Source organism: Anaerocolumna sp. MB42-C2 (assembly GCF_030913705.1).
In the GTDB taxonomy this organism is placed as follows: domain Bacteria; phylum Bacillota; class Clostridia; order Lachnospirales; family Lachnospiraceae; genus Anaerocolumna.
Window position 1 is genome coordinate 3,018,871 of the sequence record NZ_CP133190.1, and the last position, 57,671, is coordinate 3,076,541.

Annotated in this window: 48 protein-coding genes, 1 pseudogene, 1 riboswitch and 1 other annotated feature (2 of these 51 only partly in view); of the genes and pseudogenes, 13 read left to right on the plus strand and 36 right to left on the minus strand. The window is 35.9% G+C overall.

The window, feature by feature from the left end; translation table 11 throughout:
• The 8 genes from RBU59_RS13320 to RBU59_RS13355 all read right to left on the minus strand — a co-directional run.
• Window positions 1-221, minus strand: partial view of an AraC family transcriptional regulator gene (locus RBU59_RS13320; RefSeq protein ID WP_308148348.1) — the 5' end (the start) only. 688 nt of this gene lie to the left of the window's left edge; the window shows 221 of its 909 coding nt (coding positions 1-221); its start codon is at window positions 219-221; its stop codon lies beyond the left edge, outside the window.
• Window positions 222-432: 211 nt separating this feature from the next.
• Entirely contained in the window at window positions 433-1,227 is a 795-nt protein-coding gene (locus RBU59_RS13325; protein WP_308148349.1) for a hypothetical protein, read from the minus strand.
• A gap of 106 nt (window positions 1,228-1,333) precedes the next feature.
• A complete protein-coding gene (locus RBU59_RS13330) occupies window positions 1,334-1,507 on the minus strand; it encodes a hypothetical protein (protein ID WP_308148350.1) in 174 nt (57 codons plus the stop codon).
• Between the two features lie 87 nt (window positions 1,508-1,594).
• Window positions 1,595-2,116, minus strand: coding sequence for a manganese catalase family protein (locus RBU59_RS13335; RefSeq protein WP_308148351.1), 522 nt, complete (start codon window positions 2,114-2,116; stop codon window positions 1,595-1,597).
• Window positions 2,091-3,671, minus strand: coding sequence for a recombinase family protein (locus RBU59_RS13340; protein ID WP_308148352.1), 1,581 nt, complete (start codon window positions 3,669-3,671; stop codon window positions 2,091-2,093). The genes RBU59_RS13335 and RBU59_RS13340 overlap by 26 nt, the downstream gene beginning before the upstream one ends.
• 7 nt (window positions 3,672-3,678) lie before the next feature.
• Window positions 3,679-3,858 (minus strand): hypothetical protein, encoded by a 180-nt coding sequence (locus tag RBU59_RS13345; protein WP_308148353.1) that lies wholly within the window; start codon window positions 3,856-3,858, stop codon window positions 3,679-3,681.
• Window positions 3,859-3,916: 58 nt separating this feature from the next.
• Window positions 3,917-4,831 (minus strand): tocopherol cyclase family protein, encoded by a 915-nt coding sequence (locus tag RBU59_RS13350; RefSeq protein ID WP_308148354.1) that lies wholly within the window; start codon window positions 4,829-4,831, stop codon window positions 3,917-3,919.
• The gene (locus RBU59_RS13355; protein ID WP_330698541.1) at window positions 4,815-6,299 is read right to left on the minus strand and encodes an FAD-dependent oxidoreductase; all 1,485 of its coding nucleotides are present in this window, start codon (window positions 6,297-6,299) and stop codon (window positions 4,815-4,817) included. Before RBU59_RS13355 ends, RBU59_RS13350 begins: the two co-directional genes overlap by 17 nt.
• Before the next feature lie 355 nt (window positions 6,300-6,654).
• Between RBU59_RS13355 and RBU59_RS13360 the strand changes: the two genes are divergently transcribed.
• A complete protein-coding gene (locus RBU59_RS13360) occupies window positions 6,655-7,413 on the plus strand; it encodes a sulfite exporter TauE/SafE family protein (protein WP_308148355.1) in 759 nt (252 codons plus the stop codon).
• A gap of 72 nt (window positions 7,414-7,485) precedes the next feature.
• Here the strand turns inward: RBU59_RS13360 and RBU59_RS13365 are convergent, their stop codons facing one another.
• The 5 genes and pseudogenes from RBU59_RS13365 to RBU59_RS13385 form a co-directional block, all read right to left on the minus strand.
• Entirely contained in the window at window positions 7,486-8,349 is an 864-nt protein-coding gene (locus tag RBU59_RS13365; RefSeq protein ID WP_308148356.1) for a YitT family protein, read from the minus strand.
• Window positions 8,350-8,452: 103 nt separating this feature from the next.
• A pseudogene (locus RBU59_RS13370) lies at window positions 8,453-8,638 on the minus strand (manganese catalase family protein); the annotation flags it as partial.
• A 3-nt stretch (window positions 8,639-8,641) separates the two neighbouring features.
• Entirely contained in the window at window positions 8,642-8,899 is a 258-nt protein-coding gene (locus RBU59_RS13375; RefSeq protein WP_308148357.1) for a spore coat protein CotJB, read from the minus strand.
• Window positions 8,896-9,195 carry a spore coat associated protein CotJA gene (locus RBU59_RS13380; protein ID WP_308148358.1) on the minus strand — a complete coding sequence of 100 codons (300 nt, stop codon included), beginning with the start codon at window positions 9,193-9,195 and terminating at the stop codon, window positions 8,896-8,898. Before RBU59_RS13380 ends, RBU59_RS13375 begins: the two co-directional genes overlap by 4 nt.
• 119 nt (window positions 9,196-9,314) lie before the next feature.
• The gene (locus RBU59_RS13385) at window positions 9,315-11,030 is read right to left on the minus strand and encodes a bifunctional diguanylate cyclase/phosphodiesterase (RefSeq protein WP_308148359.1); all 1,716 of its coding nucleotides are present in this window, start codon (window positions 11,028-11,030) and stop codon (window positions 9,315-9,317) included.
• A 78-nt stretch (window positions 11,031-11,108) separates the two neighbouring features.
• Window positions 11,109-11,191: riboswitch (cyclic di-GMP riboswitch) on the minus strand.
• Between the two features lie 549 nt (window positions 11,192-11,740).
• Here RBU59_RS13385 and RBU59_RS13390 point away from each other — a divergent pair.
• The 7 genes from RBU59_RS13390 (at window position 11,741) to RBU59_RS13420 (ending at window position 19,913) form a co-directional block, all read left to right on the plus strand.
• Complete coding sequence (locus RBU59_RS13390; RefSeq protein ID WP_308148360.1) at window positions 11,741-12,688, plus strand: helix-turn-helix transcriptional regulator; 948 nt, start codon at window positions 11,741-11,743, stop codon at window positions 12,686-12,688.
• Window positions 12,689-12,916: 228 nt separating this feature from the next.
• Entirely contained in the window at window positions 12,917-13,867 is a 951-nt protein-coding gene (locus tag RBU59_RS13395; protein WP_308148361.1) for a helix-turn-helix transcriptional regulator, read from the plus strand.
• A 185-nt stretch (window positions 13,868-14,052) separates the two neighbouring features.
• Entirely contained in the window at window positions 14,053-14,994 is a 942-nt protein-coding gene (locus RBU59_RS13400; protein WP_308148362.1) for a helix-turn-helix transcriptional regulator, read from the plus strand.
• Window positions 14,995-15,245: 251 nt separating this feature from the next.
• A complete protein-coding gene (locus tag RBU59_RS13405) occupies window positions 15,246-15,938 on the plus strand; it encodes an ATP-binding cassette domain-containing protein (protein ID WP_308148363.1) in 693 nt (230 codons plus the stop codon).
• Between the two features lie 4 nt (window positions 15,939-15,942).
• Window positions 15,943-16,704 (plus strand): ABC transporter permease, encoded by a 762-nt coding sequence (locus RBU59_RS13410; RefSeq protein ID WP_308148364.1) that lies wholly within the window; start codon window positions 15,943-15,945, stop codon window positions 16,702-16,704.
• A 746-nt stretch (window positions 16,705-17,450) separates the two neighbouring features.
• Window positions 17,451-19,397, plus strand: coding sequence for an endonuclease MutS2 (locus tag RBU59_RS13415; protein ID WP_308148365.1), 1,947 nt, complete (start codon window positions 17,451-17,453; stop codon window positions 19,395-19,397).
• A gap of 111 nt (window positions 19,398-19,508) precedes the next feature.
• The gene (locus tag RBU59_RS13420) at window positions 19,509-19,913 is read left to right on the plus strand and encodes a four-helix bundle copper-binding protein (protein WP_308148366.1); all 405 of its coding nucleotides are present in this window, start codon (window positions 19,509-19,511) and stop codon (window positions 19,911-19,913) included.
• 95 nt (window positions 19,914-20,008) lie between these two features.
• Here RBU59_RS13420 and RBU59_RS13425 read toward each other — a convergent pair whose 3' ends face one another.
• The 8 genes from RBU59_RS13425 to RBU59_RS13460 form a co-directional block, all read right to left on the minus strand.
• On the minus strand, window positions 20,009-21,424 hold the full coding sequence (locus RBU59_RS13425) for a sensor histidine kinase (RefSeq protein WP_308148367.1): 1,416 nt from the start codon (window positions 21,422-21,424) through the stop codon (window positions 20,009-20,011).
• Window positions 21,425-21,427: 3 nt separating this feature from the next.
• The gene (locus RBU59_RS13430; RefSeq protein WP_308148368.1) at window positions 21,428-22,126 is read right to left on the minus strand and encodes a response regulator transcription factor; all 699 of its coding nucleotides are present in this window, start codon (window positions 22,124-22,126) and stop codon (window positions 21,428-21,430) included.
• A 4-nt stretch (window positions 22,127-22,130) separates the two neighbouring features.
• A complete protein-coding gene (locus tag RBU59_RS13435; RefSeq protein WP_308148369.1) occupies window positions 22,131-22,253 on the minus strand; it encodes an LDCC motif putative metal-binding protein in 123 nt (40 codons plus the stop codon).
• Window positions 22,254-22,445: 192 nt separating this feature from the next.
• Window positions 22,446-23,129 (minus strand): hypothetical protein, encoded by a 684-nt coding sequence (locus RBU59_RS13440; RefSeq protein ID WP_308148370.1) that lies wholly within the window; start codon window positions 23,127-23,129, stop codon window positions 22,446-22,448.
• A gap of 96 nt (window positions 23,130-23,225) precedes the next feature.
• On the minus strand, window positions 23,226-25,691 hold the full coding sequence (locus RBU59_RS13445) for a heavy metal translocating P-type ATPase (protein ID WP_308148371.1): 2,466 nt from the start codon (window positions 25,689-25,691) through the stop codon (window positions 23,226-23,228).
• Window positions 25,692-26,069: 378 nt separating this feature from the next.
• Window positions 26,070-26,348, minus strand: a complete 279-nt coding sequence (locus RBU59_RS13450; RefSeq protein WP_308148372.1) for a hypothetical protein — start codon at window positions 26,346-26,348, stop codon at window positions 26,070-26,072.
• 554 nt (window positions 26,349-26,902) lie between these two features.
• Window positions 26,903-29,122, minus strand: a complete 2,220-nt coding sequence (locus tag RBU59_RS13455; protein ID WP_308148373.1) for a heavy metal translocating P-type ATPase — start codon at window positions 29,120-29,122, stop codon at window positions 26,903-26,905.
• A gap of 21 nt (window positions 29,123-29,143) precedes the next feature.
• Entirely contained in the window at window positions 29,144-29,509 is a 366-nt protein-coding gene (locus tag RBU59_RS13460; protein ID WP_308148374.1) for an ArsR/SmtB family transcription factor, read from the minus strand.
• Between the two features lie 407 nt (window positions 29,510-29,916).
• Between RBU59_RS13460 and RBU59_RS13465 the strand changes: the two genes are divergently transcribed.
• Entirely contained in the window at window positions 29,917-32,586 is a 2,670-nt protein-coding gene (locus tag RBU59_RS13465) for a cation-translocating P-type ATPase (RefSeq protein ID WP_308148375.1), read from the plus strand.
• A gap of 189 nt (window positions 32,587-32,775) precedes the next feature.
• Window positions 32,776-33,801 carry a DUF2804 domain-containing protein gene (locus tag RBU59_RS13470; protein ID WP_308148376.1) on the plus strand — a complete coding sequence of 342 codons (1,026 nt, stop codon included), beginning with the start codon at window positions 32,776-32,778 and terminating at the stop codon, window positions 33,799-33,801.
• Window positions 33,802-33,808: 7 nt separating this feature from the next.
• Here the strand turns inward: RBU59_RS13470 and RBU59_RS13475 are convergent, their stop codons facing one another.
• The 4 genes from RBU59_RS13475 to RBU59_RS13490 all read right to left on the minus strand — a co-directional run bounded on the left by RBU59_RS13475 (window position 33,809) and on the right by RBU59_RS13490 (window position 38,794).
• Window positions 33,809-34,906 (minus strand): ArsR/SmtB family transcription factor, encoded by a 1,098-nt coding sequence (locus RBU59_RS13475; protein WP_308148377.1) that lies wholly within the window; start codon window positions 34,904-34,906, stop codon window positions 33,809-33,811.
• Window positions 34,907-34,924: 18 nt separating this feature from the next.
• Window positions 34,925-36,190 (minus strand): MFS transporter, encoded by a 1,266-nt coding sequence (locus RBU59_RS13480; RefSeq protein WP_308148378.1) that lies wholly within the window; start codon window positions 36,188-36,190, stop codon window positions 34,925-34,927.
• 266 nt (window positions 36,191-36,456) lie between these two features.
• Window positions 36,457-36,657, minus strand: a complete 201-nt coding sequence (locus RBU59_RS13485; protein ID WP_308148379.1) for a hypothetical protein — start codon at window positions 36,655-36,657, stop codon at window positions 36,457-36,459.
• A 109-nt stretch (window positions 36,658-36,766) separates the two neighbouring features.
• Window positions 36,767-38,794, minus strand: coding sequence for an ABC transporter substrate-binding protein (locus RBU59_RS13490; protein ID WP_308148380.1), 2,028 nt, complete (start codon window positions 38,792-38,794; stop codon window positions 36,767-36,769).
• A 534-nt stretch (window positions 38,795-39,328) separates the two neighbouring features.
• Window positions 39,329-39,382: a sequence feature (sodium ion sensor (DUF1646 type); this cis-regulatory element may regulate processes involved in with the transportation of sodium ions), on the plus strand.
• 132 nt (window positions 39,383-39,514) lie between these two features.
• On the opposite strand from RBU59_RS13490, the gene RBU59_RS28795 reads away from it, so the two are divergent.
• Together RBU59_RS28795 and RBU59_RS13495 are read left to right on the plus strand one after the other, a co-directional pair.
• Window positions 39,515-39,667, plus strand: a complete 153-nt coding sequence (locus RBU59_RS28795; protein WP_442871705.1) for an OadG family protein — start codon at window positions 39,515-39,517, stop codon at window positions 39,665-39,667.
• A 45-nt stretch (window positions 39,668-39,712) separates the two neighbouring features.
• On the plus strand, window positions 39,713-40,852 hold the full coding sequence (locus tag RBU59_RS13495; protein WP_334307758.1) for a sodium ion-translocating decarboxylase subunit beta: 1,140 nt from the start codon (window positions 39,713-39,715) through the stop codon (window positions 40,850-40,852).
• Between the two features lie 245 nt (window positions 40,853-41,097).
• Here the strand turns inward: RBU59_RS13495 and pdaA are convergent, their stop codons facing one another.
• Complete coding sequence (pdaA, locus tag RBU59_RS13500) at window positions 41,098-41,916, minus strand: delta-lactam-biosynthetic de-N-acetylase (protein WP_308148382.1); 819 nt, start codon at window positions 41,914-41,916, stop codon at window positions 41,098-41,100.
• 287 nt (window positions 41,917-42,203) lie between these two features.
• Between pdaA and RBU59_RS13505 the strand changes: the two genes are divergently transcribed.
• Window positions 42,204-42,449, plus strand: coding sequence for a DUF3243 domain-containing protein (locus tag RBU59_RS13505; protein ID WP_308148383.1), 246 nt, complete (start codon window positions 42,204-42,206; stop codon window positions 42,447-42,449).
• 477 nt (window positions 42,450-42,926) lie between these two features.
• On the opposite strand, the gene RBU59_RS13510 is transcribed toward RBU59_RS13505, so the two are convergent.
• From RBU59_RS13510 to RBU59_RS13555, 10 genes are all read right to left on the minus strand, one after another.
• Window positions 42,927-44,927: a beta-galactosidase gene (locus tag RBU59_RS13510; RefSeq protein WP_308148384.1), complete on the minus strand. Its 2,001-nt coding sequence runs from the start codon at window positions 44,925-44,927 to the stop codon at window positions 42,927-42,929.
• A 20-nt stretch (window positions 44,928-44,947) separates the two neighbouring features.
• Window positions 44,948-47,020, minus strand: a complete 2,073-nt coding sequence (locus tag RBU59_RS13515) for a beta-glucosidase family protein (protein ID WP_308148385.1) — start codon at window positions 47,018-47,020, stop codon at window positions 44,948-44,950.
• A gap of 22 nt (window positions 47,021-47,042) precedes the next feature.
• Window positions 47,043-48,077 (minus strand): galactose/methyl galactoside ABC transporter permease MglC, encoded by a 1,035-nt coding sequence (gene mglC, locus RBU59_RS13520; RefSeq protein ID WP_308148386.1) that lies wholly within the window; start codon window positions 48,075-48,077, stop codon window positions 47,043-47,045.
• Window positions 48,078-48,094: 17 nt separating this feature from the next.
• Window positions 48,095-49,639: a sugar ABC transporter ATP-binding protein gene (locus RBU59_RS13525; protein ID WP_330698543.1), complete on the minus strand. Its 1,545-nt coding sequence runs from the start codon at window positions 49,637-49,639 to the stop codon at window positions 48,095-48,097.
• Between the two features lie 71 nt (window positions 49,640-49,710).
• Window positions 49,711-50,832, minus strand: a complete 1,122-nt coding sequence (locus tag RBU59_RS13530; protein WP_308148387.1) for a galactose ABC transporter substrate-binding protein — start codon at window positions 50,830-50,832, stop codon at window positions 49,711-49,713.
• Window positions 50,833-51,000: 168 nt separating this feature from the next.
• A complete protein-coding gene (locus RBU59_RS13535) occupies window positions 51,001-52,467 on the minus strand; it encodes an ATP-binding cassette domain-containing protein (protein WP_308148388.1) in 1,467 nt (488 codons plus the stop codon).
• Window positions 52,464-53,501, minus strand: coding sequence for a sensor histidine kinase (locus RBU59_RS13540; RefSeq protein WP_308148389.1), 1,038 nt, complete (start codon window positions 53,499-53,501; stop codon window positions 52,464-52,466). The genes RBU59_RS13535 and RBU59_RS13540 overlap by 4 nt, the downstream gene beginning before the upstream one ends.
• Window positions 53,502-53,512: 11 nt before the next feature.
• On the minus strand, window positions 53,513-55,120 hold the full coding sequence (locus tag RBU59_RS13545) for a response regulator (RefSeq protein WP_308148390.1): 1,608 nt from the start codon (window positions 55,118-55,120) through the stop codon (window positions 53,513-53,515).
• Between the two features lie 221 nt (window positions 55,121-55,341).
• Entirely contained in the window at window positions 55,342-57,192 is a 1,851-nt protein-coding gene (locus RBU59_RS13550; protein WP_308148391.1) for an ABC transporter ATP-binding protein, read from the minus strand.
• Window positions 57,189-57,671 carry the 3' end of an ABC transporter ATP-binding protein gene (locus RBU59_RS13555; protein WP_308148392.1) on the minus strand. The gene runs 1,359 nt beyond the window's last position, so the window shows 483 of its 1,842 coding nt (coding positions 1,360-1,842); its start codon lies off the right edge, out of view; its stop codon occupies window positions 57,189-57,191. The genes RBU59_RS13550 and RBU59_RS13555 overlap by 4 nt, the downstream gene beginning before the upstream one ends.

A 57,671-nucleotide genomic window follows, 5' to 3' on the forward strand; every position in this document is an offset into this window, starting at 1 on the left:
AGAATGCGGTTGTTTTTGTTTTCCAGTACTTCCAAGACTCTAGCCAAACGACGCAGTTTAATATATTCCCGAACCGGCCTTTTAACCAAACGGCTGAACAACCGCTGATAATAGAATAGTGACAGAGAAGCGGTATCTGCCAATACCTCAATTTTTATATTCTCTCCTATATTCTCCTCAATATAATCCAGAGTTTTCTGGATTGCTTCCCATGCATGCATAGTATGCACCTCCTTTATTGACAGGATAATATAAATTATTAAATTCCGCTTGACCATATCTGCTCTTTTAATTGATTTTTAGATGATGTACCTTATCCGTGCTTTTTATCTCCCCTTTTAAAATAGTAAAGAATTCGTCTTTAGCATAGTATTCTTTCCAAGGGTCATGTCCACAAATCGTTATATAATTAATACTTTACCTGACAAACAATCATTGTTTGCACTTCAATTCGAGTTTTTGTATGTCACCATCAATATTAATACTCACATTTATTACATCCTCTTTTTTATCAATCCGGTAGCTATCTGTACTATCACCGCAATTTATTACAAATATATTGCTTTTTATAGGGTCATCTTTATCCGTACGTGATTCAGACCTGGTCACTCCCCCTCCTATATATTTGCAAGATATTTCCCATTTCTTCACTTCTGATAAATCAGCCAACTCATTTTTATATATTACTATTAATGATTTATCAGCAGCATATAAATTAAGACCATTTTTATCAATGGCTGTTACTTTAGCATCCACTTTATATTCGGCAATCCAGTCTTTACTTTCTCCTTTAAATGTTATTGAATAAGCATCATTAACAGAAAGTGATTCAAACCAGTTTGTGAGTAAATCAAGAGCTATAGGTATGCCAACATCATAATGAATATTATTTATTTCTACCCTGCTACCATCCCCGGCTATCCTTATAATCCGGTTATCCTCTGTATGTAAATCATAATAATAATGATATTTCGTTTTATCATCTTGATTATGTGATTTCTTATAATATCTGGCATTCCACAAATTAATGAATTGTTTTATTCTTTCTTTATCCGCTGTTTCAACAGAAGTTCCATTACTTCCATCTTTCATATAAATCTCTGTTACATTTGCTTCTTTTGTACCTAATAAATCATCAAACTCCTTTTCTTGATTTAGATAAAATAAAATTGCAAATATAAATAACATCATAAAAATCGAAAGTACTATAACAGGTTTCTTATTCATAAGACATCTCCCCCAATTGCCATTACCATCAAAATAACAATGGTATATTGCTATCATCATTATCATCATAACCTAATTCTTCCAGTTTCGTCAATATACGGATGAATCATTTCGAAAAAACCCTTTTACCATAAAATAATTTAAAGGAATGCTTTCCTAAAGGAACCAGAAGTTCTATTTTAATCTGTCTCTTCTCGGTATCGCTGTATTCTCCAGTTTCTTTATTACCACCGAATAATTCATTCAGGGATTGCAGTTTTTTATTAATTGTCTGTGTCACATTCTAACACCTCCTGGGCGTCAGGCCGATAGGTCAGCAATAAAAAAAGATATGGAAAAGAAAACTTTCTTTTTCATACCTTTAATACTATCTGAGATTCTTCCCTAAACCAAAAGAGGTCAACTTTAAGCCCAGTGGCGGCTCTTTTTTTTCATTCAATTCTAAGCCCTTATAACTATAGGCTTTCAGCTTGCTTAATATCGCCCGATTCGTTTCACCAAATCTCTGAAAGTGAACGATTTCTCTTTCTCTTAAGAAACGAATCGGATCGATAATATCGGGATCTTTTATCATACGGAGAATGTTATCATAGGTTGTTCTGGCTTTTTGTTCTGCTGCCATATCTTCAACTAAATCCGTAATCGCATCACCTTTTGATTGGAAGAAAGTTGAACTAAACGGCATACCGCTTGCTGCCTGGGGCCATAAACCTACGGTATGATCAACAAAATAAGCTTCAAAACCGGCTGCTTTAATTTCATCAATTGTTAAATTTCTTGTCAATTGATGAACAATGGTACTAACGATTTCCATATGTGCCAGTTCTTCTGTACCTGTATTGGCTATGAAATGACGAATTACCTTAATATATTTGATAGGTAAAACCATTCTTTATTCCTTTTAAATATACTTCTACATAAGTAACATCAGAATTATCGATATCCTCTTTGCGGTAAATGTTAATTTTGTCCAGAATATTATGATAAAAGATATCATTCCATTCCAGACCGTTTATAAGTGGGCTCAGAATTTGCCTGATCTCATCATAAATCTTCTCTTTTATATCCTCCGATGTATTCTGATTCGTAACCTTTTCTTTCTGCATATGCTCCTCTAACTCCCTGCTTAATTGATTAATGGTTGTATCATACTTTTGTTTCAGTACGTTATAATCCGTATCAGTTATTTCATTTGAAAGAAACATATCTATTAAATGCTGCTTTTTTAATATATTTTTCTGAAGCTTTTTCCGTTTCGATTCCGAACTCTCATAATCCTCGTAAATAGTATTTTTAATTGACTTATATACACCATTAATCAGCTCTTCCTTATCAAGTTTAAGTTTTTGTATAATATCTTTCAGAATATACTTTAAGTCTTCCTCTGTTACGGTGTTGTTATCACATCCTCTGGTATTTCCTTTCGAATCGGTATGTTGCTTCCCTTGCTGTACGGCTTTATAACACCTCCAATACCGATATATCCCCTGACTTTTAAGTTTTTTTGAACGGGATACATAAGAATGCCCACAGCTTTTGCAATGAATCAGACCTGAAAAACAATACCTGTTGGTATATTTCTTTTTCTCTTCCGGCAGAAGAATTCTTTGTTTTAATTCAGATTGTGCTTCCTTAAACAGTTCTCTTTCAATGATAGGTTCATGATGATTATAAAGTGTAATAAATTCCTCTTCTCCGTGATTGTATTTTTTTTCATGCTTTAAGTAATCAGGCGTATATGTTTTCTTTTGAATTAAATCTCCGCAGTATTTTTCATTTTTTAATATTTTTAAAATACCAGCCCCATACCATTTATTTTTGCCGCCAGCTGTCGGTATGCCTGCCTCAGAGAGTTCTCTGGCTATTACATGGGTACCTTTTCTCTCTCTTACAAATTTATGAAAAATCAATCGTACCGTTTCGGCTTCTCTTTCATTAATAAATAACTTACCGTTCCTCAAATCATATCCAAGCAAATCAGTCCCAAATACCACTCCCCGTTCCATGCTACGCTTTTGTCCCCATTTTACACGCTCCGAAGTCTTACGGCTTTCCTCCTGTGCAATCGATGCTAAAATAGTAAGTCGCAGCTCTGCATCCGGGTCCAGGGTATTAATATTATCGTTTAAGAAAATAATACCGATTCCTAGATCCTTTAATCTGCGGGTATAATAGATACTGTCTAAGGTGTTCCGGGCAAAACGGCTGATTTCTTTTGTTAGAATCAGATCAAAGACGTGATTTTGTGCATCTTTTAACATATGTAAAAAAGCATATCTTTTCTTAATACTGGTCCCTGTAATTCCTTCATCCACATAGATTTCAGTAAACTCCCAATTGGTATTCCGGTTAATATAGTCATTAAAATATTTCTTTTGATTATCAAGGGAATTTAATTGATCTTCACTCTCCGTGGAAACCCTGCAATAAGCAGCAACTTTCATCAATAAATCACCGCTTTTCCTGATTTTTTTCTAAAATGTATTCATCTAATTGATACCTGTCAATTATTTTTTCATCCGTTAATACCAGGAGCAAAGCTTCTTGTAAATACATTAAGAATTCATCTTTTTTAAGGTCGTTTCTATCCATATTATCCTGTTGCAGTATTACTTTTTTAGTACCACTCAATACAAAACCTCCAACTAATAAATTAAGATATTAATATCTATTAGTCGGAGATTGTACATTATTCGACGAATTCGAAACTTACATGCCTGCTGGTAAGATGTAATATCAGGTTGCTTTTTTCATAAAGCAGAAATTCCCCTGCAATTAAATGCTGTTCTTTAATTGTTTTTGACATATCTCCAAGCACCGGCGCTGCTAGTTTATGGGAAAACTCAGGATTATACTTCGTATTTTTTCTTTTATTGTTATAGAGTTTTACTTTAAATAAATATTTGCCCTGCTTTAAACATATTTCATTACAGGTACTTTTCAACACTTTTACCCCCAGGTAGGTAGCAAATCGGTATTCCTTACCTTTATAATGTATGGCACAGATACAACCTTTAAAATGAATTCCATGGTAGGGAATTTCCGCTATGGAGATAAAAACCGAACACTTTTCTGCGGGAAAATGATTACACTGTATCCACGTATAGGACTTTGGGAATGAATGACCCATATCTTTTTCCAAATAACCGGAACCGGAATTAAAGTTATATTCTCTTTTGTTGTATTTTAAACTTCCCTTTATTTTATGGTACATGCTGATAATTTCATGTTTACATTCCATTCCGGGAAAATAATGAAAATATCCCATAATAGTATAGGGGAGAGGTTCCATTTTACCGAAATACAGGATACCGTTTATTGTAATTTTCTCTGTATGAATATCTATTTTAATACCTTTTCTGCTGAAACTATTATTCCCTATCCTGATAAACAAATACTTACGGTTAAGATAGAAATCTTCCGGTTTATAAGGAATTATATAAGAATTGTCATTCATAATAATTTGCAGGAACACCCTGGATATTCCATTCTTATCCGTACTGTAACTTGGGATAAAGGATATGATTTGATCTCCTTTTTGGCATTTAAAATACCAGCCCTCAAAAAAGGATTTTTTGTAAACATAATTAATTAAATGTTTCATGCTCTAGACTCTCCAAGGCCGGATTGTTAATTAAGACACCGGTAAAATCAAATCGGGAACCATGGCAGGGGCATTCCCAGCATAATTCATCCGGATTCCATTCCAGCTGGCAGCCTAAATGGGTGCATTTAGCCAATACCATAAATACTTTGCCGTCCTCATCTTTATAGACCCCTACTTTATGCCCATCTTCTTCTATCAATGCCCCGTGGCCGTTTCTAACTTCATCTAGTTTTGTTTCCGGAATTTTTAATTTCTTTACAATTAAATTATTTACCGTATGTTTTGTTTCATCCAAAAGTCCTGACATGGAAGCATTGACTTGGAATCTTTGAGGATCAAAAACCTCTTCATAGGAATTCTTATTTCCACTTATTTTATCACTTAAAATCATGGCAGACACCATGGAATTGGTCATACCCCACTTATTAAACCCGGTTGCCACATAGAGATTCGGTGTTGACGCTGAGTAGTTTCCGATATAAGGTATCTTGTCTACCGAATGGCAATCCTGCGCCGACCAATGACAGACTTCCTTACTTTCGGGATAATATTCTCTTGCCGTTTTCCTTAAGTTTTCATATTTTCTTCCGGAAGAATTTTCTCCGGTTCGATGGCTTCCTCCTCCTAATATAATCATATCCTTATAATTTCTGAAAGAATAACCGGATTGGCTCTCATCTTTATACATACCATCAAGTTTGGGAGCATTACTGATTGCAATTGCATAGGATCTTTCCTGGTGCATTCTTATAAAATAATATCCGGGACTGTTAATAAACGGATAATGAGTCGCAACAACAATTTCCTTTGCTTTTACTTTACCTCCCTCTGTTAAAACCACCATATCTTCAATTCCTTTTACCATGGTATGTTCATATATTTTCAGAGGTTTGACCACTTCTTTCAGAAATTCCAAAGGGTTAAACATAGCCTGATTATTAAATCTGACTGCTCCCTTTATAGTAAAAGAGAGGGTTGTATTCGTGGTAAATTCTGCTTTAATGCCGCACTGCTCTGCTGCTCTCACTTCTTTTTCGATTTTTGAAACATCCTCTTTGGTATAGACATAAGATGGAAGCCTTTCAAAATGACAGGAAATATTATACTCCTTTATCAAATCAGCATACATCTGTATTGCCGCTTCGTTAGCCCTTCCGTATTGTTGTGCCTTTTCCCTGCCAAATTTCTGAAGTAAGTAATCATAAATTAAAGCATGCTGTGAAGTGATCTTTGCAGTGGTATTTTGTGTCTGTCCACTTGCAATTTCGTTTGCTTCCAGTACCACTGCTTCAATTCCTTTCTCTTTTAGTAATACAGCAGTTAATAATCCTGCCATACCGGCTCCAATTATAACAACATCAGCATTGATATCCTTTTTTAATTGTTCTCTCTTTTCAAATCGGCATTCTTTTTGCCAAATGGATTCCATATTGTGATTCTCTATCCTGGAATTATCTGAATTCATAAATAGTTTCCTTTCTATCTGGTTCTTAATGATAGAATTACCAAAAACAGATAGAATACTCAAATATCTATCATAAAAACAAAATGATAATATTATTGACTTAATGAACCGGAGTAGATATACTGATTCAAGATTCTTCTATGATTTTATTAATTCAGAATAAATTTGATTCTTCAAGGACTTATCATGTATGGATTAAGAATGTCATGAGAATTCTGAATCCTTTACTTAATAACGTAGGATGGATACTAGAATTAGGGATTTATTACCCAATGAATGAAAATCTTAGATTTTAATATTAGGTTAATAAAAAACCTGAATCTGCACATAAGAGATATATGGAATGGAGATTATTATGGATATTACAATACATACCTTTTTGATTGTCTGCCCTTTGGTATTTCTAGCAGGACTAATAGATTCCATAGCCGGCGGCGGTGGATTAATTTCTCTCCCGGCTTATTTTATTGCCGGTCTTCCCCCTCACTATGCAATAGCCACCAATAAAATGTCTTCCAGTGTAGGCACTGCAATCGCTACTTTTCGCTACTGTAAAAATAAATTGGTCGACTGGGGTATCGGAATACCCTCTGTCATACTGGCTTTGATGGGTTCCACCCTTGGCGCTAACCTGGCACTTTTGGTTAATGAAAAATACTTAAAATATATTCTTTTAATTATTTTACCCGTTGTGGGATTTCATGTTCTTAAAAACAATTCCTTTGCAGATAAAGTGAAAGAGAAACCTCTCCCAAGAAAAAAGGTATGCACCATTGCTTTTATTGCTGCTTTTGTGATAGGTGCATACGATGGATTTTATGGTCCCGGTACCGGAACTTTCCTGATTCTCATCTATACCGGACTGGCTAGGATGGATATAAGAATCGCGTCCGGTAACACGAAACTGGTTAATTTAGCATCTAATATAGCCGCTTTAATCACCTTTATCCTTAACGGAAAAATAATCTTCTTATTAGGTTTAACTGCCGCTCTTTTTAGTATTGCGGGCAATTATATCGGCTCCGGACTTGTCCTAAAAAATGGTTATAAAATTGTAAAGCCGATTATTTTAGTTGTTATTAGTCTTTTATTTATAAAGATCATTTCCGGATGAAAACGGGAATTTATCGCAGAATTACATAAGTATTAATAAGGAAAACCATAAAAATAGTCATAACATTTGACTTTAAGCTCGGAAACCTCGCCCGATAATTTCGCTTGTATTGGTTATTAGTATAAATGCATCCGGTTCAGCCTGTTTAATAAATCTTCTTAATTGAACTGCCTGACTGCGGTTCATTACCGTTAAGATAAGTTTTCTTGTCTTTTCTGTGAAAGCACCCTCCGCATCACAAATCGTAGCACTGCGATGCAGGTGATTTAAAATATAGTCACAAATGGGTTTCGGATCTTCGCAAATAATTGTGAAATACTTATTTAAATTCAGATTTTCAATTACAGTATCCACCAAGGTTGATTTTAGAAATAATCCTAATAAGGATAACAACCCTGTTTTAACATCAAATACAGCAAACGCAAAAAGTGTTAAGACAAAATCGGAATATAATAATGATTTTCCTATATCAGCATTGGTATATTTTTTTAATAGCATCGCTGTTACATCGGTTCCTCCGGTTGATGCTCCTATATTAAATAACATCGCTGCTCCTACAGCAGGCAGGATAACAGCAAATGCAAGTTCCAGCATAGGTTCGTTGGTTATCGGACCATTCATGGGTACCAGTATTTCTAATAGTTTTAAGGATAAGGACATTAATATACTGCCATAAGCAGTACGGTTGCCAAAACTTTTGCCTAATACAGCATACCCCACAATTAATAATATAAAATTAATAATTAAAACAAGGGTACCCGAGCTGATCGCAGGCCCTAATATATTACTTAACAGGATGGCTAACCCGGTAACACCGCCAATAGAAAAATGGTTTGGGAACTTAAAAAAATAGACCCCGATAACTACTAATTCTACCCCAAGGGTTATATAAATATATTCTTTTAATTTTGTCCATAATTTATTTGGTTTATCCACTTAAGTCCTCCTTAGTTCTTCGGCAGGTATTATTTACTATTCCATAGTATGATAGCAAGACATAAAAAAGTCAAGCATATTTGTGTCATTTTGAACCCGATATCCCTATATCGGTTAATACACCACAAACTTCTTTGTAAGGCATGGAATATCTTTGAGACAAATAACGCATGGAAGCTGCCAATTCACCGTCAGGACCGCCAAACTGTGTAATTATAAATTTAGCTGCTTTTGCATTAGAGTTTTTGATGTTTACAGGATATTGCAATCTTTTTTCATAATTCCACATAAATTAGCACGCTCCTTCCCATGGCCATGGATCGTCTATCCAAGTCCAATAATTAGCATCTGCTACGTCATAAGCCGAAATAGGCCCATAGCAGTCTCTATATTCTTTCATAGCTTCCTTGCGAATCTGTCTGTAATTCTGATAATAGTCCAAAGCTTCCCTGTCATAAGGATGAGTGTCCAAAAATAATTTGCAGTCGTCTAGCGCAAAACTTGATTCTGTGATAATGCACATTAACTGTTCACGACTTTTATTTGTCATGGCCTATCACCTCTCATTCCACACATATTTCTGTCTCCATAAAAATGCAAGTCTAATTCCTGGAAAATTGTTCCGGTAGCTAAACCTGCTGATGCATCAAGTACTTTTCTCCATTTCTGGAAAGGTACATATGCCATGGCCAGTGGTAATTTATCAAGACATTTATCAAAATCATCTTTGTCACATTTAGCTCCGGCTTCCATTACCGGAGTTACACCGCAGCCACATTGAGGATTTTGATAGGAACCCATATTTTTGTTATAACGGGTATACATAGGACGTCTGTAGTTATCCATTTAATAAATCTCCTTTATTGATTATACAATATTTTATGAATCATTTTATATAAGGTTACAACAAACAAAAAAAAGACACATAATCCTGCTACTTAATGCATAGAATATGTGTCTGATAATTAATTATCAATATATCCAAATGTATACTGTTCAAACTTAGGAACAGGTATCGGCTTTGAGTAAAAATACCCTTGTGCCGTTTCACAACCGGCTTCATAAAGAAATTTCGCCTGAACAAAATTCTCAACTCCCTCAGCAATCACTTCAATATTTAACTTTTTCGCCATTGCAATGGTATATTGAATAACCGTTTTACCTCTTTCTGTAGTAACTATCTCATTTAAAAAACCCCGGTCAATCTTAATTACATCTACTGGTACGTCTTTCAGCATATTAAGCGACGAATAACCTGTCCCAAAATCATCCATGGAAAGAATAAAACCTTCTTTTTTTAAGTTATGGGCTAAATAGGATAACTCATCCAGATTATTTAAAAAAGCGGTTTCAGTCAATTCCAATTCAATAAGATTTCTGGGAACCTTATATTTTTCGGCTAACATGATGAATTTCTGAACAATATCTGCATTATGGATGTGAAGACGGGAAACATTCACTGAAATCGGAATAGGTTCGAACCCTTCATCCAACCACTTTCTTAATGTTACAAACGCCATCTCCCAAACCAGATAATCCAGCTTGATAATAAATCCGTTCTTTTCGAATAATGGAATGAACCGCTCCGGAGAAATAATCCCTTTTGACGGGTGAACCCATCTGACTAAAGCCTCAGCGCCTATAACTTCCGTTGTCGCAATCAATACTTTAGGCTGGAGGTATATCTCAAACTCCCCATTCTCCAGTGCCAGGTTCATTTCATTTTCTATGTCTTTATCTTCAATTCCCCGCTGCCGTAATGTTTCATCATAATAAGCTACTAACTCTAATACATTTCCTTTTATCGTCTTTTTTGCAAGACTGGCACGATCACATAAAGTAATGATATCTGTATCATCTTCTGCCTTACATACACCAAAAGAAAGCATTACTCCTAATTTCAAAGGGTACTGTTTCACCTCTTCTCCCAATAAATCTGCAATATAACCAAAATCGGAATCTTTATTATATTGCATTAAAATGGCGAAATTATCAGCGTACATACGACAGTATAAAAAATTCTGGCTGATTTTGTTTTTTAAAATGTAACCAATATATTTTAATACTCCGTCCCCTTCTTTTGATCCATATAAATCATTAATGATACGAAATTTATCAATATCGAAAACTACTACTGCATATGACTTATCCCTGTTGGTTCGAATTAGTTCTTCCGCATCGGCAGTAAACTTTAGTAAATTAGGAATATCGGTCAGTGCATCTTTCTCCGCGCGGTTTTTTATTTTCTCAAACGCTTCCATCTCTGCACTCACATCCTGAGCCGTCCCTAAAACCCGAATGATTTTACCGTATTCATTAAAAATACTTTTTTTACTGCTTCTGATCCAGGCATATCTTCCATCCGGATTTCTTCGGCGATAGGTAATGGAATGGGAATTACTTCCATCCTTACCATATTTCAAAAAACTCTTGAAACTATCCAAATCATCCGGATGTATATTTTTATAACATATCATCTGTTTTAGGATAGCCTGCTTTTTGAATGGAACTCCTGTCATTTTTATAAAGTTATCCGATACATAAATTTCATTATTGATAAGATTTAAATCATAAATGAATAAGTTAGTCTGCTCGATTATTATGCTATAGCGGTCTTGTATTTTATTAAAAGTCTCATTATCACTCACTTTCAATTCTGAACTGCTTCTTCTTTCGTCCATAAAATACCTCACTTCGCATAAACCAAAGCAGAAAAAACTTAAGCTTAAGTTATAATTTCTATCAACATACATTGACCATATTGCAACTGGCTGCCATACCTGTTCGTTTAGGCCCTTTAGTTTTGCGCCGCTGCCTTTAGGCAGGTTTGCTAGCATTTTTCTAAATACTTATGGTAAAAATTTTATATGAACTCCCCTCAAAGTCTTAATAAAATTTTTCTTTAAATTTACCTTAAATAAAAAGCTTAAGAGCGTTTTTTAAATATGTACTTGTCCTTAGTTGTAATTTACTAAGTGAGTAATAATTGATACGTTTTAATATGTAGTTTCTTCTTTTTAATCTCCTTTCGTATGGATTTTTTGTGCTAAATGTAAATCTAGAAGAAATTTAGCAGATTCTGTCAAGTTTATTACAACATATTTGAAATAATTTTCCTAATATGTTATAATTTGTTATTGAGTTTCACAGCCCCACTTGACACCACCCGCACCAAAAGTGTGTATAGCCCCTGATGTGTTGTGTTGGTTAGTTAATAAGGATACATTTGAAATTGTCAAGACAATTACAAGCAAAGCCAAATAATAACGTAATTTAGAAGTAAATTTCCTCACTATTCATCCTCTTCTTTCAAATTTATGACTAAATTATAACATTAATTTAAAAATGAATAAATGGACGCTTGCGTCCATTAAAAGTCAGGTGATTACCGATGAACTATGAACATTTTGGTGAATTTCTAAGAGAATTAAGACTGTCACGAAACATGACCAGAGAACAGTTGGCTCAGGACATCTGTACTCCTAAGCAGATCTACCGGATTGAAAAGGGGGTCTATGAGCCTTCTTTATATCTGATAAATCAATTATCCATAAAATTTAATATGGATCTGAATGAATATTTCAAAATGTACTTTACAAATATTACCATTTTAGGTTTAGAGGGTATTAAATCCATTAATGCTGCAATAGAAAAAGGAAACATGCAATTATTAAGAACTATAATTGATAAATACGAAAAGTTCGAGGACTTTAAAAAAGGAGAAAATCTTCAGCATATCTACTATGGTAAAGCACTTTGTTCTGCCTTATTGGATAGTGATTACAAATCTTCCTTAGATTATTGTTATAAAGGTATATGGATAGAATATTCTGAATTTAACATTGATAACATATCCAAGAATATGTATTCTAATGTAGGCATTTCACTTCTACATTGTATGGCACAAAATTATCTTGCGATGAATCAAAATATAAAAGGTATGATAGTCCTAACTGAACTTATCGGAACATTGGAAACTTATGTAATAAACTCTCCTTATACTCTGTTCCAAGCCTCACAATTTTCTCAGAAAGTATATCAGTTACTATTATATAATACTGGCGTTCACTTATTTAATCATGGTGAAATAGAAGAAGCTTTAAATTATGTGGAAAAAGGCATCGCATTCTCCTTAAAGGTATATAATTTACGGCATCTTCCTGACCTGATTTTTATGAAATTTAAAATCCTTTACTGCGTACATAAATATGAAGAAGCCAAGGAATATTATAACCGTGCTTTTTATCTTTATAAAATAGCCAACGAGGAATCTATTCTAGCCGAATTGGAAGCCACAGCAAAAACAGATTATCCCGAAATATTTAAGGAAAAGTATTAATTATCCTTTTATCGAATCTAATCTCTAATTTAGATCATTATACCTAATCAATATATGACTAAAAGCTAGAGTTATTAAAGTATTTATTTATACAGTTAATTACATTTAACATTTTCTGATTTAAAATCAATAGACACTTATGTCTATATGAAAACCAGCAAAAAATGGTTATTATAGTAATAAATAGTTAAACTTCTTAAGAATAAGATTTTCAAGAGGTACCATAATATGAACTATGAACATTTTGGTGAATTACTTCAGGAATTGAGAATGAAATATCATATGTCCAGAGAAAAGCTGGCTCAGAATATTTGTACTCCAAAACAGATATACAGGATTGAAAAGGGAGATTCCGAGCCTTCCATCTACCTTTTGCATCAGTTATCTATTAAATTTAATTTGGATTTAAATGAATATTATAAGATGCATTTTACCAACAACACCTTAGTAGGATTAGAGGGCATTAAATCCATAAATGCAGCTTTAGATAGCGGAGATATGACATTACTAAAATCTTTAGTTAATAAATATGAAAAACTGGAAGAATTTAAAAAGGGTGAAAATCTTCAACATATATACTATGGTAAAGCACTTTGTTCAGCCTTATTAGATAATGATTACAAGTCTTCCTTAGATTACTGTTTCGATGGCATGCAAATTGAATATCCTGGATTCAATTTAAATAAAATGCATAGAAATACCTATTCTAATGTTGGAATTGCACTCTTAAATTGTATAAGCCAGAATTATTTCGCAATGAATCAGTACAGCAATGGAATGAAAGTTCTTTTTGAAATACTTAATATATTAGAAAACTATGTTCTAACACCCCCATATCCCATGTTCCAGGCCTCTCAATTTTCTAAGAAAGTATATCAGGCAGTCTTATGTAATATCAGCGCTTCTTTATTAGACAATGGTGAAATTGAAAATGCGTTATCTTATGTAGAAAAAGGTATCCAATTTTCGATAAAAGAGAATAACTTGCGATTTCTTCCTGACTTATTGCTAATGAAGTTTAAAATCCTCTATCATAAGAAAAATTATAAGGAAGCCAGGGAATATTATAACCGTACTATTTATCTTTATAAAATAACGAATAAGGAATCTGTTTTAGCCAAATTGGAAGCCACAGCAAAAACAGATTATCCCGAGCTATTTAAGGAAAAGTATACATAAACCGTAATATATTGAAACTAAGCGGTACTATCTAAGTAAAGCATTACATCCTTTATTATATTAGCATCCTAATCTAAAATAAATAGACCTTTACGACTAATTAAAATTACATAATACTGTTATTAATAATCAGATGGTTAAAATTTCGTAAGAAAAGCTTCCAAAGAGATAAAGGCGGATTTAAAATGAGTTACGAACATTTTGGTAATTTACTTCAGGAATTAAGAATAAAATATCATATGTCCAGGGAAAAGCTGGCTCAGAATATTTGTACTCCAAAGCAGATATACAGGATTGAGAAAGGAGATTCTGAGCCCTCCATCTATCTTTTGCACCAGTTATCCATTAAGTTTAATCTGGATTTAAATGAGTATTACAAGATGCATTTTACCTGTAATACTATAATAGGCTTGGAAGGGATTAAATCAATTAATTCTGCCCTCGAGCATAATGATATACCGTTATTAAATTCATTAATTGAAAAATATGAAAAACTTAAAGATTTTAAAAAAGGTGAAAATCTTCAGCATATCTATTATGGGAAAGCACTTTGCTCCGCCTTATTGGATGATGATTACAAAACTTCCTTGGAATATTGCTACAAAGGTATTCAAATAGAATGCCCGGAATTTAATATTAATAAAGTTACTATAAATATGTATTCAAATGTTGGTTTTTCAATCCTCAATTGTGCTAGTCAAAATCTATTTGCAATGAATCAGTATAATAACGGAATGAAAGTACTTACCGAACTACTTACGGTATTAGAGAATTTTGTTATAGATTCGCCCTATCCATTCTTTCATTCCTCCCAGTTTTCAAAGAAGATATATCAGGTAATATTATATAATACAGGGGTCCATTTATTCGAACATGGTGAAATAAAAAAAGCATTAAATTATATAGAGAAAGGCATCGAATATTCTTTAAAGGAATATAACATAAGGCATCTTCCTGCCTTACTTTTTATGAAATTTAAAATTCTTTACGCTGAGCAAAAATATGAAGAAGCCAAGGAATACTATAATCAATCTTTTTGTCTATATAAAATAACAAATAATAAAACTGTATTAGCTGAACTAGAAACCTTGTCCAAATTAGATTATCCCGAAATATTTAAGGAATGAAATTTTAATTCTTAATTGAACTACCGCTTAGATTAATACTTTATAACCTAAGCGGGTTTTACTAGATAGGGGGGGCCAATCCAGTAAATTATTTACATCTTTAATTTATCAATAATACTTACGAAAGTAAATAGACACTTATGTCTATATAAAAATAATTAATGGAATTAAAAGTAATAGACGTATATGTCTATTTACTTTTAATTCCATTAATTGTATATTGTAGTAAATCAAATAAATGGGAGAATATAATGATAAAATTAGATAAAGTAACAAAAGGTTTTGGTGATAAAGTTGTTATTAATAATTTAAGCATAGAATTTTATCCCAATAAAGTATCTGCTATAATTGCACCAAATGGATCAGGAAAGACTACACTTATAAGTATTTTAAGTGGATTAATGCTTGCAGATAAAGGTAACATTAATTTTATTAATCCCTATTATCAGGATGAGGTTGTTATTATTTTAGCTGGAGAAAAAAACCTATACATGAAAAATACTGTAAAAGAAAATTTAATCTATTTTGGTACGATCAGAGGATTAAAAATAGGTAACATTCAAAAGTTAATAGATTACTATAAAGAGTTTTTTCCACTTTATAATGATATAGAGAACCAATTAGTTGAAAAGCTTTCTTACGGACAAAAAAGATTAGTTTCTATAATGACAGCTGTTGTATCAAATGCTAAATGCATTATTATTGATGAAGCTTCTGAAGGACTTGATATGTATTATGTAAGTATTTTAAAAAAACTACTTATTGAGTTAAAAAAAGAGCGTATTGTTATAATAACAGCTCATGATTATGGATTTGTTTCCGATGTTTCGGATACAGTTATGATTCTTAAAGATGGAAAAATAATTAATAATTGTAATAACATTTCAAAAGAAGCTTTGATAGAAATTTATACTGAAAATTTTGGTTTAGAAATCGAGAGGTAGATTGGTGGGAGCAGTTAGAGCATTTTATTGGGAAATTAAACTTGAATTAGTAAGTGCATTTAGATATAGGTTCGGAGTATTAACCGATATAGTTGTTTTTACAATATTACTTTCCTTTTTTCTAATGTCAGACACTGGCTCATCCTATGTTAAAACATATCAGTATGATAATTATAAAGAAATAATTTTATTTGGATATATTGCATGGATATATTCAATTTCAGCAATCTCTACAATTAGCCAGGTGATTTCAAATGAGTTACGACATGGAACATTTTATAAAAAAATGCATTCAAAATACCCACTTCAATTCTTACTATTTGGCAGATTGATAGCTTCTTTGGTATTAGAAACGGCCGTAATATTTGTACTTGTGATTTTATCAAGGTTTGTATGGAATGTACATATTTCATTAGATATATTAATAATATTAGCAGTTACAATAAATACGCTTGGTATGTACGGAATAGGTTTGTTTGTAGCAGGCTTGTCTGTATTTTTTAAAAGAACTGGTTCTATATTATTTTTAATACAACTTGGTTTATTATTTGTTACAGATACAATACCTACTAAGGTATCAATATCTAGTATAATACCACTTACAACATGTAACATAATTATAAAAAAACGCTTAGCAGGTCAAAATTTAGGACTAGATTTTTTAATTTTATGCATTACAACAATTATCCTTTTAATCTTAGGTGTTTTGATTTTTTCTATCTTTTTAAAGTTAGCTAAAAAGAAAGGAAATTTATTATTTTATTAAATGATTAATAAAAACAAATTAAAAAAAGGTAGTCGATACGCTTCGCAATGCACACAAAACGAGGAGAAAGCGTTTTGGCGCTGCAATTTTCTCCGATTTTCTGTGACAATACACTCACAAAAAACGCGTCGCATTTATAGCCTGTGAACAGTATCACTAAAGGTTCAAATCTTTAAAATTTTTTTTTACATATCTCTTTGACATTCAAACCCAGGTATGATACAATTCATATGCTAAATAAAATTTGTAATTAATTCACATGTTTGAAAGGATGGTTTTGATGTCGGTATTATCTGTAAAAGAGGTTTGTGCTAACTAGCACTTAACTGAATGAATAAGTAAAGGATATGGCAGTACCAGATGCCTTATTTTGTTATGCCTTTACTTAAACAGCCTTTACAGAGATACTCATATGCAGACGTCCTAACGATAGATTCGGCATAATAGGTATATCCTGTTATGTCTTTTTTCGTATATGACTAGTTCCGATATCAGATTATTGAACTATTGCAGATTCTTAATGCTCAATCTTTGTTTGATTTATTATTATATAATCAGATAACATAATTGATTTTAAGATTTTACTGTAATACCAACTATTCTGATTCTAACCCCACAGGGAAACTCTGCTTTTGTAAAGGCAGGATTTTTCTGTGGGGTTTTTCATTCCGCGATAGTCAAGCGTGATAGCCAGCGTATCTGCGGTGTAATATTAAAATTTATAATTTATAAGGAGTCGACGAAAAATGCTAGATAAAACAATAAGCGTATTAGAATTTGATAAAATTATTAATAAGATATGTGATATAGCAATATCCGATAAAACGAAACAAAAACTGTTAACCCTGCGCCCTTTCCTATCCTTAAGTGAGGTTAATCTAAGGATTAAGGAAACAACGGAAGCAAGGAAAATACTGGAGAGTATGGGAACACCACCGTTACCTGCCATGAAAGATATGGAGAAAATTCTTTCTATGACTGAAAAGGGTTCCATGCTTCTTCCGGAACAGCTAAACCTTGTAGGCCAGTTTATTGCAGCTAATACCCGGATGAAAAACTATCTAAAAAAAGCGGAATCTCTGGGTGTTGACATGGCATATTACGGTAATTCCCTGGAGGATTTAAGCGGACTTCTAAATGAAATCAATCTATGCATCAGAGGCAGCCGGGTCGATGATGCCGCCTCTAAAGAATTAAAGGACGTAAGACGAAAGATTGAAAATGTAAATTCCCAAATTCGTTCAAAACTCGAGAGTTTATTACGCAGTAAAAAAGACTGGTTTACGGAGAGTTTTATTTCTAACAGGAACGGACATTTTGTTCTTCCGGTAAAAAAAGAATGCAAAAATCAGGTTAACGGATCTACCCTTGATATCTCTTCAACCGGTGCTACCTATTTTATCGTGCCGAATGCGGTTTTAAAGTTAGAAGATGAACTATCCCTGCTGCATATCAGAGAAGAAAATGAAGAACGTAAGATCCTGTATACCCTCACGAATCTGGTGCAGGATAATTCACCCTCTATTCATTTGAATATGGAAGCACTGGAAACCTTGGATTTTATATTTGCCAAAGGAAAATTAAGTATGGATATGAACGGAATACCTGCTGTTATGAACAATAACCGGTATATTAATATTACCGGCGGAAGGCATCCTTTTATAAAACCCACTGATTGTGTTCCCTTGAATTTCACCATAGGGAATGAAATCAGAGGTGTCGTTATCACCGGTCCCAATACCGGCGGTAAAACCGTTGCCCTAAAGACCGTAGGTCTGTTACAGCTTATGGCACAATCCGGTCTGCACATTCCCTGTGAAGCAGCGGAACTATGTATGAATAATATAATATTATGTGATATCGGGGACGGTCAGAGTATCACCGAGAATCTTTCTACTTTTTCCGCCCACATAACTAATATTATTGAAATACTAAGTCAAACCGATAAAGAAAGCCTTGTATTACTGGATGAATTAGGGTCGGGTACAGATCCTGCGGAGGGAATGGGAATCGCAATCTCCATCCTGGAAGAATTGAAGGAAAAAGGCTGCCTCTTTATCGCAACCACTCATTACCCTGAAGTTAAGGATTATGCTGATAGTACCCCTGGACTAATCAATGCGAAAATGGCATTTGACCGGGACAGCCTGAAACCCCTTTATCGCTTGGAAATCGGTATGGCAGGGGAAAGCTGCGCTTTATATATTGCAAAACGCTTAGGTCTTCCAAAGAGAATGCTTACAAGAGCTTATGAAGAAGCCTATGGCAGAAGCAATATGGTAAAAACCGGAACTATCCCTGACTTCTCTTTCATAATGGAGGCCTCAGAGGATACCAGTAAATTCATACAAAATCATATTCATATCCAAAAAGATAAAGCAGAAAAGCCTGTCAATACAAGGAGCTTACGCTTTCATATCGGAGACAGTGTTATGGTATATCCTCAGAAAAAAATAGGAATTGTATATAAAACCGCCAATGAAAAAGGAGAAATAGGTGTACAGATACAGAAGACAAAAATGCTGGTGAATCACAAAAGACTTCAGCTAAAAGCTCCGGCCAGTGAGCTATATCCGGAAGATTATGATTTCTCCATTATATTTGATACGGTGGAAAATCGAAAAGCCAGACACAAGATGGATAAGGGATACCAGCCTGACCTAAAGATATCCTATGAAAAAGAAGATATGTAGTTACTGTTTAACCTGGTACCGCTTGTCTCTTGGTTAATATACCTGCAATAGGTACATTTTCTTATAGAATGAATATAATAAATCTGTAATCACTTATGTAAGGAGTACCAGGTGGATAATAATAATATGAACCATGAAATGGATAATGCTCATTTTATGAATGAGGATTTTGTTCTGACTGTTCAGGATTGTGAAGCAGTCTGTGAACATATGACCCATCATTTGATGAGAATGCAGATGGGAGACCGAGTAGCACAAGCCATGTTACTTCGTGAATGCGCAGATATCTGCGGGTTAACCGCTAAATTTGCAGCTCGTGATGCCATATATGCCAGAAATACAGCCGCTTTATGTGCAGATATATGTCAGGCATGCGGAACGGAATGCTTAAGTTATCCTGATGAAATGTCCCAGCATTGTGCTATGGTATGTTTGAATTGTGCCAGACATTGCAGGGCGTTTGCTGCTATGGGTATGCCCAGGAGAAGAAGACAAAGAGAAATGGAACATGAATAAAAGATATAAATGAAATGGAACCTTTGGGAGGGATGTTAAATCCGTCTTAAAGGTTCCATTTTTGAATAACCAAATAAATTATGATATAAACAAACTTATAATTTATTAATCCTCTCCGATTGAGGTAACTTTATAATAAACTCGGTTTCTTCCCCATATTTACTATTAACAGTAATTTCCCCTTCATGGGCTTCTATAATCGCTTTACTTATAGTAAGTCCCACACCGACGCCGCCTGTCTTTCGGTTACGGGATTTATCTGCCCGGTAAAACCGTTCAAATATATGAGGGAGGTCGGCTTCCGGTATTCCGATCCCGGTATCTTTTATGCTTACTATAATGGTATCTTCCTCTAAACTAGTCTGAATGGTAATTTCGCCCTCCTCATCCGAGTATTTCAGGGCATTGGATAAGATATTATTAAATACCTGGCTCATTTTATCCTCATCTGCATAGATTATAATCGATTCAGGGCGGTAATTTATTTGTATATTTTTTAGTTGAAAGTCGTTTTCATAATTATTAAGAAGCCGTATTAATAATTTAGCTAAATCAAAATCCTGTTTGTAAAGCAGCACATTTTCATTCTCAACCCCGGATAAATCTTCGATACTTCCGATTAATTTCTTAATTCTTATGATTTCCTCATAACAGCTGTTAAGTCTTTCTTTATCCATGGCCCAGATACCATCTAACATAGCTTCCATATGGCCCTGAACGGAGGTAAGGGGAGTTCTCAGCTCATGAGCTACATCCTGCGTTAGCTGTTTTTGTAGTTTATCCTTATGTTCCAGTGCATCAGAAAGTTTATTGATGGTTTCTATTAATATTTCAATTTCTTTCGTATGGGATCCATCCATTAATCTCTCTTTATATTTACCCTCTGAAAGGGATAACGCTTTCTTGGCAACTTTATTTAATGGGTTGCTTAATCTCATAGACATAAATATCCCTAAAATAAAAGCTATCACCAGGGAACAGATTCCGGTAATTAAAAACAAAGAATTAAGTGCCTTAATAAAGATTAATTCCTCATCATTAAAATAATAGGGACCAACATAACCGGTAGTTACTGTTCCCACCTGTACGTCATCAATGGTTATGGGATAGGTTTTTTCCTGATACTCCCCATTCCACTTATTCGAATAACTATACATGTTCGCTCTCATATCCATAATCATTGTCTGGCATAATCCATTATTATGCTTGTAAGCAGACCACACCGACTGCTTCTTATTGTTCTCTATTTCAAGGATCATACCGTTTTGTAAGGCATTCATTCCGATGATTTCTAAATAACCGGTACGAAAGGCTTTTTCCTCTTCATATTTCATCTTAATCAGGTCGATTATTTCCCTGGTCTGTTTTTCCTGCCTTTGAATTACATACTTTTCAAATTGTGCCTTTAATCCCATATTCGTCACCAGACTCGTAAGGCCTACAACAATAACAACAATAAAGATATAGGAAAGGGTCAATCTGCTTCTTAAGGAATATTTCAGCTTTCTCACAGCTTACTCACCTCCAAAACGGTAACCAATGCCCCGTATTGTCAGAACATAAGTGCATTCTTTGGGATTATCTTCAATTTTGGCACGGAGATTTTTAATATGGGAATCGATCGTTCTGTCATAACCGAAATAATCACCGTCAAAAGCCACATTAATGAGCTCTTCTCTTGTAAATACCTTATTGGGACGTTTTGCAAGTGTGATTAATATTTTATATTCACTTGGGGTAAGATAAGTCACTTTTCCTGCTTTTTTGACTGTATAATCCGTTGTATTAATAACCAGATCACCTTGATGAAAAGATAATATTTCTGTATTTGCCTCCTCTGTGATACTCCTGCGAAACAGCGCATTAATCCTGGCAATCATCTGCCTTGGACTGAAAGGCTTCGGCATATAATCGTCTGCACCAATATCCAGCCCGTTAATAATTGATTCGTCACTGCTTTTGGCAGTGAGCATGATAATCGGTACCTTGGAAGTTTTTCTGATTTCCTTACAGACTTCTTCTCCGGAGATGTCCGGTAACATTAAATCCAATAAAATCAGGTCAATTTTCTTCTGACCAAATAGTCGCAAAGCTTCCCGTCCGCCGGATGCTTTATACACTTCATAACCACTGTTTAGAAGATAGGATTCTATAAACTCAACAATTTTTGTTTCATCTTCCACCACAAGAATTCTTTTTGATTCGTTCCCCACAAAATCACCTCTTTTTCGGACTATTCAGCTTACAGCAGTCCATTCTCTCTTTACCGTACAATTCATCATTTTCTTTTGCCAATTGAAGCAGGAACTTATGAATCGCTTTTTTTAACATCTTAAACATCGGATTCCTCCTTAATTTTTCTGTATAAAATTTGAAACCTGCATATTGTTTTTAAGCGCTCGTATTACTTCGAAACAATAAAATGACCTTTTGACACTTAACTCCTAATAAAAATGGGTGGCAATAGTACAAAAACACCCTGAGAAGAATGGCATTTAAGAAAAACCATTCTTCTCAACGGGTGTTTTTATGTTAATTTAAGTCAAAAGGTTTTAAAAGTTTATCAACTTCTACCATTTTGCCCTCATCATTGTCAACTTTTACTTTACCGAATACCCATCCCTCAACTTTGGCCGGATCTACACCTGCATCGATAAAAGGCTGAGGATTTAAAACAAATACCATATCCTTGTCATTTTTAACCATGTCTTTCGCCCATTCAAACATATTACCGTTACCAAGAGCTATGCCATAGTGGTCAAGCTGTGCATGGTAACCTATGATTTTCCGGTTTTTATCAACAATATTCTGAAAGGTATCTTTCGCTGTAACCTCACCGGAATAGGCAAATGCATCCTGACCTAATTCATAAGGCATACGGATTCTGCCGGAAGTTTCATCATAAACATATTGATCTGACGGAAGTTTATCTGCATTCAGTCCTGCATTCAGGAAAGGGGCTGCATCAAATTCTACTGTTGCATCAGGAACATCACTGCTAAAATCCTTGCTCCACTCAAAATATTCTCCGGTTGGGGATACTAAAACCCAGGAATTTTTACTGTCATCAAAAGTGACCTGGTCTCCTAACTTATCCACCAATTTATCAAACGAAGTTACTGCCGTTCTACCGATGACATCCGCCTGGTTACACGCTGTTAAAACTGCTGCCAGGGTTAAAATCGCTGTAAGTTTTGCTATCTTTTTTCTTAACACAATATTTCCTCCAGTTATATGATTTTCAGGTATTTGAGAAATAATACAGAATCTGTACTTATACAACTAATAGTATCCCAATTACGTATAATAAATTTATTTGTAAGGTTTGAATCTCTTTAATCTTAATGCATTTGATAACACGGATACCGAACTTAAGGACATAGCCGCCGCTGCTAATATAGGGTTTAACTTCGGCCCGCCGAATGCATATAGGATGCCGGCTGCAACCGGAATACCTGCAATATTGTAAGCAAATGCCCAGAACAGATTCTGTTTAATATTACGTATGGTGCTCTTGCTTAACTGGATTGCTGTCGGTACATCCATTAAGTCACTGCGCATTAATACGATATCAGCGGATTCCATCGCTACATCTGTACCGGAACCGATAGCGATACCGATATCTGCCTGTGCCAGAGCCGGTGCATCATTAATACCGTCTCCAACCATGGCTACTTTTTTACCCTCTGCCTGAAGTTTTTTTACCTCACTTGCTTTATCCTCCGGTAATACTTCTGCCAGAACCCTGTCAATTCCGACCTGTTTTGCTATGGCTTCTGCAGTTCTTCTATTGTCACCGGTAATCATAGCAACTTCAATTCCCATTTCATGTAATTTCTTAATCGCAGTGGCGCTGCTTTCCTTTACAACATCTGCTACGGCAATAATTCCTGCCAGCTGGCTGCCAAAGGAAATATACATGGGTGTTTTTCCTTCCGAGGCAAGGCGGTCTGATTGTTCCTCCAGTTTCCTAAGGTCTACCTCCTTACTTAACATTAGCTTCCGGTTGCCCAGATATACCAGCTTACCGTCCAGTTCTACTTCAATACCATGTCCCGGTATATTGGTAAATTGATCAATCTTAATTGTCTTAAGTTTTTCTTTTTCAGCACCTCTTACAATTGCTTCTCCCAAAGGATGTTCGGAACCCTTTTCAGCCGATGCGGCTATTTGCAGGAGCTTTTCTTTCTCAATAATATCGGTTGTTATTATATCCGTAACTTCCGGTCTTCCCTCGGTTATAGTTCCTGTTTTATCAAATACAATCGTTTTAATTTTGTGGGTACTTTCCAGAGCTTCCCCGCCTTTAATGAGTACACCGTATTCTGCACCTTTACCGGTTCCTACCATAATCGCTGTCGGTGTCGCAAGTCCAAGGGCGCAAGGGCAGGCTATAACAAGAACAGAGATAAATATTGTAAGTGCAAATACTTCACCCTGACCGCTTATATACCAGGCAAGAGATGCGATAATCGCTATGGCAAATACAATCGGAACAAAATAGCCGGAAACAATATCCGCCATTTGTGCGATCGGTGCTTTAGAACCCTGTGCATCTTCAACCAACTTAACGATCTGTGCCAGAGCCGTATCACTTCCGACTTTCGTTGCCTTAAACTTAATCAGGCCGTTTTTATTAATACTTGCACCGATTACTTTATCTCCGGCCTTCTTTTCTACAGGAATGCTTTCACCGGTTAACATGGACTCATCCACAGAGGAATTGCCCTCTAAGACTTCCCCATCCACCGGTATTTTTTCTCCGGGTTTTACTAATATAATATCTCCGGCTTCAACTTCTTCGATGGGCATTTCGATTTCCTTGCCATCCTGAACCACAATTGCTGTTTTCGGAGCCAGACCCATGAGTTTTTTAATCGCTTCCGAGGTTTTTCCTTTGGAGACAGCCTCTAGAGACTTTCCTAACAGGATCAGTGTTATTATGACACCGGCGGTCTCAAAATATAAATCTTCTACATGACCAAAGTCACCTGCATAGATACGATAAGTGGAGTAGATACTGTACAAAACTGCTGCTGAAGTTCCCATGGCTATCAGGGAATCCATATTGGGGCTTCTTCTGATGATTGCTCGAAAACCTGTGGTATAAAACTTGTTTCCTGCAATCAGTACGGGAATAACCAGGATTAATTCTACTAATGCGTAAATTAAAGGATATTGCATCGGATTTAATCCCCCGGGGAACGGAAGCCTGAACCAGGTAATCATAGGAACCATGGCTATATACAGCAAAGGGATGGAAAATACAGCTGATACAATAAATTTTGTCCATAACGTTTTAATTTCCTTTTGTTTTCTGATTCTATCCTCATCGGTTTTATTGCCGACCTGAGCCTCCAATGGCTTATATCCTGCTTTTGTAATAGCATCCTTAATCTCAGATAACCTTATCTTCTGTGGATCGTATTGAACCGTAGCTTTCTCAGTTGCAAAATTGACAGCGGTTTTCTTAACACCATCTAATTTTCCCACTGCTTTTTCTATGGTTCTGGCACAGGCTGCACAGGTCATTCCTGCAATCGCTATTGTAATTTCCTTAGCATCTGTTTCTTCCATTACATGATAACCGGCCTTATCTACCGCGGTTTTAATCATATCGGCAGAAACTAAAGACTCCTCATATTCCAGATGCAGTTTTTCCGTAGCGAAATTCACACTGGCCTTTGAGATTCCATCTAATTTACTTACCGCTTTTTCAACGGCTTTGGCACAGGCTGCACAAGTCATACCTGTTATTTTGAGTTGTTCTGTTTTCATCTTATCACCCACCTTGTGGTGCAACTACAAGAGTTTTGTAATAGCACCACAGCCACAAATAATATTGTGAAACCTGAGTTTCACACGTTAATAGCAACAATAAGTGGCATCCTTTCTATTTAAATTTTCATTACTTGTCTTGATTTTCCAGCTGCTTTCTTTATTCCTGTTTATTCCTTGTTCCTTTGCACTCCATATTTTACTTATAATCCGTATATCACCAATATTTTGTATCTCACTTATATTCAGTATACCACTTATATTTTGTATTTTTGTAATAAATTATAGATTTATTACTGGTATAACTTCCGAAACCTTGTTACATATATTTAAAACGAAATAACAACGATTTATCTCATGTTGTGAATTACAAACATATTAGCTTATCTCTTCTTTATTCTCTTCTTTGCAGCATCCCTTATGCTTCCCTCCACGCAGCAAACCTATCATCATAAGTCCCATCATAATCGGGCAAATGAAAGAAGATAAACCGGATAAAACTACGCTTGTGCCGGGGTTAATATTAAAAAAAGGGATGATTGCTATGATTAATATGGGAAGTAAACAGCACATCCCCATCATACCTATGTGCTTTATTGGATTATGACTTTTTATATTACTATCTGCAGTGTCCTTAGATTTTTTCTGAAATAACATCTAATTTCCTCCTATCCTATTGGATTACTAGTTTGTAAATTAATCATATCAAAGGATTATGGATTTTTTATGGATAAGTATTTTTATATAAAATTTATTTTTGAGATACTTATTTCTTAGGATATTAATTATATCAGACATTTATTGTACCACATATAATTTTCACGGTTATCACTTTTTATTGATAATTTTTACCAATTTGTATCAATACTGTTACTGTTCACTCCCCTGCAAAAAGCAGCAGTTCTGCGAACAATAACACGCTTCGCGATGCACACAAAACGCGAAGACAGTGTTTTGGCGCTGCAATTCTCCGGTTTTCTGTGACAATACATTCACAAAAAACGCATCGCGTTTATTGTCTGTGAACAGTAACTCAATACCCTCAATTTTTGAAAAGGGCCTGGCTTAATAATACCCTTAGCAGTATTAGTTTCAGCCAGACCCTGAATGTAATGTCCTTTCATTTATATTAGAATATCATATTCCTTATTATAGATATCCTTTATTTTATTATGTCCCTTATTTAGCATATTTGATCCGGATCGGCCTACTCATTCAACTTTCATAGCACGCATAGCATTTAATACGGCAATGAGTGCTACACCTACATCGGCAAACACTGCTTCCCACATGGTTGCCAGTCCGCCGGCTCCTAACATTAAAACAACTATTTTTATTCCTAATGCAAATATTATATTCTGCCATACAATAGTATGGGTTTTCTTTGCTATTTTTATTGCTGTGACTAATTTAGCCGGTTCGTCTGTCATTAATACCACATCAGCGGCTTCAATCGCAGCGTCGGAACCCAGACCTCCCATAGCCACACCAATATCCGCACGGGCAAGTACCGGTGCATCATTAATACCGTCGCCTACAAAGACAAGTTTACCCTTTGTTCCTTTTTGTTTATCTAGCAACTCCAGATTATGAACTTTTTCATGGGGTAACAGCTCCGTTTGTATTTCATCCATACCCAGCTTTTCTCCGATTTTTTGACCGACGGCTTTACTGTCACCGGTTAACATAACAAGTTTCTTAATCCCCATACTTTTTAAGGTCTTAAGTGCCTTTTCCGAATCCTCTTTTAATTCATCCGATATGATTATATTACCCAGGTATTTATTGCCTGCCGCAACATATACCGCTGACCCTATGGAATCCGCCTGTTCATATGGAATACCATACTGATTCATCAGCTTATCATTACCAGCCAGAACTGTATCTCCTTTTAACGTAATTCGAATTCCCAAACCTGGTAGTTCTTCAAAATTTTCAATTATACTTTTATCCATCGTATTGTTATAAGCTTTTAATATGGATATTGCTATTGGATGATTGGAAAAGCTTTCAGCATATGCCGCATAACTCAGCAATTCTTCTTCGGTAGTTTTTCCGGCAGGGTTAATCTTAGTAACTTTAAACACACCTTTTGTTAAAGTACCTGTCTTATCAAAAACAATTGTGTCAACATAATTCAAAGCTTCCAGGTAATTGCTGCCTTTCACTAACACACCTTGTTTTGATGCTCCTCCGATTCCCCCAAAGAAACCTAACGGTATGGATACCACCAATGCGCAGGGGCAGGAAATAACAAGAAATATTAATGCGCGGTACAACCAGTCTGAGAAAACGGCACCCGGTATAACAATCGGAGGGACCACTGCAAGCAAAAAAGCAGCTATGGTAACGGCAGGGGTGTATTTTCTTGCAAACTTAGTAATGAAATTCTCTGTCGGAGCCTTTCTGCTGCTTGCATTCTGGACCATATCCAATATCTTAGCCACAGTGGATTCTTCAAATTCCCGAATTACTTCTATTGTCAAAAGTCCGTTTTTATTAATAAATCCGCCTAAAACACTGTCATCAACAGTAATCTCTCTGGGAACCGATTCACCGGTTAACGCGGAAGTATCAACCATCGAGGAACCCTCCACTACTTTACCGTCCAAAGGTACTTTTTCCCCCGGTTTCACTATAATTAATTCACCGATTCTTACCTCTTCCGGTGTTACGGTTTTCATGTCGCTTCCGACTTTTAAATTAGCATAATCCGGTCTGATATCCATTAAATCCGCAATGGATTTTCTGGAGCGGTTAACTGCGATCCCCTGAAACATTTCCCCAATCTGGTAAAATAACATAACGGCAACACCCTCAGGGAATTCCCCAATTGCAAATGCACCTATGGTTGCAATACACATAAGGAAGTTTTCATCAAAAATATCACCTTTTTGTATGTTTCTGATAGCTAAGAGAAGCACTTCACCGCCTGCTATAAGGTAACTTGCGAAGAACAGGGTAACTTTCAGCCAATTGGGAAAATCTATTATTAATGCGGCTGCAAATAATACTGCGGCAATTCCGAATTGAATCAATTTGTTTTTAATAAAAGAATCATCTTCTGTATGAGAATTTTCACTGCAGCAATCGCATCCATCCACACATTCTTCCCTGGTGGGATCGTGCTTTTCCCCGTGTCTATGTTCCTTATTATACCCGTTAATACCGGTATGCATTGTATTACGTTTTGTTTTCTTTTCTCTTACTGTTACATCCGGTTCAACTGCTTTTACAATCCTCTTGATATCTTCCAGAATAACATCTCTGGTATCTTCTTTTTCCGCTTCCACTATCATTAACTTAGTGGCAAAGTTCAGACTTGCATTTTTAACGGTTTTAAGTTCACTTACCCTTTTTTCAATTTTCATTGCGCAATTGCTGCAGCATAAACCGTCAAGCACAAGTTTCAGATTATTATTTTCATTCATTTAAAAGTCCCGCCTTCTGTCTTATTTCTCATTCACATGTACTAATCCAAGACTGAAAATACCTTGAATATGATTATCATCAAGAGAGTAAAAAACTACCTTTCCATCTTTTCTGAATTTAACAAGCCTGGCCTGTTTTAATGCCCGCAGCTGATGAGAGATGGCCGACTGCGTCATATTTAGTAATACTGCTATATCACAAACACACATCTCCGATTCAAATAAGGCACATAGAATCTTAATTCTTGTCGTATCGCCAAACACTTTAAACAGTTCTGCCAAATCATATAAGTTCTCTTCCGGAGGCATCTGCTCTTTTACTTTATTTACAATATCTTCGTGTATCACGTTACAATTACATCGTTCAAAATCTGTATTGATATCCATTTTTACACCCATTGCATAACACATCTGTTCACAGATGTGTTACTGCCACAAATAAAAAGTGTGAAAAAATCTTATTGTGGCATTCCTTTCAGTTATTCTATTTTGACACTGCATCTCTTACTTCTTACATTACTACGTTATTTCCAGTGAACATATGAGCATATATTCATGTGTTATGGCATAATTTTATTCCCATCTCCTTCCTTTGTCAAATGGTATTTAATAAATGATAAATATAATCAATAAGATTCAAAAAAATTATCCGTTCTGTTTTCCAGATTTAATCAAATTTTAATTTACTCAGATAAGATTATATAGTACAATATAATCCCAAAGTATAAAATTGTAAAATTTAGAAAAAATAGTGAAAGATAGTCCATATCAACATAATGAAAGAGGTGTATTAAATGTGGTTTTCAAAATCCACGGATGAAATTTGTAACGAGCTAAATGTTAACCCATCGACCGGTCTTACCAGCCTTGAAGCCGGAGCACGGCTTAAGAAGTACGGTATGAATAAGCTGAAGGGCAAACCTAAGAAGAGCCTGATTTCCTTATTTCTGGCACAGCTAAAAGATATGCTGATCTATGTACTTTTGGGAGCCGCTGTCATTACTCTGTTTATAGGTGAATACGTTGATGCCGTAATTATAATCTTAGTTGTTATTTTAAACGCGGTAATCGGTGTAGTTCAGGAAGCGAAAGCAGAAAAAGCCGTGGAGGCTCTGCAACAGATGACTACTCCAAGATCTTTAGTACGACGTGATGGTGAAGTAAAAGAAATCAATTCCGAAGAAGTAGTTCCCGGGGATGTTATCATATTGGATGCGGGTCGTTTCGTTCCCGCTGATTTACGTCTGACGGAAAGTGCCAATCTTCAAATTGAAGAGTCTGCACTGACGGGTGAATCCGTGCCGTCTGCCAAAGATGCCGCAAAAATCCTGGAAGATCCTAAAACCCCTATCGGTGATAAGGTAAATATGGCATTCGCTTCCACTCTGGTGACCTACGGCAGAGGTGAGGGCATTGTGGTTGCCACCGCGATGGATACGGAAATCGGTAAAATCGCTAAAATTCTGGATGAAGATAATAACGAAATGACACCTCTTCAGAAAAGACTGGATGAACTGGGCAGAATTTTAGGATTTATTGCGATCGGCATTTGTGCAGTTATTTTTATCATCGCTATGATTCAAAAAAGAGATCTATTTGAAATGTTTTTAACTGCCATTAGTTTAGCTGTTGCCGCCATTCCAGAGGGTCTGGCTGCTATCGTTGCAATTGTCCTGGCTCTGGGCGTAACCAGAATGTCTAAAATCAATGCAATTGTTAAGAAATTACCGGCAGTCGAGACTCTCGGCTCTGTAAATATCATCTGCTCAGATAAAACGGGAACTCTTACCCAAAATAAAATGACTGTGGTAAAACAATACACCCTTCATGATTTAAAAGATATTCCCATCGATAATATCAGTACCATACAACCCTCCGGAGATGAGGCTGAATTAGTGAAATCCCTTGTTTTATGCTCCGATGCCACTTACGAAAATGGTCAGGGAACGGGGGACCCTACGGAAGTTGCCCTTATTATTTTAGGTGACCGTTTTGGTCTTTCAAAAACCAGCTTAAATGCAAAACATAAAAGAATATCAGAAAAACCTTTTGATTCCGATCGAAAATTAATGTCAACTCTAAACATGGAGGGAAACGGATATCGAATTCATACTAAAGGTGCTATTGATAATTTATTAAGTATATCTACTTCTGCTTTAGCAGACGGTAAGGTAATTCCTCTGACAGAAGAATTAAAAGCGGACTATTTAAAAATAACGGAAGAAATGTCTGATTCGGCTCTGCGGGTACTTGGAGTAGCCTTTAAGGATACTAAACGGGTCATTGACCCAGAGGATATGGAAAAAGACTTAACCATCATCGGTTTAGTCGGTATGATTGATCCCCCGCGCCTTGAAGTAAAGGATTCTATTATAGAAGCAAAATCTGCCGGTATTACACCGATTATGATTACCGGTGACCATAAGAATACTGCATTTGCCATTGCAAAAGAACTTGGAATAGCAGAGGCTATCCGTCAAAGCATTACAGGTGCTGAAATTGATGGTTTTTCAGACGAAGAATTTTCCGGTAAAATTAATGATTACCGGGTATTTGCCAGAGTTTCTCCCGAACATAAAGTGAAAATAGTCAGGGCTTTTAAAGCTCACGGAAATATTGTTTCCATGACCGGTGACGGAGTAAATGATGCCCCCTCCCTTAAATATGCCGATATTGGCGTTGCTATGGGCATTACCGGTACGGATGTCGCCAAAGGTGCGAGTGATATGATATTAACTGATGATAACTTTTCAACTATTGTTAATGCCATTGAAGAAGGAAGAAATATTTATAATAATATTAAGAAAGCTGTTATTTTCCTGTTATCCTGTAATTTGGGAGAAGTGGTTACCATATTAGCTTCCATCTTATTCTTCTGGCCGGTTCCATTGATGCCGACCCAGATTCTCTGGATCAACCTGATTACCGACTCCTTACCGGCAATTGCACTTGGTATTGATCCGGGCGATAAAGATGTAATGAAGAAAAAACCAAGAGATCCAAAAGAAAGCTTTTTTGCAGGGGGAGCCGGATTTCGTGCTGTTATAGGCGGCTTCTTAATTGGTATCTTAACTTTAGCAGCCTTTTATTTCGGCCTCGCAGAACATGGATACAGCCTGGGAGCAGAAAATATTCCGGAGGAAGTATTAATTTATGCCAGAACCATGGCTTTTGTTGTCCTGGCAGCGTCGCAATTATTTTACTCTTTAACGATTCGGAATGCTGCAAAATCCATATTCCAGGTAGGTCTGTTTACTAACCGGTATCTGATCGTCTCCATAATTGTTGGTTTTATTCTTCAATTAGGAGTAATCTCCATACCTTTCCTGGCATCGGCGTTTAAAGTACACAATTTAAGCTTAAGAGATTGGGGAATTGTTATCTTATTTGCATTAGTCCCTCTTGCTGTTAATGAAATTATTAAATTAGTTGCAAGAATCGCTGAAAGAAACGAAAAAAACTGAAACTCTAAGTAAACAAATCTATGTATTTACAATAATTCTAACCGATTCTAATAAGCGGGTTTAATATTTCAGTTAATAAAACGAAATATAGACCCGCTTTTTATTATCACCCAAATGCCAATATTAAGTTCTGTAATTTTTTCTAACTTAATAACATATAGTATAGAATTTAGGATTCGGGGTTTTAGAATGCAGAAAAAGATTACTGAACCGACAGATTTGTTAAATAAGCACGGAGAATTAATCCAGACCGGATATGCTACAACACCACTTCTAAAGTATAACAGAAAAGATGTGACACGAAAGGGGCGTCTGAAAGAATGGGATTATTATATGATAAATAACGAATCCTACGCTTTTGCATTGACAGTGGGATACAGCGCAGGTTATTTATTAATCAGTATATCCATAATAGATTTCATAAACCGTACCGAGCAATCGAAAAGTGTCATAAAACATGTACATAATTGGTACTTACCGGAATCTTCACAGATTGGCGATATTCTATATAAGGATGTACGAACAGACCTTAAAATTATTCATAAGGGCAGGGATCGGGGAATCTTTCTGTACCTGGATGATTTTTTACCTGATTCTGCCCTGACTGCTTCCATATCCTTATCTAAAGAACCGAAAGATTCCATGGTGATTGCTACACCATTTAAAGAAAATAAGAAATATTTCTATTATAATCAGAAGATTGTCGGCATGTCGGCATTAGGCAGTGTAAGTATTAAAGGCAGTGTCTATAACTTTGATACCAGCAATTCTTTCGGCCTTTTAGACTGGGGCAGAGGGGTCTGGCCTTATAAAACCACCTGGTATTGGAGTTCGGCTTTCGATTTTCTTGTAAACAATACCTTTGGGTTTAATCTGGGATATGGTTTTGGCGATACATCGAATGCCACGGAAAATATGTTATTCTTTAATGGGATTGCAAATAAACTGGACCAAGTAGACTTTGGGATTTCGAAGAAATTTAAGAATAAATACGATTATACAAAACCCTGGAATTTTACTTCTTCGGATAACCGGATTACCATGACCTTTGAGCCGATCTATGACCGGAATTTAACCTTATATGCCGTCCTTTTTTCCACCAGACAACATCAGGTTTTTGGAAAATTCAGCGGTACGGCAGTTTTGGATGACGGCCGTACCGTTTATTTGAACAATTTATTAGGATTTGCCGAGAGAGTGGTAAACCGGTGGTAACTTTTGGTTAAAGAAGCATCTGGCGAATATCCTCCAGTAATTTATTAATATTATCTTTATTTAAACTGTAATATATTTTATTCGCATCTTTCTCAAGTTTTATCAGATTCTCAGTTATCAGACTTTTCATATGATAAGATATTGTTGAAGTGGAAAGATTGAACGCATTTGCAATTTCAAATCCATAAGCCGGTTTGTCTTTTATATATTTCAGGATTTCAAATTTACTTTTATCGCTTAGTAGTTTCAGCACATTATTTAATTTTTCACTGTTAACTTCTGCCGGTTTAAAATATAAATTTGAATCTAATATGACTCCAAGTCTGATAACATCCGGCTTATTTTCGTTCTCATCCTTAATGCTGAACGAAATTGACTGTGGCATAAATATGGTTGGTAAGATATAAGTGCCCTCTTCATTATATTTCCATCTTATGTTCGTATAATCCTGCAGCTCTTTTAGCAGGTCGGCTCTGCACATATAATCGGTCCAATATTCATAAAACTCCGTCTCCAGTTTCTTTACTTCGTTACGGCATTCTTTCAGTAACTTTATTATCCCCTTTAGTATACTGCAGACTTCTTCAATATGCTTCTCACGTTCCAGATAAACCTGAACGATCTTCCACTTATCTTCCGTAGATAAATCTGCTGTATCCATGCACCGCACTAAATCCTCAAAAGATTCCGCTTTTCTTTCTTCTCCTGATTCTCCTATGTAGTAGTATTGGGATAATATGTCATCAAATTCCTTAATAATCTGAGAACCGCTTTTCCCTTTGGCATCTTCTTCATATTCCTTTAAAGTACAAAATTGTACAGCCGAATAGATTGGTAAAAGATAATTCGATATACTCATTTTTGAATTACCAAGTTCTTTAAAGTAAAAGTCCAGTTTGTCTTTTTCAAACCTCATATTTTCTGTTACATAATAATATATCTTAAGAATAAGGTCATATCTTTCCTTATAAAGTTCTTTGCTGTAATCAAATTTACCGTAACCTTTCTGTTTCATCTCTTCATATGAAATAGAATTGGCATAATAAAATAATAGATTATTTGCTTCTTCCACATAGTTTATTTCTTTTTTAACCGTAACCTGCAAGTATATCCCTCATTTCTTCTACTCAAATCTTACCTTTTTTAAATAAAGAATGATAAAAAATATCATACTAAGTCCCCCGATCGCATAAAAAATAACTGATACTGATACGATTTTGGTGAGAATACCTATTAGGAAAGAAACAACCGGTATTGCCCCCACACAGCCGGAACTCATAATAGCTCCCACTCTCGCTAAATATTCACTATCTACCTGTTTCATAAATTGTACATTTAACGCTGATATCAGCAAGGATAAAGCACAACCCGTAATCAGGGAAGTAATAATGCAGACCGCATAAACTATAAGCTTATAGTAACTTAAATAACCGCATAAGACAAGAACCAGATAATAAAAACTTAATAATATTCCCCCCATAAAAACAATTACCCTGGTATTTAATTTTTTCGCCGCATAAGGATAAAGAGCTGAACCGATACCCAATCCCGCCGTCATACCAAAAGAGAGAACCGATAGCATTAATTCCCCCTGTTTTAAAACATTTTTAATCAACGGCGCCTGCAAGGAATTAAGGGGAACCAAGATTGCATTTGCAACCATTGCCAATAATACAAAATTAAAAATAATGGAATTCTTTTTTAAATAAATTATTCCGCCCTTTAAAGTATCAAGATATTCATTAAAATTTATCTTTTGATAAGTATTTATATCTTCACCCGTTTTAATAAATAATATAATAACCGCTGATCCAAAAAATGTAACAGCGTCAGTAAAAATTGCCGTATGGATACCGAAAAGTGCAATAATACCTCCGGCTAATGCAAGACCTGCCAATTCTATAACATTTGTCAATGTAGAATTCAGCGATAAACCGAAATCATAACATTCTTTATCCAATATCTTAGGTAAGACAGCCGTACCTGCCGGCCCTCTGAAAGCTTCCGCACTTGATATTACTAATGTAAAGGCAAGGAGAATCCAGGGATTTAACAGGTGCAGCAAAAATAATACGGCTACCAGACTTACGCTAACTCCCCGTATGATATCATTTAAAACCATAACCGTCTTCTTATTCCAGTTTTCCACCATTGCGCCGGCAAACGGCTGCAGAAAAATAGTAGGCACCCGGTTAATACCAAATATAATAGCAGACCAGGCCGCACTTCCTGTTAAGGAATAGACTAACCAGGTAAAAGCCACATAATCTATAGAATCCCCGAACCGATTAATTACATTTGCAAAAATAAGTTTCATATATTCTTTTTGCCGAAATACATCTCCGTAACCAACAGTCATACGACCTTTTGCACAATTTTCATCACTCATATACGGTATAGTCCCCCTGATTAAATATTTACCAAATATTTGGTTACCATATTTTAACATTATATTCGATATATGTCAATCAATATATTTGATATTGATAAAACATTGAACAATTCCGGCTGTGGTTGAATTGTATCATTAGGCTGAACTATACTATAGCAGCTTTTTGTTTCGATCTTTACATACAGCAACCCCCAATGTTCACCTACTAAACATTGGGGGTTGCTGCCTTATCAATTATTCCTCTTTTTTTCCAATTTTAAGTCTTAATGCGGTATTAAACAAATAAGTATCCACTCCATTTGTGCAGGATCCATCTGACCGGAACGGGACTGAATCTGACCGATCATGTTCTCCACCGGATCGGAAGGAAACATTCGGGGTATAAAAAATATAAAAGTAATACCAATCCACACGGTCAACAAATAGGTTAAAAATCTTAGACCGAAATATTTACGAAACTTCAACTGCTTCACTCCTTTTTTAGTAAATCATGATGGCTTTTCCTATATGTTTTTACTGCCCGGTGAGTATCACCAGGCAGCAAAAATACTATATTACAGTAAACATTTGTTTTTATTTAACAGGTGAAATCTCTGTCAATATATACTTAAAGCAGCTCCACCACCACCATGGACCATTATAAGGATTTTCTGAATTCGGATAGTTATTCCAGTATGTGCTGTTCGTAGGAACGAATTTAACACCGGAATGGAAACCAATAAATGGAAGTTCTTCTATTGCAATCTTGAAAAATTCCTGACCCAGTTCATAAGCTTTCGCGTCATCCGGTGAAAGTTTAGATAACTCATGAATGATTTCAGTCGCTCTGTCATTCTTCCAACGTGTTCCCTGACCGGAACCTTTTTCTCCCATCGGAACGATAAGGTCAGCATCCCAGCCATTGATCTGTGAATAGATATCTTTGGTTATGAAACCGGTAGGCCAGTATCCTGCTATATCATAATTACCTGTTTGGCCATTGGTATCCCATGTTGCACTGGATTCACTAACAAGATTGATCTTGAATCCAAATTTTGTAAGTTGGTCATAAGCCGCCTGAACACCACGTCCTGCCTGAGCTTCGGTATCTGCTAAATAAGTCATATTAAATGTGAAAGGTTTTCCGTTAAAATACCAGCCGTCATCTTTTTTCTCAAGACCTGCTTTAATAAACAATTTCTCTGCTGCAGCGGGATCGTATTTCCAGCAGCCTACACCGAACATATCAACAAGAGCATCGTGATCTGTTGGGATATCATATCCTTTGCCTTTAAGAACTTCTGCCATTCTGTCTGCATAACCTTCGTCGAAAGGTTTCACAGTAGTACCATCACCTAAATCGAGTGAGAAATCTTTCAGCCATGGAAGTAATGGTTTCACATACAGTTCCTGAGCAGCGCTTGTATTGGTAAGGATCGGGAATGGTGACGCACGGCCTACACCGTTAAATATGTTCTGTGATATCTCGTCGAAATTCATTGCAAGTGCAACACCCCAACGGAAATCTTTATTATCAAAAGGAGCACCTTTACCCATAGAGAAAGCTAAACCTTTTGAACAAGGGTCATCACTGGTAGCATATGGGAAGTCTTTATACCAGCATGCGATATTCGGATTCTGAGCAGTCATAACTTCCAACATTTCCGGTGAAACTTCGCAAAGGATATCTACTTCGTTATTGATGAGACTCATCTGACGGGTAGTATCATCGCCAAGATTTCTGAACCATACGTATTTTGCCTGAGGTTCTTTTCCTGTAACAACACCAACGGTACTGTTCTTCCAGTCTTCACGGCGTTCATACAGAATCCATTTTCCTAAATCATCATAAGCCTTTACTGTATATGGACCAGCAACAACAGGTTCGGAATCCTTAAACTGGGTAACATCTGCCTGTTTTGAATAGATGTGTTCCGGAACGATTCTTAAATCATTACCCCAGATTGTAACACCGAATCTCTGTGCCAAACGAGGAAAAGGTTCATTCGTAACAATCTTAACAGTATAATCGTCAACTTTCTCAACGGATTTAAATACCTGTTTGTAATAAGTACACTGGGGTATACCAGGGTTGTTCATTATCATGTTAAATGTAAATGCAACGTCATCTGCAGTTAAATCTTCCCCGTCAGACCATTTAATACCCTGACGTATCTTAATTGTATGCTCTGTAAAATCTGCATTGGATTCCGGCATACCATCTGCAACTTCGCCGAACTGTTCCCCTTTAACAGTATCGATTTCCCACATCATTGCTGACATAAGCTGGTGAATACCGAACCCCATCGATGTTCCCTGCATATAGGAGTTAAATTGTCCTGGTGTGTCAGTAGGTGACTGACATTCAACGATAAGTGTTTCATTTCTTGGAGTTCCAACCTCCGTCATCTCTCCCGATGGCGCAGGTTCTGACTCAGCCTTTGTTTCAGTTTTCGTTTCTGTCTTAGTTTCCTTCTCCGTTACAGACTCTGCTTCTTGCGATGTTTCAGCAGTCTTTTTCCCGGTCGTCGTGTCTTTCGGACCTTTGCACCCGGTTAGCATGGCAGCTATAAGAACAAAAGCTACAATGTAAGCAAGCCATGTGCGTACTACCTTTTTCATATAAGTTCCTCCTTTATGATAAATTTCCCGGAATAAAAAGGGGTTAATTATAAACCTTTCTATCCCTTTTTTAAAAATCAGCCATTTGATTACAGAAAACAGCCGACAAATGTGTATCATTTGCGACAGTGCCGAGTACCTATCTATTATTTTTCGGTTTGGCGGTGATTTTTAATTTATGTTACTTCTTGCCTCCGGCGTGCCCCCCGCCTTTCCTGATACTCTCTTATCCTTGTTACTGTTCACTCCTCTGCAAAAAGCAGCAGTTCCGCGAGCAATAACACGCTTCACGATGTTGACTGAGAACAGTAACGATTTCTCAACTAATTTCTGTTTTCCCTTGTTTTTGTTATTTTTGACGTAAAAATTACTGTATTTAATTGCTTTCTATACAAAATATATAAACATAATTTATGTTTTAGAACTGTAATCCTGTATTATACCTATAATTCGTCCACCAAAACATACATTTAACACATATTGACATTTTGAAGTTTATATGGTATAATTTAAAAAAATATTTCGATTTTTTCCGGTTGGCAGTTTATTGTAAACTGTTTCAAGTTTTAGCTTAAAGGGTGGAGAGCTTCTTTATTAAAGTTCTCTTTTTTTGTGCAAAATTATAATTTTATGTAGGCGAATCGGAGAAATACAATTTAACCTATCTCCGATTTAAAATAAATTTTAAACTTACTTAACAAATGAAATGGGGTGAATGAAGTGTCTTTATCTGAGAGTATTCTTATTGCATTGTTCTGTATGGCGGTCGTATTTAGCGTCTTATGCATGCTCTGGGCTATTATTCGAGTATTTTCTCTGATTATAATAAATATTGAGAAAAGAAATGAAAAAAGCTCAACGGATGCTAATTAAAAGTTTATAATTTATACTATTTTCGACAAGTAAAAGGAGGACTTCATTGTGTTTATTGATTCACTGGTAAAATTGTTAGGAGATTCCGGCTTTGTTGCTTTAACCTGGCAATCTTTAATTATGATTTTTGTTTCATGTGTACTTATTTATCTTGCTATCGGTAAAAAATTCGAACCGCTTCTGCTATTACCAATCGCTTTTGGTATGCTTTTAGCCAATCTGCCACTAACAGGACTAATGGCTGAACCTGCCAGCGCAAAAGAAGCAGGCGGACTTCTTTATTATCTTTACCTGGGTGTTAAAAAGGGAATTTACCCCTCTTTGATCTTTTTAGGAATTGGTGCAATGACGGATTTCGGTCCATTAATAGCTCGTCCCAGCAGTTTACTTATTGGAGCCGGCGCTCAATTCGGTATTGCAGTAGCTTTCATAATAGCAACACTTATGGGATTTACACCACAGGAAGCTGCCTCCATTGGTATAATCGGCGGTGCAGATGGTCCTACAGCTATCTATCTTACAACAAGACTGGCTCCCCATCTCCTTGCCTCTATAGCGGTGGCCGCTTATTCTTATATGGCATTGATTCCGCTTATTCAGCCGCCTTTAATGAATTTACTTACTACAGAAAAAGAACGTAAAATAAAGATGGAACAATTAAGAAGTGTATCCAAGTTAGAAAAGATTTGTTTTCCCATCGCCGTATCAATTATTTGTATATTGCTTCTTCCGTCCGTTGCCCCATTAATCGGTATGCTTATGTTAGGTAATCTATTCAGAGAATCCGGTGTCGTAGAAAGACTATCTGATACTGTACAAAATGCATTAATTAATATAGTCACTATTTTCTTAGGGGTTACTGTTGGTGCCACCGCAGTTGGTTCAGAATTTTTAAGACCTCAAACCATAGGAATTATTATCCTTGGTCTTACTGCATTTATGTTCAGTACAATTGGAGGTCTGTTAATCGGTAAGTTAATGTGTGTCTTAACTAAGGGAAAGATAAACCCTCTGATCGGTTCTGCCGGAGTATCTGCTGTACCTATGGCTGCCCGTGTATCACAGGTGGAAGGTATGAAAGCAAGTCCGGGTAATTATCTGCTTATGCATGCTATGGGACCAAACGTAGCCGGAGTTATCGGTTCCGCTGTTGCAGCCGGTATCCTTTTATCTTTATTTAAATAATTATTAATCTTTATTTTTTCAAAACGAAAATATAATTTTCTATATTTTAAATTACTAAATTTTATTATACTGAATCAATAAAGTACTGCCGCAATTATATTCTACCGAAGAAATTACAAGTCATAAAACAGTAGAGTTTAATTGCAGCAGCACTTTTTCTTTCTTTATTTCTTTCTTTATTTCTTTTCTTTTGCTTAATTAAATTAATTTTTTAACTTTAGGCAGATTCTATTGTCAAGCTAATTTTATTGTTCAACCAAATCATTTAGATTGCCGAACGTATAACCCATCTCTTCCCATTTGGTAAGCAACTCATCTAAAATTTCTGAATTTGTTTTAGATGTACTATGAAGAAGCACAATAGCACCCGGATGAATTCTACCGCATAATTTTTTAAATGCTTCTTCTTTCGTAGGCTGTTTATCCTGATACCAGTCTACATAAGCAAGACTCCAGAAGAATGTCTTGTATCCTAACTTCTGAGCCATTTTCAGATTTGACTCACTGTATTTTCCCTGAGGTGGCCTATAATATTTTACCATCTTCTGTCCGGTACAAGCTTCATAGGCTGTATCCAGATCTTCCAATTCTTTACGGAAAGATTCCATAGACGCCATACTTGACATATTGGGATGGTGATATGTATGATTACCAACATTATGTCCCTCTTTTAGCATTCGTTTAACCAAATCCGGACTAGTATTAATATAATTACCTACTATAAAAAAAGTTGCCTTGACATTATGCTTTTTCAGGGCATCCAGGATGGCAGGCGTATATCCGTTTTCATACCCCGCATCAAAAGTTAAATAGATGACCTTTTTATTAACATCACCGATATAATAGGCATCATATTTTTTCATCTCATCCGGTGTAGCATTGCCCGTAGGTGGGTTTCCCTCCTTGGAGAACCCCAGTCCCCAGTTTTCTTCACTTGGTTTTAAGATATCTTTCCCATACACATCAGCTAATACAGCCGCTCCACCGCCAAGCAAGTACGCAATCATAAAAACAAAAATAGTCAGAATCACATTTTTGTTTCTTAAAAGTTTTATCCATTTCATAAAAAACTCCATCAAATATTATTATTATAATATATTTGATGGAGTTTCCAGTCATTCCTGTATAACTTGGTCCTTTTTAAATGTTTTCGGATAATATTATATAGAATTATTATTTGAAAGCATTTTCACCTCTCAATTTGTCTCCCTTAAATTTTAAAGACAACTTTATATCAGCAAAAAACAATTTATATCATAAAGTCTTTTACGATTCCAAAAAAAGAAAACATTAGATCTTACATATATTACTCAAATAATAAAATAATATATATTATAAGGAGGAAGTTTATATGGAAATAATGGAAAACTGGCATGATTGGAAAAAGACTCTAGGTAAAGCAGTTGATCTCGGAGAAACCGTTGGTATGTCTGAAAAGACAATAAATGATCTTTCCGAAAAAGTTGGGACCTACCTTTCAAACCATGTTCAACCTCACAACGATGAGGAAAAACTTTTAAAGGATATGTGGGATGCGGCAGACGAAGAAGACAGAAAAGTTTTAGCTAAGATTGTTGTAAAAATTGTTGATAAATAAAATACAACACTTTTTAAGTTTAGTTCATATAATGTTGGGTCCTATCTATGGTACCATCCTGCGGAATTGGCAAAATATCTGGTTGCTATCTGGTTGAAATGCAATTTTGCAGGTGGAGGCTCCACTCCTAAAGTAGAGAATATTAATGCCCTGGAACAAGAATATATCAAACTTGCAAAATAAAATCTATAAGCAGGGGCTGTTGCAAAATAATAAACTTATCGAGCTTGGGCCTAGAATATAGTTAATATTTCTTGAATTTCGTTAAGTCGCGCGAATGGCTACATTCTCTTTCTTGTAGCCATTCGTGCATACTCTTCACAAAATATCTAAATATATTCTCTCCTGGGTAAGATAGATTTTAAATTTTGCAAAAGTCCTAGTTACTTAATCGGCTCCTCTATCCGTTACAAACGATCAAAAACCCTCTATAAGTTACGGACTCCGGTTTTCGCCGATTCTGCCGCAGTAGCAGTGTCATCTTAAGTGCTTACCCAGAACAGCTACACCATATGCCTCAAGTTTTATAGTATTAACAACTTTTTGATCTGTTAGAAAATCTGTATATTCTTCATTTACAGCTATAACTGTATTGTAATTATTATGATTCAGAATAAATTTAACATGGTTTTTTCCATCTGTAGTATCTACAACCTCTATTCCTTCCTGCTCATAAAGTCTTGTCTCAATGCCGGCCTGATTACAGAGATATTTTGTAAAATTGCTTCTTGCCTTATCATCCAAATCGCAAGCTAAATAATATACGGTACCTTTTCTCGTCAAACATGGAGTTCCTGCAAAATAACTTTCCGTATATAACCCCAAAACCTCTGCATCCTCAGGAGTCACGATATCACACCAGATATCAGCCGTACCGGACCCAAAGATACCTGCTACTGAAGTTGATTTTTCAAACTGAGGGTCATAATCATTCACTTTTACACCGGTCAATTCTGCAAGCGGTCCCGGTATCGTTTGCGGCAGCATTCTATTATATTCATCTTTAAAAGCTGACCGGAAAGTTATAACTAAAGTGCCGCCCTTTGCTGCATAGCTTTCCAGATTATTTTTAGCCTCCTCCGAAACAAATGCCAAAGCAGGTGCCAATACCAGGGAATACTCTGATAATTCGTCCTCCGCCTGTACAAAATCAACCGGAATATTCATATCATAAAATGGCTTATAAAACGATAGCAAGAGATTATCATATTGAAACCCTTCTACATTCTGAAAGATCGTATGGCACCACTCCGTGTCAAAAGATTTAATAATTGCCGCCCTTGCTTTCGGCATTAAAGAACCAACTCTTAGACTTAATAGCTCCATTTCTTCACCGGTTCGCATTATTTCTGCATATCTTCTGTTTTCTTTTCCATCATGACCTAATATGCCGTGCCAGTTTTGCTCCGCACCAAAGGTACACGCTCTCCATCTGAAATATACTACCGTATCAGCACCATTCGCAACTGCTTCATAGGTCCATAATCTGAGCTTTCCCGGATCCGGTGAGGGACCCATTTTACTCCACCCGCATGGCCCGCTCTGCTGTTCCATTACCCAGAACGGTTTTTTCTTATATGACCTTAACAGCGCATGATCTCTGGAAACTGTCTCCATCTTTGCCTTGCCCCATTGAAACTCAATATAATTATCCCAGGAAACAAAATCTAATTCCTTGGATAACTTAAAATAATCTATTCCTGTTCCGGAATTGACGGCGGCATCCAAAAGATTACTTGTACATGGCTTATCACTATATTTTTTTATAATATCTACTGACTCTTTGGTAAAACTTATAATAGAGTCACTGCAAAATCTGTAGTAATCTATCAATAAGCTTGGATTCTGTCCCTGTGTTCCGGAATCAAAATCAAAGCAAGTACCTGCTTTCGGTATGATGACTTCGTCAAAGCTATTATAAATCTGACTCCAGAATACAGTTCCATAGCTCTTATTAAGGCATTCAATCGTTTTATATTTCTTTGCAAGCCAGTCAATAAATTTTTTACGGCATTCTTCACAATAACAGCGGGCCGTATTTCCGTGACCCAGCTCATTGTCTATCTGCCACCCCTCCACATAAGGATTTTTCCCGTATCGTTTAGCAATAAGTCCAACCAGCTTCCGGATTTTTTCTCTGTATATTTCACTATTAAAACAATAATGCTTTCTCGTACCAAACAGTTTCGTATTTCCATGAATATCTTCCGCTAAAATCCCCGGATATTTATCGATCATCCATTTAGGAGGAGTCGCCGATGGAGTACAAAGAATAATTTTTATCCCTTTTTTCCCAAAAAAGTCTATTATCTCATCCATCCAGGCAAATTCATAAACCTCTTCCTTTGGCTCATATAAACTCCATGCAAATTCTCCGACACGAATTACTTTTATCTTAGCTTTTAACATTAGCCGGGCATCCTGTTCCCACCGTTCTCTGCCCCAATGCTCAGGATAGTAATCAACACCGATTCGCATATTCTCTTCCTTTCATGCAACTACCTAAAAGTAAATTTTACCGACTGAAGATCTTTCATTCTGCTGCAATTTCCAATATAAGCAACATATACGATATCCTCTTGTACAAATTCATTTTTAGTCTCGTCAAAATATGCCATGTTCTCTTGTGAAACCTGAAGACACACTTCTCTCTCTTCGCCCGGATTCAACTCAATTCTTGCAAAATCTTTTAGTACCTTTACCGGTCTGTCTACCGAACTTTCCTCACATCCCACATATAACTGTACGATTTCCGCACCTTTTCTGCTGCCGGTATTTTTCACTGTTACCGTTATTTTTGCCTTATTATTAAAGCTGGAAATCTGCGGAGCACTAATGTCGAATGTGGTATAAGACAGTCCATAACCAAATGGATAGAGTACATTTTTATTCTCTTTTTCCATTTTCGCATATCCGTGATAATATTCATAAGTTATGCTGGTACAATCCGGGTCAAACTCCGGATAATCGTCTTCTTTATAGGCTACCGTATACGGAAGTTTACCGCTGGGGCATACGTCCCCAAATAAAATATCTGCCAGGGCATTGCCGCCTTCCATACCACTATAGAAAGAAAACAGTATTGCCGATACATCCTGCTCCCATTCGTCAATAAGAATGGCGCTGCTCCCCACCAGTGATACGACGGTATTCGGATTAACACCCTTTAATCCTTTTATTAAATCAATATCCCTTTTATGCAGTCTCATAGATGCCCGGTCTCCGCCCATCTCTGCAATATCACTCCGGTCGGCAAGAAATTCTCCTTCATCCGAATGAATATATCCTGCCACAATAATCACCGCGTCCGCTTCTTTCGCAAGGGATCTTGCTTTTTCCAAATCATTTCCGTCATGATAAAGAATTTCTGCTGTCGGCATTTTTCTCATCAAACCGCGCAAAGGAGTAACCGTATACCAGGGATGAACTTTACTGGAACCATGATCTCCGATATTTTCTGTATTTCCTAAGACACCCAGAACCACAATACGGTTTGTTTTTTCCGAATGAAACGGAAGAATATTTCCTTCATTTTTTAGCAGAACCATGGATTCCTCAGCCGCTCTCCTGGCGACAGCAATATGTTCTGCAGAAGCAATACAATCCGCTTTATATCCCTTAGGATCTTTTCTGGTTTCAAAATAAAGGATGGTTCTTAAAATATACCCAACCGCCTCGTCAATATCTTTTTCGTCAATTCTTCCTTCCGCTACTGCATCCGGTAATTGATTCACATAACAGAGAAGGCTTGGCATTTCTATATTCATTCCATTTTGTACCGCCTTAACAGCATCTTTCACTGCCCAGATAAAGTCAGATAAAGTGAATCCCTCAAATCCCCACATTGTCCTTAGAATATCTTTTAATAAGAGTTTACTTTCTGATGCCTGGTCACCGTATACTTTATTGTAAGCACCCATTACGGATGCCGCACCTGCTTCTATACAACGTTTAAAATGCGGAAGATAAACTTCGTGAAGCGTTCTCTTGTCTGCAAAAACATCGGCTTTAAAACGGGCATTTTCAATACTGTTCATGGCAAAATGCTTGATACAGGCCATAACATTTTGGCTCTGCACCCCTTTGGTAAGCGCCGCACCCATTTCTCCAAGATGATACTGGTCTTCGCCGTAACATTCCTGGGCCCGTCCCCATCTTGGATTACGCGGCAAATTAATGCATACACCGCCGAAATAATTACCTCCCTGTGCCCGTATCTCGGCTCCTATTACTTCTCCTATTTTTTCTTCCAGTTCCCTGTCAAACGATGCACCTCTGGCCATGGATACCGGAAAACAGGTGGAGGAACCTGCAACCACTCCTCTTGGCCCATCTACAAAACGTACATTAGGTAACCCTAATCTGTCTATGACCTTCGTAGGATACGGTTTCATATTATAATGTTCGATTACAAATAAGTCATCCATTAATTTTTCTTCTGTCGACTGACCGGACATAATCCCTATTTTTTCATCCAGGGTTAACTGTGGAATAATCTCGTCTACAAACCTTTTAATATCTTCTTTACTGCAGTCTTCCGTTAATTTCGTATTTTTTACCACATCACGCATATTAGATACCTCCATAATCATATTATTTTTTCTTCGTATATTTTCTCATATCAAGAATTACGGCAAATAAAATAATTAAACCTTTCACTATATATTGCCAATACATATTAACTCCGATAAATGCCAAACCATAGTTAATTACCGTAAAGATAAGAACTCCAATCAGTACCCCTCCCACACTTCCGATTCCACCGGTAAGGGAAACTCCTCCTACTACGGCTGCCGCAACCGCATCTAATTCATATCCGTTACCGGTTGTATTCGATGCACTGCCGATACGTGCAACTTCAAGGGTAGCGGCAAAAGCATACATTGCGCCTGCTAATGTATATACAAGAATCTGGATGCGGTCTACATTAACCCCCGATACTTTTGCTGCCTCCGGATTACCTCCGACCGCATACATATATTTACCGAATTTCGTCTTGTTCCATAATACCCAGATAATGGCAGCTATTATAATTGCAATAATAATTAAATAAGGAATTCTAAAACTTCCAATACCAATAGAACCAGTCGCTATTTTAGTAAATTTATAATCAATTCCGCCGATTGGCTGTGCTCCATAGGGAGGACGGTCAAAATAAATGGATGCTAATCCATAGAGCACCAACTGCATCGCTAACGTAGCTACAAAAGGTGGCACCTTACATTTTGAAACCACAATACCGGAAAGCATTCCTGCGATTGCGCAGACAGCCATAACCACCAGAAAAGGTACAATGATTGGAAGCTCTGCAAGATTTGGATACATTCTGTATGCATAAGTAACCTGCTGCATCAGAGACGCTGAAACAACCGCTGCAAATCCAATCATACGTCCCGCCGATAAATCTACCCCCTGTACGATTAGCACCATTGCCGAGCCTAGAGCAATGATTATTCTTGTTGAGGATTGGGAAAAAATATTAGTAAAATTATTCAAAGATAAAAATTTAGGTTCAAATGCAGCAATCAATATTAATAGCCCTATTAAAACAACATACATGGCTTTTTGAGCCAATAGTTCTTTTATATTTATGTTTTTTCTCTCTATACCTTTACTTAAACTACTCATGTTAAATTCCTCCATTGCTATACGTATTTTGCTGATGAGCTCATAATCTCTACCTGGGAAGTGCTTTTTGCCTCAAATAATCCTGACTGTCTGCCATTGCTCATGACTAAGATTCTGTCACAAATTCCAAGTAATTCAGGCATTTCAGAGCTTACAATAATCACTCCTTTTCCCTGTTCCGCCAACTGATTGATTAATTGATATATTTCAAATTTGGCTCCGACATCAATGCCCCTGGTAGGTTCGTCCAGCAGCAATATGTCAGGATTGGTCAGCAGCCAACGGCCAAGTATTACTTTCTGCTGATTGCCTCCGGATAAATTACCGATAAAGGTTTTTCCCGAAGGTGTTTTAACATTCATAGCTTGAATCATTTTTGTAACATCCTGCTGAATCAATTTATTATTAAGTACTCCTATTCTATTCGAATAATTCCCTACATTCGCAATAATTGTATTAAATGCAACACTAAGTGTTGCAAAAATCCCATCTGCGCGCCGTTCTTCCGTGAGCATTGCAAATCTGTTCTTCATAGCCTTAATCGGTGTACTGTTATCTATTTTTTTTCCGTTAAAAAGAATTTCACCCTTCCCTATTCTCCTGATGCCAAAAAGAGTTTCCAATAATTCGGTCCGGCCTGCTCCTACCAATCCGGCAACACCTAAAATTTCACCTTCATGTAGTTGGAAATTTACTTCCTTAATTGCCGGTGCAAAGGAAGAAAGATCCTTAACTTCCAGCAACACACCGCCGATACTGCTATTTCTAACCGGGTAACGGTTCGTCAATTCTCTTCCCACCATCATTTTAATAATAGCATCAATCGATAATTCCTTAGCTGGTTTTGTCGCTATCCATTTTCCATCCCGCATAATGGTTACTTCATCGGAAATCCTCAAAATTTCTTCCATTTTATGGGATATATATATAATACTTGTGTCATTTTTTTTCAATTTATCAATGATTCTAAATAAATGTTCAACTTCCTTATCTGTTAATGAGGACGTTGGTTCGTCCATTACAATTACTTTTGCATGATAGGATACCGCTTTTGCTATCTCTATCATTTGTTTCTGCGAAACCTGAAGTGTTCCGATTCTAACTTTAGGATCAATATCAATATCTAAATCGTTAAAAATAACTTTAGTATCTTCGTACATTTTCTTTTCATCAACCAGGCCGTTTTTCATCGGATAGCGTCCCAGCCATACATTTTCCATAACAGTCTGATATAGTACCTGATTAAGCTCCTGATGAACCATAGAAACCTGATTATGCAAAGCTTCTGCCGGATTGGAAAATTTTATATTTTTCCCGTTAAGTAAAATTTCTCCGCTATCACTAGAATAAATTCCAAACAAACATTTCATCAGCGTTGATTTTCCCGCACCATTTTCACCCATTAAAGAATGAACCGAACCCCAGCGTAAATGAAAGCTGACATGATCTAAAGCCTTTACACCCGGGAACTCCTTACTGATTCCTTTCATTTCTAACAGGTATTCACCTTTTTTAACAATGTCTGGAGTTTTATTATTATTGTTTTCCCTGCTTTTGGACATGTTTAACCCTCTTTTCTGCAAATATAGGACACACGTTCATTTATTACGTATGCCCTATATTTAATTTAGATTTATTTCGCGTACGTAGATTTTGCTACATCAAGATTTTCTTTCGTAATCGCCTGATAAGGGACACGAACTGCTTTTGCTTCATCTAACTTGAAATCCATACCATCACAGGCATCTTTTCCATTGATTAAGTTTTCGGCCATCTTCACAATAACCTGTCCCTGGGTCTTAGCATCCTGCAGTACGGAACCCATTACTTCTCCGCTTTCTATTTTATCTAACATCTCCGGAAGAGCATCAATTCCAATAATCGGAATATATTTTTCACTTTCTGTTCCTTTCATGTTATATCCGGCTGCCTCGATAGAGGTCAATGCTCCCAGAGCCATTGCGTCATTTGCCGCTACAATACATTCAATCTCATCACCGTATTTGGAAATCCATGCATCCATTTTATCTTTTGCTGTTGCTGTCACCCACATACCGGTATCTTCGGCAAGTAAGTCAATTTCAATTCCTGCATCTTCAATTGTACTTTTTACATAATCTGCTCTGGGCTGGGAAGCGGTATGTCCCGGATCACCCATTAAATTGACCAGCTGGAGCTTTCCGTCCCCGTTCTTATCCATATCGGGATTTGCTTTCCATGCATCAGCAACCATCTGCCCTTCAATGGCTGCTCCATAATCTCCTCCGGTTGAAGTAACCTGATATGCATTCTCATAGGAATCAATAACACCTTCATCAGTTATTTCTTTATTAAAGAAAATAATTGGCAGGTTACCAGCTGCTTTTACTTTTTCAATCAGCGCCGGAGCTGCTGTTGTATCACAAACAGATAAGGCAATTACCTTTGCCCCTTTTGCAATCATGGTATCAACCTGATTTGTTTGTGTCGATTGATCGTTTTGCCCGTCTTCAATATTAGTCTTAAAAATACCGTCCGATGCGTTAACAATACTTTTTCCAATATAGGAATTGAAATTATCCGAAGCGGAATAGATACCGGCACCTAAAATCGGTAAATCCTTTGAATCCTTTCCTCCTGCTTCCTGCGATGTCTCCTGCACCCCATCCTGTGTTCCCTTACCTGCATTTTCTCCGGTAGAAGAATTATCTCCGCAAGCTGACAATGATATAATCATTGCACCACATAACAATAAGCTTAATACTTTCCTTCTCATGTTAAACCCTCCTGATACTTTTGTTGTGATTTATTACAATAACAGGATACCCTTAACTACGTTATTATACAACTTTCTATCTTTAGAAGTAGTCGACTATTTTTAGAACTTAATTCTCGCTAAAAAAAAATAAGATACAGGTATTTATTTGTGATAAATACCTATATCTTATTTTCCGCCATATAAAAATTGATATACTCCGTCTTCATCGATTACAGTACCATTGTGTACAAATATATTTTCCCCGTCAACCAAATCAATTTCCGAGAACGCCGATAATAGAATGATAACCGTAATTCCACGATTTCTCAGCATTTCAATCATTAGAACCGTAGTTTCCCTTACATGCACATCTTCCTGTGCAAAGGGCCTTATGCAGACGACTACTTTGGGATTATACAGATACCATTTATAATAAGCCATTCGTTGTAAATCCACAGGTTGAATTTCCTCTGGTTTCTTGTCCAAATCTGCTGCATCAAAAGCCGCATCCAAAAAATTTCTAATATTTTTTCTGAACCGTCTGCGTAGCCAAAACATAGGAACTTTTTCGCCTAAAAGCAAACTAATATTTTCAAAAGCAGTCAAATTACCTAACAGTTTGTTTTCATAAGCAAATTCTTCAATAAATCCTACTCCCCGCTTAATAGCCTGGCTCATATTACTGACAGAATAGCATTCTCCTTCTATCCGTATATTGCCACTCTCAGCTTTTCTTTCTCCTTTTAATAATTCCAATATATGATTCCCGCTTGCGTCATCCATATAATAAATTTTAACAACTTCGCCGCGTCCAACCGTAAAAGAGAATTTATGAAGCACTTCCGTAGAAACATGATCAAACTCTATCTCTGATGTCCATTCATCATATTCTACATTATTTACTGGCGCAACCGGATTTTTTTTCTCTGTTTCATCTCTGAGAAGCATTTCAAAAACCTTATCACTCTGTACATTTTTTGAATTTACGATTCCCATTGTTTTACCATGTTTGATAATAACAAAATTATCTGACCAACGGAAAATAATTTCATCAAAAGCCTCTATGATAAGAAAAGACATCTCAAACTGCCGCATTTTTTTCATCATTGTATAAACTTCATCTAATTCCGGTTCTTTTAAAAAGCTTGTTATATTTGAAAAGGCAATAATTTTTTTCCTTTCCGCAAAAGCTTTTACCATCTCAAGAATGACTCTGTCTTTTTCTGAAAGTGAAACGGGTGAATTATATTTTCGAAGATTGATACCCAACTTATTTTCGATTTCTTTTATTGGTATCTCAAAGGCATGCTTACTTACAAAATAGCGAGGTACATAAGAAGAGAATAAAAAAATGTTTTCCTCTACACTTAAGGATCGTATTAATTTACTGGTGCGCTCAATAACAGAAATATTGTTTTCAAAACATTTCTCATAATTTTCTGTCGAAATTTTGTTATTCTCAAAGGCAATCTTCCCTGTTTGCAGCGGTTTCTTACCTTTGAGAAAATCTACCAAAATATTTTTTTCCAAAGCATTATCAAATACAAATCCAAGACTGTCACCATGAAACAGATTAAAATAGAGACTTTTAATAATCTCCACGCCATTATTAAAAATACTTCCGTTTTCTACAAATAACAATTCTTTCTTCACGATCTGCTTCCTTCTGAATGAATATTCGGGATCGTAATTCGAACATCCGTCCCCATTCCCGGCAAACTATATACATGTATACCATATTCTTCCCCAAATAAAAGTTTTATCCTGCGGCATACATTTTTAAGTGCTATTCCTCCGCTTTTACCGCGGTCGTCATTTACATAACTTACGGATACCCGCTCAAGTTTAGCATTGAGTTCTTCCAGTTTATCTTCCGGAATTCCGACCCCGTCATCTTTAATACTGATATAGAATTTTGTATCCGATAGTTCAAAATCTAAAACAACTACTCCGGCATTTGACTTTTTTTCAAGTCCATGAAAAATAGCGTTTTCAATAATTGGCTGCAATGTTAATTTAGGAATCTTTAATTGCAAAATATCTTGCTGTTTCTCCGGTAAATTAAAAACTATTTTTAATTTTTCCCCAAATCGGTATTCCTGTATTGCGAAATAATTTTCTACGTTTTCTATTTCACTTTCAAGCGTTACCAAATTTTCTGTTTCCGTAATCGTATAGCGAAAAAATTTCGAAAGTGCTTCTGTTATATTAGCAATATCCTCCTTGCCGGCACATAACGCATCACCCCGGATAGCATCTAACGTATTATAAAGAAAATGTGGATTGATCTGATTCTGTAAAGCTAGATATTCTGCCTGTTTTGTAGAGATTTTAATTGCACTTTGTTTATCTAACATATTATGCAATCGCTGTAAAACCTCTTGTAACTCCGGAACAATTTGATAGTCTTCCTCAAATAATTCTTCATAGATTAATCCATCCTTAAACTTTTTAAATTTATTTATTTTTCGCAGATAAGGCAACATGATTTTATGCTCAAATACATATACGAGAAAGCTGAATAAAAGAATAATAAAAAAGGTACTCCCCCAAAATACTTTAGAATCAATTATTTGATATTGGTATAATACGATAAGAAAAGAAAAGCTCAACGTTATTACCATTGCAAATAAAATAAAAACAACAAGAAAAATTTGTTTGGAAAATGTTTCATACTCCTTTTTCATTCATCCACCTGCTAACGATATAATTTACGGTATTCCGACGGGGTTAAGCCTGTAATCCTTTTAAAAACCTTTGAAAAATATTTAAAATCAGAGTATCCGACTTCCGTTGAAATATCAATCAGTGACCGGTTCGTTGATGCAAGAAAATTCTTTGCATTTTGAACGCGGATTTCCATAACATATTCCATAAAGTTTTTCCCGGTTTCCTTCTTAAAAAGTGAAGAAAAGTAGGCAGGATTAAACCCTATTTGTGCACTGATGCTTTCTAAACTTAATGCTAAATTGTAATTATCGTTAATATATTGCTTTGCCAGACGTATTGGTTTCGTTTCAGCCAGTTTTATACTTTCACGATATCGTTCCAGCAGTTCATTAATTTCTTTTTCCAGCCCGTTAAAAACATCGTCCGGTGAAAAATAGGTCTCATATAATTTTTCATAATATGATACAGGCGGAATAACAAACTCACTGCTAAAGTCTTTAAAACCATAGACTATAATACCAATGACTTCCATATAGCAGTCAAATACTAATTTTCCATTTGTGCTGTAAGGAAGCACCCGGATTTTCAGCTCTTGTAATATATTTGAAATCCCATCCGGATTAAACCTTTCCAGATTACCGCGCAGATCGTTTTTCATCTGAACATCTACAATATCGCTTACTTCTCTTTTATCTTCCTTTCTATCCTGATACTCAATAATATATTTTTCCTGTCCCGATAATCTGTTAAAAATGGCTTCTTGGGCCTGTCCCAAAGAACTTGTTAATTCTTTCAGGTTATCAATGACGGAACCGATTCCTATATATACCTTAAGTTCCCGGAATATACTCTTTAAATTAATAATGTCGAGTCTCATTTTCTTCAATTGCTTTTTCACTTCAAAAAGAGAGGGCTCATTTACATTAATAATTAAAATAATACTGTCTTCATATTCCATAAAAATAATTTCCTGGCAATATTTTGTTAACCGTTCTTTCAGCATTTGCTGTATTTTCGTTAATGCCATGTCACGCTCTTCATCACTTAAGCGCTTGCCTCGGATGAACGGCTGAATTTTTAATACTGTATAATAACCTTCTATAAAATGAGTATGATACTCTTTATTAAACTCCTCGATATTATTTAAATTTATCTTTTCCGGATTCAATATCAGATCTGCGATAAGTGATTTTTTCACTTTTTCACTGGAACTCTCCGCAAGAGATTTCCATTTGTTCTGCTCGATCTGCTGCTCCAATATATTATAATGCTTTTCTTTTATTTTAATAAGTGTGTTTACCAGTTCTTCTTTTCTCAAAGGTTTAAGCAAATAATCCTGTACTCCGTAATGAATTGCATTTTGGGCATATTCAAAATTACTGTATCCGCTGATAATAATAAAGCTAATATCCGGATAGGCTCCCTTTGCTTGTTTTATCATCTCAAGGCCATCGCAATTTGGCATCCGGATATCCGAAATAACAATGTCAGGTTTATTTTCAATGATATATTCCAAAGCAGTCTGGCCATCATGTAAGATATCTACAACTTCTAAATTCATAACTTCCCAGTCAACGAGATGTAAAATCAATTGACATACTTTTACTTCATCATCAACAATTAGTACTTTAAGCAATGCTTAGCCTCCTTACAATTGTTATTTGTTAATTCCGGTAAATTACAAGCTTCTTCTGATTATATTTCTATTCTAGCATCAGTTTTTAACAATGTAAAGCAAAGTATACTGTCAAACAATAAAAAACAGGGCTTATTATATAAAAACATCATAGAAACTCACATATTGTAGCTATATGTTATGTAATTATACAATTTCAGAGCTGCATTCTTCCTATCACATTATTGATAGTATTGTGCCTGAGCATTCCATAACTCATAATACTTTCCATTGCTATCTTTCAGAAGTTCATCATGTGTTCCGCGCTGAATAATCCCCCCTTGATCAAATACGAATATTCTTTCACAGAATCTACAGGATGAGAGTCTATGTGAAATAAATATGGCCGCTTTTTCACCAACAATCTGATTGAATTTTGTATATATTTCTGATTCAGCAATGGGATCAAGTGCTGCAGTTGGCTCATCAAAAATAATGAATGGAGCATCCTTATAGAAAGCTCTTGCAATTGCAAGCTTTTGTTCTTCTCCCCCTGATATATCCACACCCTCAACATCTACATTCTTATATAGGTACTGTTCAAGCTTATTTGGTAAACTTTCAGCTTTCTCATTAAGACCTGCCGTCTTTAATGCATCCCATACCCGCTTTTCGTCATAATGAACAGATGCTGCAACATTTTCGCCCATTGGAAATGCAAAGACTTTAAAATCCTGAAATACAACAGAAAATAACTCAAGATATGTTTCACGCTTATAATTTTCGATACTAATTCCATTCAAAGTGATATACCCTTCCTGGGGCTGGTAAAATCCACATAATAATTTAATCATTGTAGTTTTTCCAGAACCATTAACTCCAACGATAGCTGTCTGGCTGTTTGAAGTTATCTTAAAAGATACATTCTTCAATGCATATTCATCTGTAGAGGGATACTTAAAACTTACATTATGAAATTCGATTGTAAAGCCGCTTTGTTCTTTTGGTATCCTCTCGCCTTTTGAAGATACACTCGATAAATCGATATATTCATACAAAACTTTCAGATAATCATTGTTGCTGATGATTTGTGACATAGAGACAAAGAGATTCTGAATAGAAGAAATCAGTATTACGATGGATGCGTAACTTTGTGATACATTACCTAAACTGATATATCCTTTAAGTGCTCTTAAACCAATGACACCATAGGTAAGTCCTCCGATAAATGCCCCAATGATTATATTGGAACCAAAATACATTTGTATCAGTCTGGATCTTCTGATTAAAATATTCATCCAGGGTTTACGTGCTTTATCTCGGATCTCACCAATGATTAAATCTCTTTGGTTAAAGATATGTATGTCTTTCGCTGCTTTATCATCTTCCATATAGTTAAAATGGTAATAATCAATATAACGATTTGTGGCACAATTTTTGTAAAGGCCAAATTCCTCTTCGCTTTCTTTTTTTGAATTCCTTACAGTTAATGTGATACAGCCGATAACAATTATGGTATACGACAAGCCAACTCCCAATGAAGCAAAATTATTAATTTCTCCTGAGGTTTTTATAAACACTCTTATAATGATAATAACCGCAGTTATCAATGAGATACTATTGGCCACAAGGCTTGTAATCAAGTGGGCAACGCTGGTAATACCTCCATTTATCATAAACATGGAGCCCACAATCCTGGAATGCAGCTCATTATATTTTGGATCTTCCATTTTGGCGTAATCTAAATTCTGCTTAATATTATTAAGATATTTTTTAAATTCATGATGAAATAACACATTCCTGATATTTATCTTTTCTAGTAAAAAAACAGATAATATATTAAAAATTAATGTGCCTGCCGTTGTTATAAGAACGTAGCGGATCAAAATCGCAGGATTTCTCTCTCCGATTAATTCATCAATAATCAAAGAGGACATACAGATTGCGATATAAGGAGTTAATGCATCAATGAATGCTTTCATCACATTGTTCTTTAAAATATTAGGCGATAGTTCAGAAATTATGGACAGTGCTCGTTTTATCAAACTTATGTTCTCTGAAAAACTAACTTTTTCCCCTTTCTTTCTTTTCACTCTTCTACCCCCTTGGTTTCGCTCTTATAGTATTGACGTTGTATTTCAAATAGTTCTTTATATTTTCCGGATAATTTCATTAATTCATCATGGGTTCCGCTCTCTGCAATTGTTCCCTGATCTAACAGTATAATGCGGTCACAGAATCTTGTAGACGAAAGCCGATGCGAAATATAGATTGCAGTACGATTTTTAGTTAAATCATTATATTTTAAATACATCTCCTGTTCTGCAATCGGATCCAGTGCAGCCGTTGGTTCATCCAGAATAATCAATGGAGCTTCCTTATATATGGCACGTGCCAGCATTAATTTCTGTGTTTCTCCACCAGATAAGTTAATTCCACCCTCAATCACAGAAGGTACCAATTCTGTGTCCAAACCATTTGGTAACGATCTAATCTTTTCATTTAATCCTGACAATTTTACAGCCTTGTGCAATTTTTCCTTGTCGATGCTGCTATCGTTGTTATATCCAAT

What these genes read in the sequence shown, in the direction of transcription:
- RBU59_RS13350 (WP_308148354.1), bottom strand. Translation starts at nt 4,831, where the DNA reads ATGAAACATTTAATTAATTATGTTTACAAAAAATCCTTTTTTGAGGGC.
- RBU59_RS13335 (WP_308148351.1), bottom strand. Translation starts at nt 2,116, where the DNA reads ATGGTTTTACCTATCAAATATATTAAGGTAATTCGTCATTTCATAGCC.
- RBU59_RS13415 (WP_308148365.1), top strand. Translation starts at nt 17,451, where the DNA reads ATGCTAGATAAAACAATAAGCGTATTAGAATTTGATAAAATTATTAAT.
- RBU59_RS13465 (WP_308148375.1), top strand. Translation starts at nt 29,917, where the DNA reads ATGTGGTTTTCAAAATCCACGGATGAAATTTGTAACGAGCTAAATGTT.
- RBU59_RS13435 (WP_308148369.1), bottom strand. Translation starts at nt 22,253, where the DNA reads ATGTTTAAGATGTTAAAAAAAGCGATTCATAAGTTCCTGCTTCAATTG.
- RBU59_RS13505 (WP_308148383.1), top strand. Translation starts at nt 42,204, where the DNA reads ATGGAAATAATGGAAAACTGGCATGATTGGAAAAAGACTCTAGGTAAA.
- RBU59_RS13400 (WP_308148362.1), top strand. Translation starts at nt 14,053, where the DNA reads ATGAGTTACGAACATTTTGGTAATTTACTTCAGGAATTAAGAATAAAA.
- RBU59_RS13490 (WP_308148380.1), bottom strand. Translation starts at nt 38,794, where the DNA reads ATGAAAAAGGTAGTACGCACATGGCTTGCTTACATTGTAGCTTTTGTT.
- RBU59_RS13515 (WP_308148385.1), bottom strand. Translation starts at nt 47,020, where the DNA reads ATGCGTGATGTGGTAAAAAATACGAAATTAACGGAAGACTGCAGTAAA.
- RBU59_RS13405 (WP_308148363.1), top strand. Translation starts at nt 15,246, where the DNA reads ATGATAAAATTAGATAAAGTAACAAAAGGTTTTGGTGATAAAGTTGTT.
- RBU59_RS13395 (WP_308148361.1), top strand. Translation starts at nt 12,917, where the DNA reads ATGAACTATGAACATTTTGGTGAATTACTTCAGGAATTGAGAATGAAA.
- mglC (WP_308148386.1), bottom strand. Translation starts at nt 48,077, where the DNA reads ATGAGTAGTTTAAGTAAAGGTATAGAGAGAAAAAACATAAATATAAAA.
- RBU59_RS13385 (WP_308148359.1), bottom strand. Translation starts at nt 11,030, where the DNA reads ATGGACGAAAGAAGAAGCAGTTCAGAATTGAAAGTGAGTGATAATGAG.
- RBU59_RS13360 (WP_308148355.1), top strand. Translation starts at nt 6,655, where the DNA reads ATGGATATTACAATACATACCTTTTTGATTGTCTGCCCTTTGGTATTT.
- RBU59_RS13390 (WP_308148360.1), top strand. Translation starts at nt 11,741, where the DNA reads ATGAACTATGAACATTTTGGTGAATTTCTAAGAGAATTAAGACTGTCA.
- RBU59_RS13540 (WP_308148389.1), bottom strand. Translation starts at nt 53,501, where the DNA reads ATGAAAAAGGAGTATGAAACATTTTCCAAACAAATTTTTCTTGTTGTT.
- RBU59_RS13355 (WP_330698541.1), bottom strand. Translation starts at nt 6,299, where the DNA reads ATGAATTCAGATAATTCCAGGATAGAGAATCACAATATGGAATCCATT.
- RBU59_RS13525 (WP_330698543.1), bottom strand. Translation starts at nt 49,639, where the DNA reads ATGTCCAAAAGCAGGGAAAACAATAATAATAAAACTCCAGACATTGTT.
- RBU59_RS13380 (WP_308148358.1), bottom strand. Translation starts at nt 9,195, where the DNA reads ATGGATAACTACAGACGTCCTATGTATACCCGTTATAACAAAAATATG.
- RBU59_RS13480 (WP_308148378.1), bottom strand. Translation starts at nt 36,190, where the DNA reads ATGAGTGATGAAAATTGTGCAAAAGGTCGTATGACTGTTGGTTACGGA.
- RBU59_RS13375 (WP_308148357.1), bottom strand. Translation starts at nt 8,899, where the DNA reads ATGACAAATAAAAGTCGTGAACAGTTAATGTGCATTATCACAGAATCA.
- RBU59_RS13455 (WP_308148373.1), bottom strand. Translation starts at nt 29,122, where the DNA reads ATGAATGAAAATAATAATCTGAAACTTGTGCTTGACGGTTTATGCTGC.
- RBU59_RS13450 (WP_308148372.1), bottom strand. Translation starts at nt 26,348, where the DNA reads ATGTTATTTCAGAAAAAATCTAAGGACACTGCAGATAGTAATATAAAA.
- RBU59_RS13325 (WP_308148349.1), bottom strand. Translation starts at nt 1,227, where the DNA reads ATGAATAAGAAACCTGTTATAGTACTTTCGATTTTTATGATGTTATTT.
- RBU59_RS13530 (WP_308148387.1), bottom strand. Translation starts at nt 50,832, where the DNA reads ATGAGAAGGAAAGTATTAAGCTTATTGTTATGTGGTGCAATGATTATA.
- RBU59_RS13340 (WP_308148352.1), bottom strand. Translation starts at nt 3,671, where the DNA reads ATGAAAGTTGCTGCTTATTGCAGGGTTTCCACGGAGAGTGAAGATCAA.
- RBU59_RS13470 (WP_308148376.1), top strand. Translation starts at nt 32,776, where the DNA reads ATGCAGAAAAAGATTACTGAACCGACAGATTTGTTAAATAAGCACGGA.
- RBU59_RS13460 (WP_308148374.1), bottom strand. Translation starts at nt 29,509, where the DNA reads ATGGATATCAATACAGATTTTGAACGATGTAATTGTAACGTGATACAC.
- pdaA (WP_308148382.1), bottom strand. Translation starts at nt 41,916, where the DNA reads ATGAAATGGATAAAACTTTTAAGAAACAAAAATGTGATTCTGACTATT.
- RBU59_RS13510 (WP_308148384.1), bottom strand. Translation starts at nt 44,927, where the DNA reads ATGCGAATCGGTGTTGATTACTATCCTGAGCATTGGGGCAGAGAACGG.
- RBU59_RS13445 (WP_308148371.1), bottom strand. Translation starts at nt 25,691, where the DNA reads ATGAAAACAGAACAACTCAAAATAACAGGTATGACTTGTGCAGCCTGT.